Origin of the sequence: Micromonospora gifhornensis (assembly GCF_016863515.1) — a bacterium.
Taxonomy (GTDB): domain Bacteria; phylum Actinomycetota; class Actinomycetes; order Mycobacteriales; family Micromonosporaceae; genus Micromonospora; species Micromonospora gifhornensis.
The window spans coordinates 115344-170109 of sequence record NZ_BOPA01000020.1; the positions used below are offsets into that span (position 1 = coordinate 115344).

Annotated in this window: 55 protein-coding genes (2 of these 55 only partly in view); 27 read left to right on the forward strand and 28 right to left on the reverse strand. The window is 72.1% G+C overall.

All coding sequences use genetic code 11. The features are described 5' to 3' along the window. Nucleotides 1-293, reverse strand: the beginning of a protein-coding gene (gene trmB / locus Vgi01_RS15165; protein WP_239088991.1) for a tRNA (guanosine(46)-N7)-methyltransferase TrmB. It extends 349 nt beyond the left edge of the window; only the first 293 of its 642 coding nucleotides appear in the window; its start codon is at nucleotides 291-293; its stop codon lies beyond the left edge, outside the window. Nucleotides 294-509: 216 nt separating this feature from the next. Here trmB and Vgi01_RS15170 point away from each other — a divergent pair, with 216 nt between their 5' ends. Continuing rightward, nucleotides 510-1148 (forward strand): hypothetical protein, encoded by a 639-nt coding sequence (locus Vgi01_RS15170; protein WP_373306963.1) that lies wholly within the window; start codon nucleotides 510-512, stop codon nucleotides 1146-1148. A gap of 351 nt (nucleotides 1149-1499) precedes the next feature. After that, nucleotides 1500-2180, forward strand: coding sequence for a class F sortase (locus Vgi01_RS15175; protein WP_204291509.1), 681 nt, complete (start codon nucleotides 1500-1502; stop codon nucleotides 2178-2180). A gap of 85 nt (nucleotides 2181-2265) precedes the next feature. Here the strand turns inward: Vgi01_RS15175 and Vgi01_RS15180 are convergent, their stop codons facing one another. The 3 genes from Vgi01_RS15180 to Vgi01_RS15190 form a co-directional block, all read right to left on the reverse strand. After that, complete coding sequence (locus Vgi01_RS15180) at nucleotides 2266-2577, reverse strand: antibiotic biosynthesis monooxygenase family protein (RefSeq protein WP_204291445.1); 312 nt, start codon at nucleotides 2575-2577, stop codon at nucleotides 2266-2268. Nucleotides 2578-2635: 58 nt separating this feature from the next. Further along, complete coding sequence (locus tag Vgi01_RS15185; RefSeq protein ID WP_204291446.1) at nucleotides 2636-3433, reverse strand: exodeoxyribonuclease III; 798 nt, start codon at nucleotides 3431-3433, stop codon at nucleotides 2636-2638. A 110-nt stretch (nucleotides 3434-3543) separates the two neighbouring features. After that, entirely contained in the window at nucleotides 3544-4455 is a 912-nt protein-coding gene (locus Vgi01_RS15190; RefSeq protein WP_102661015.1) for a proteasome assembly chaperone family protein, read from the reverse strand. A gap of 191 nt (nucleotides 4456-4646) precedes the next feature. Here Vgi01_RS15190 and Vgi01_RS15195 point away from each other — a divergent pair, with 191 nt between their 5' ends. Next, nucleotides 4647-5417, forward strand: a complete 771-nt coding sequence (locus Vgi01_RS15195; protein ID WP_102661016.1) for an EcsC family protein — start codon at nucleotides 4647-4649, stop codon at nucleotides 5415-5417. Here the strand turns inward: Vgi01_RS15195 and Vgi01_RS15200 are convergent. After that, entirely contained in the window at nucleotides 5405-6253 is an 849-nt protein-coding gene (locus tag Vgi01_RS15200; RefSeq protein ID WP_204291447.1) for a GDSL-type esterase/lipase family protein, read from the reverse strand. The two genes, Vgi01_RS15195 and Vgi01_RS15200, sit on opposite strands and share 13 nt — an antisense overlap. A gap of 180 nt (nucleotides 6254-6433) precedes the next feature. On the opposite strand from Vgi01_RS15200, the gene Vgi01_RS15205 reads away from it, so the two are divergent. The 3 genes from Vgi01_RS15205 to Vgi01_RS15215 are packed head-to-tail and all read left to right on the forward strand — an operon-like array spanning nucleotide 6434 to nucleotide 9129. Then, nucleotides 6434-6697 (forward strand): DUF6343 family protein, encoded by a 264-nt coding sequence (locus Vgi01_RS15205; RefSeq protein ID WP_102661018.1) that lies wholly within the window; start codon nucleotides 6434-6436, stop codon nucleotides 6695-6697. Between the two features lie 16 nt (nucleotides 6698-6713). Further along, on the forward strand, nucleotides 6714-8126 hold the full coding sequence (locus Vgi01_RS15210; protein WP_204291448.1) for an NADP-dependent succinic semialdehyde dehydrogenase: 1413 nt from the start codon (nucleotides 6714-6716) through the stop codon (nucleotides 8124-8126). Nucleotides 8127-8166: 40 nt separating this feature from the next. Further along, nucleotides 8167-9129 (forward strand): TIGR03885 family FMN-dependent LLM class oxidoreductase, encoded by a 963-nt coding sequence (locus Vgi01_RS15215; protein ID WP_204291449.1) that lies wholly within the window; start codon nucleotides 8167-8169, stop codon nucleotides 9127-9129. Nucleotides 9130-9132: 3 nt separating this feature from the next. On the opposite strand, the gene Vgi01_RS15220 is transcribed toward Vgi01_RS15215, so the two are convergent. Both Vgi01_RS15220 and Vgi01_RS15225 read right to left on the reverse strand, forming a co-directional pair. Continuing rightward, complete coding sequence (locus tag Vgi01_RS15220; protein WP_204291450.1) at nucleotides 9133-9663, reverse strand: GNAT family N-acetyltransferase; 531 nt, start codon at nucleotides 9661-9663, stop codon at nucleotides 9133-9135. A 184-nt stretch (nucleotides 9664-9847) separates the two neighbouring features. Then, the gene (locus Vgi01_RS15225) at nucleotides 9848-12460 is read right to left on the reverse strand and encodes a glycoside hydrolase family 9 protein (RefSeq protein WP_204291451.1); all 2613 of its coding nucleotides are present in this window, start codon (nucleotides 12458-12460) and stop codon (nucleotides 9848-9850) included. Nucleotides 12461-12680: 220 nt separating this feature from the next. Between Vgi01_RS15225 and Vgi01_RS15230 the strand changes: the two genes are divergently transcribed. Both Vgi01_RS15230 and Vgi01_RS15235 read left to right on the forward strand, forming a co-directional pair. Continuing rightward, nucleotides 12681-13409, forward strand: coding sequence for a PP2C family protein-serine/threonine phosphatase (locus Vgi01_RS15230; protein ID WP_102660675.1), 729 nt, complete (start codon nucleotides 12681-12683; stop codon nucleotides 13407-13409). 242 nt (nucleotides 13410-13651) lie between these two features. Further along, the gene (locus Vgi01_RS15235) at nucleotides 13652-14878 is read left to right on the forward strand and encodes an epoxide hydrolase family protein (protein ID WP_102660676.1); all 1227 of its coding nucleotides are present in this window, start codon (nucleotides 13652-13654) and stop codon (nucleotides 14876-14878) included. Between the two features lie 160 nt (nucleotides 14879-15038). Here Vgi01_RS15235 and Vgi01_RS15240 read toward each other — a convergent pair whose 3' ends face one another. Next, nucleotides 15039-15239 carry a DUF397 domain-containing protein gene (locus Vgi01_RS15240; RefSeq protein ID WP_102660677.1) on the reverse strand — a complete coding sequence of 67 codons (201 nt, stop codon included), beginning with the start codon at nucleotides 15237-15239 and terminating at the stop codon, nucleotides 15039-15041. A 43-nt stretch (nucleotides 15240-15282) separates the two neighbouring features. Further along, on the reverse strand, nucleotides 15283-16125 hold the full coding sequence (locus Vgi01_RS15245; RefSeq protein WP_102660678.1) for a helix-turn-helix domain-containing protein: 843 nt from the start codon (nucleotides 16123-16125) through the stop codon (nucleotides 15283-15285). Nucleotides 16126-16270: 145 nt separating this feature from the next. Between Vgi01_RS15245 and Vgi01_RS15250 the strand changes: the two genes are divergently transcribed. The 3 genes from Vgi01_RS15250 to Vgi01_RS15260 are packed head-to-tail and all read left to right on the forward strand — an operon-like array spanning nucleotide 16271 to nucleotide 19057. Further along, a complete protein-coding gene (locus Vgi01_RS15250; protein WP_204291452.1) occupies nucleotides 16271-16897 on the forward strand; it encodes a GOLPH3/VPS74 family protein in 627 nt (208 codons plus the stop codon). 40 nt (nucleotides 16898-16937) lie between these two features. Then, nucleotides 16938-18464, forward strand: a complete 1527-nt coding sequence (locus Vgi01_RS15255) for an APC family permease (RefSeq protein ID WP_204291453.1) — start codon at nucleotides 16938-16940, stop codon at nucleotides 18462-18464. Then, a complete protein-coding gene (locus Vgi01_RS15260) occupies nucleotides 18464-19057 on the forward strand; it encodes a GNAT family N-acetyltransferase (protein ID WP_102660681.1) in 594 nt (197 codons plus the stop codon). Before Vgi01_RS15255 ends, Vgi01_RS15260 begins: the two co-directional genes overlap by 1 nt. A 61-nt stretch (nucleotides 19058-19118) precedes the next feature. On the opposite strand, the gene Vgi01_RS15265 is transcribed toward Vgi01_RS15260, so the two are convergent. Next, complete coding sequence (locus Vgi01_RS15265; RefSeq protein WP_102660682.1) at nucleotides 19119-19952, reverse strand: SigB/SigF/SigG family RNA polymerase sigma factor; 834 nt, start codon at nucleotides 19950-19952, stop codon at nucleotides 19119-19121. Nucleotides 19953-20224: 272 nt separating this feature from the next. Between Vgi01_RS15265 and Vgi01_RS15270 the strand changes: the two genes are divergently transcribed. Further along, nucleotides 20225-20947 carry an acetoacetate decarboxylase family protein gene (locus tag Vgi01_RS15270; RefSeq protein WP_102660683.1) on the forward strand — a complete coding sequence of 241 codons (723 nt, stop codon included), beginning with the start codon at nucleotides 20225-20227 and terminating at the stop codon, nucleotides 20945-20947. A 320-nt stretch (nucleotides 20948-21267) separates the two neighbouring features. Here the strand turns inward: Vgi01_RS15270 and Vgi01_RS15275 are convergent, their stop codons facing one another. The 3 genes from Vgi01_RS15275 to Vgi01_RS15285 form a co-directional block, all read right to left on the reverse strand. Continuing rightward, nucleotides 21268-22002 (reverse strand): sulfotransferase-like domain-containing protein, encoded by a 735-nt coding sequence (locus tag Vgi01_RS15275; protein ID WP_102660684.1) that lies wholly within the window; start codon nucleotides 22000-22002, stop codon nucleotides 21268-21270. Continuing rightward, entirely contained in the window at nucleotides 21999-22982 is a 984-nt protein-coding gene (locus Vgi01_RS15280) for an aldo/keto reductase (RefSeq protein ID WP_204291454.1), read from the reverse strand. Before Vgi01_RS15280 ends, Vgi01_RS15275 begins: the two co-directional genes overlap by 4 nt. A gap of 69 nt (nucleotides 22983-23051) precedes the next feature. Further along, nucleotides 23052-24233, reverse strand: coding sequence for an argininosuccinate synthase domain-containing protein (locus tag Vgi01_RS15285; protein ID WP_013732622.1), 1182 nt, complete (start codon nucleotides 24231-24233; stop codon nucleotides 23052-23054). A gap of 359 nt (nucleotides 24234-24592) precedes the next feature. On the opposite strand from Vgi01_RS15285, the gene Vgi01_RS15290 reads away from it, so the two are divergent. Together Vgi01_RS15290 and Vgi01_RS15295 are read left to right on the forward strand one after the other, a co-directional pair. Beyond that, a complete protein-coding gene (locus tag Vgi01_RS15290; protein WP_204291455.1) occupies nucleotides 24593-27595 on the forward strand; it encodes a non-ribosomal peptide synthetase in 3003 nt (1000 codons plus the stop codon). 40 nt (nucleotides 27596-27635) lie between these two features. Next, complete coding sequence (locus Vgi01_RS15295) at nucleotides 27636-28259, forward strand: LysE family translocator (RefSeq protein WP_204291456.1); 624 nt, start codon at nucleotides 27636-27638, stop codon at nucleotides 28257-28259. Between the two features lie 221 nt (nucleotides 28260-28480). Here the strand turns inward: Vgi01_RS15295 and Vgi01_RS15300 are convergent, their stop codons facing one another. Further along, nucleotides 28481-29470, reverse strand: coding sequence for a pirin family protein (locus Vgi01_RS15300; protein ID WP_102661091.1), 990 nt, complete (start codon nucleotides 29468-29470; stop codon nucleotides 28481-28483). A gap of 11 nt (nucleotides 29471-29481) precedes the next feature. Then, nucleotides 29482-29958: a MarR family winged helix-turn-helix transcriptional regulator gene (locus tag Vgi01_RS15305; RefSeq protein ID WP_102661092.1), complete on the reverse strand. Its 477-nt coding sequence runs from the start codon at nucleotides 29956-29958 to the stop codon at nucleotides 29482-29484. A 168-nt stretch (nucleotides 29959-30126) separates the two neighbouring features. Between Vgi01_RS15305 and Vgi01_RS15310 the strand changes: the two genes are divergently transcribed. Next, nucleotides 30127-30651: a GNAT family N-acetyltransferase gene (locus tag Vgi01_RS15310; protein ID WP_013732628.1), complete on the forward strand. Its 525-nt coding sequence runs from the start codon at nucleotides 30127-30129 to the stop codon at nucleotides 30649-30651. Between the two features lie 69 nt (nucleotides 30652-30720). Here Vgi01_RS15310 and Vgi01_RS15315 read toward each other — a convergent pair whose 3' ends face one another. Both Vgi01_RS15315 and Vgi01_RS15320 read right to left on the reverse strand, forming a co-directional pair. Continuing rightward, nucleotides 30721-31308 (reverse strand): general stress protein, encoded by a 588-nt coding sequence (locus tag Vgi01_RS15315; protein WP_013732629.1) that lies wholly within the window; start codon nucleotides 31306-31308, stop codon nucleotides 30721-30723. Between the two features lie 202 nt (nucleotides 31309-31510). Then, complete coding sequence (locus Vgi01_RS15320) at nucleotides 31511-32884, reverse strand: glycoside hydrolase family 6 protein (RefSeq protein ID WP_204291457.1); 1374 nt, start codon at nucleotides 32882-32884, stop codon at nucleotides 31511-31513. A 184-nt stretch (nucleotides 32885-33068) separates the two neighbouring features. Here Vgi01_RS15320 and Vgi01_RS15325 point away from each other — a divergent pair, with 184 nt between their 5' ends. Next, the gene (locus Vgi01_RS15325) at nucleotides 33069-34028 is read left to right on the forward strand and encodes an NAD(P)/FAD-dependent oxidoreductase (RefSeq protein WP_204291458.1); all 960 of its coding nucleotides are present in this window, start codon (nucleotides 33069-33071) and stop codon (nucleotides 34026-34028) included. A 22-nt stretch (nucleotides 34029-34050) separates the two neighbouring features. Here the strand turns inward: Vgi01_RS15325 and Vgi01_RS15330 are convergent, their stop codons facing one another. Next, a complete protein-coding gene (locus Vgi01_RS15330; protein WP_204291459.1) occupies nucleotides 34051-36171 on the reverse strand; it encodes a SpoIIE family protein phosphatase in 2121 nt (706 codons plus the stop codon). A gap of 189 nt (nucleotides 36172-36360) precedes the next feature. Here Vgi01_RS15330 and Vgi01_RS15335 point away from each other — a divergent pair, with 189 nt between their 5' ends. Next, nucleotides 36361-37203 carry a mechanosensitive ion channel family protein gene (locus Vgi01_RS15335; RefSeq protein ID WP_204291460.1) on the forward strand — a complete coding sequence of 281 codons (843 nt, stop codon included), beginning with the start codon at nucleotides 36361-36363 and terminating at the stop codon, nucleotides 37201-37203. A 52-nt stretch (nucleotides 37204-37255) separates the two neighbouring features. Here the strand turns inward: Vgi01_RS15335 and Vgi01_RS15340 are convergent, their stop codons facing one another. The 6 genes from Vgi01_RS15340 to Vgi01_RS15365 all read right to left on the reverse strand — a co-directional run bounded on the left by Vgi01_RS15340 (nucleotide 37256) and on the right by Vgi01_RS15365 (nucleotide 40654). After that, complete coding sequence (locus tag Vgi01_RS15340; protein ID WP_204291461.1) at nucleotides 37256-37630, reverse strand: DUF6401 family natural product biosynthesis protein; 375 nt, start codon at nucleotides 37628-37630, stop codon at nucleotides 37256-37258. A 285-nt stretch (nucleotides 37631-37915) separates the two neighbouring features. Next, a complete protein-coding gene (locus tag Vgi01_RS15345) occupies nucleotides 37916-38128 on the reverse strand; it encodes a hypothetical protein (RefSeq protein WP_102658107.1) in 213 nt (70 codons plus the stop codon). 145 nt (nucleotides 38129-38273) lie between these two features. Further along, nucleotides 38274-38531 (reverse strand): hypothetical protein, encoded by a 258-nt coding sequence (locus Vgi01_RS15350; RefSeq protein ID WP_102658106.1) that lies wholly within the window; start codon nucleotides 38529-38531, stop codon nucleotides 38274-38276. Nucleotides 38532-38699: 168 nt separating this feature from the next. Further along, nucleotides 38700-39161: an SRPBCC family protein gene (locus tag Vgi01_RS15355; protein WP_013732637.1), complete on the reverse strand. Its 462-nt coding sequence runs from the start codon at nucleotides 39159-39161 to the stop codon at nucleotides 38700-38702. A gap of 49 nt (nucleotides 39162-39210) precedes the next feature. Next, entirely contained in the window at nucleotides 39211-39627 is a 417-nt protein-coding gene (locus Vgi01_RS15360) for a DUF2795 domain-containing protein (RefSeq protein ID WP_204291462.1), read from the reverse strand. Between the two features lie 46 nt (nucleotides 39628-39673). Beyond that, nucleotides 39674-40654: a YihY/virulence factor BrkB family protein gene (locus Vgi01_RS15365; RefSeq protein WP_204291463.1), complete on the reverse strand. Its 981-nt coding sequence runs from the start codon at nucleotides 40652-40654 to the stop codon at nucleotides 39674-39676. A gap of 141 nt (nucleotides 40655-40795) precedes the next feature. On the opposite strand from Vgi01_RS15365, the gene Vgi01_RS15370 reads away from it, so the two are divergent. After that, nucleotides 40796-41197: a ChaB family protein gene (locus tag Vgi01_RS15370; protein ID WP_013732640.1), complete on the forward strand. Its 402-nt coding sequence runs from the start codon at nucleotides 40796-40798 to the stop codon at nucleotides 41195-41197. 54 nt (nucleotides 41198-41251) lie between these two features. On the opposite strand, the gene Vgi01_RS15375 is transcribed toward Vgi01_RS15370, so the two are convergent. Beyond that, complete coding sequence (locus tag Vgi01_RS15375) at nucleotides 41252-42685, reverse strand: aldehyde dehydrogenase family protein (RefSeq protein ID WP_204291464.1); 1434 nt, start codon at nucleotides 42683-42685, stop codon at nucleotides 41252-41254. Between the two features lie 69 nt (nucleotides 42686-42754). Here Vgi01_RS15375 and Vgi01_RS15380 point away from each other — a divergent pair, with 69 nt between their 5' ends. Beyond that, nucleotides 42755-44368, forward strand: a complete 1614-nt coding sequence (locus tag Vgi01_RS15380; RefSeq protein ID WP_204291465.1) for a phytoene desaturase family protein — start codon at nucleotides 42755-42757, stop codon at nucleotides 44366-44368. 47 nt (nucleotides 44369-44415) lie between these two features. Here Vgi01_RS15380 and Vgi01_RS15385 read toward each other — a convergent pair whose 3' ends face one another. Together Vgi01_RS15385 and Vgi01_RS15390 are read right to left on the reverse strand one after the other, a co-directional pair. Further along, nucleotides 44416-45183 (reverse strand): polyprenol monophosphomannose synthase, encoded by a 768-nt coding sequence (locus tag Vgi01_RS15385; RefSeq protein WP_102658101.1) that lies wholly within the window; start codon nucleotides 45181-45183, stop codon nucleotides 44416-44418. A 126-nt stretch (nucleotides 45184-45309) separates the two neighbouring features. After that, the gene (locus Vgi01_RS15390; protein WP_204291466.1) at nucleotides 45310-45756 is read right to left on the reverse strand and encodes an SRPBCC family protein; all 447 of its coding nucleotides are present in this window, start codon (nucleotides 45754-45756) and stop codon (nucleotides 45310-45312) included. A gap of 213 nt (nucleotides 45757-45969) precedes the next feature. On the opposite strand from Vgi01_RS15390, the gene Vgi01_RS15395 reads away from it, so the two are divergent. The 8 genes from Vgi01_RS15395 to Vgi01_RS15430 are packed head-to-tail and all read left to right on the forward strand — an operon-like array spanning nucleotide 45970 to nucleotide 54501. Further along, entirely contained in the window at nucleotides 45970-47574 is a 1605-nt protein-coding gene (locus Vgi01_RS15395) for an HAD-IIIA family hydrolase (RefSeq protein ID WP_204291467.1), read from the forward strand. After that, nucleotides 47571-48542, forward strand: a complete 972-nt coding sequence (locus tag Vgi01_RS15400) for a glycosyltransferase family protein (RefSeq protein WP_204291468.1) — start codon at nucleotides 47571-47573, stop codon at nucleotides 48540-48542. Before Vgi01_RS15395 ends, Vgi01_RS15400 begins: the two co-directional genes overlap by 4 nt. Next, nucleotides 48533-49750 (forward strand): glycosyltransferase, encoded by a 1218-nt coding sequence (locus Vgi01_RS15405; RefSeq protein WP_102658097.1) that lies wholly within the window; start codon nucleotides 48533-48535, stop codon nucleotides 49748-49750. The genes Vgi01_RS15400 and Vgi01_RS15405 overlap by 10 nt, the downstream gene beginning before the upstream one ends. Beyond that, nucleotides 49750-50454 carry a D-sedoheptulose-7-phosphate isomerase gene (locus Vgi01_RS15410; RefSeq protein WP_013732648.1) on the forward strand — a complete coding sequence of 235 codons (705 nt, stop codon included), beginning with the start codon at nucleotides 49750-49752 and terminating at the stop codon, nucleotides 50452-50454. The genes Vgi01_RS15405 and Vgi01_RS15410 overlap by 1 nt, the downstream gene beginning before the upstream one ends. Nucleotides 50455-50464: 10 nt before the next feature. Further along, nucleotides 50465-51892 carry a PfkB family carbohydrate kinase gene (locus Vgi01_RS15415; RefSeq protein ID WP_204291469.1) on the forward strand — a complete coding sequence of 476 codons (1428 nt, stop codon included), beginning with the start codon at nucleotides 50465-50467 and terminating at the stop codon, nucleotides 51890-51892. Then, a complete protein-coding gene (locus Vgi01_RS15420) occupies nucleotides 51889-52584 on the forward strand; it encodes an SDR family oxidoreductase (protein WP_204291470.1) in 696 nt (231 codons plus the stop codon). Before Vgi01_RS15415 ends, Vgi01_RS15420 begins: the two co-directional genes overlap by 4 nt. Further along, nucleotides 52581-53534, forward strand: a complete 954-nt coding sequence (locus tag Vgi01_RS15425; protein WP_204291471.1) for a glycosyltransferase family 9 protein — start codon at nucleotides 52581-52583, stop codon at nucleotides 53532-53534. Before Vgi01_RS15420 ends, Vgi01_RS15425 begins: the two co-directional genes overlap by 4 nt. Then, nucleotides 53518-54501, forward strand: coding sequence for a DNA topoisomerase IB (locus tag Vgi01_RS15430; RefSeq protein WP_204291510.1), 984 nt, complete (start codon nucleotides 53518-53520; stop codon nucleotides 54499-54501). Before Vgi01_RS15425 ends, Vgi01_RS15430 begins: the two co-directional genes overlap by 17 nt. A gap of 77 nt (nucleotides 54502-54578) precedes the next feature. Here the strand turns inward: Vgi01_RS15430 and Vgi01_RS15435 are convergent, their stop codons facing one another. After that, nucleotides 54579-54766, reverse strand: the 3' portion of a protein-coding gene (locus Vgi01_RS15435) for a TetR/AcrR family transcriptional regulator (protein WP_204291472.1). It continues 568 nt past the right edge of the window; 188 of the gene's 756 nt are visible here — the last part of the coding sequence; the start codon falls outside the window, past its right edge; it ends in the stop codon at nucleotides 54579-54581.

Here is a 54766-nt window from a genome sequence, read left to right on the forward strand (position 1 = left end):
CCCTCGGCGATGCGGACATTGCGCAGCTCACGCCGGTGTACCAGGTCCAGCAGGTTGGCGATTCCGGGCGTGTGCACCTCGACCGCCAGATAGTCTCGATCCGGGTCGGCGGCGGCCATCTCGACCGTCGTGTCACCCATGCCGGACCCGATCTCCACCACCAGCGGAGCCCGGCGGCCGAAGAGCCCGGCAGCATCGAACGGCACGGCAGGATCGGACGACACGGCATCGCCAACGCGCAGGCCGTACACCGGCCAGAGCTGTTGCAGCGCCGTCGTCTGCCGGTCGCTCATGCGGCCGCGCCGCGGATGGAAGGTGCGGATCGCCCGCGCCGGATGCGGCGCGGCGCCTGCGGAGATCGGTTCGGTGGAGGTCACAGCGAACCGAGCTTACGCGAGCACGGTGCCGGATCGGATGTGATGTACGACCGGGGGTGAGACCATCATCCCGTACGGCAGACCGGGTGTCCGGCGGCGCCCGGCGACTGCTCCGTCGCGCCGGGAGGGGGCATCGTGTCAGTGACCCGTACTCGCCCAGCGCTGTCGGCCGCCACTTTCGCGGCCCCGCTCATCCTCGTCACCGTCGCCCCGCTGCTCGCCGTGGCCCTGGTCGGGGCTCCGACGCCCGCCCGAGCCGCCGGCCCGGCCGCCACCCACGCCGTGGCCCAGCCGGTCGCCGCCCATGCCGCGACGCAGCCGGTCGCCGCCCTGCAGCCTCCGGTCGCCGCCCCGCAGCAGCCGGGCCCGAACGTGTTCATCGAGGTCAGCCCGAGCACCGTGGAACCGGGACATCTGGTCGGCCTGCGGGCCAGTTGCCAGGACAACTCCGTCGGCGCCATCGCGGTGTCGGACGCCTTCGGCCGGGTCGCCGTGCAGCCGCAACGTGGGCTGCTGACCGGCACCGCTCAGGTGAAGGACCGGGTGCTGCCCGGCAACTACCGGGTCAAGCTGGAGTGCCGGGGCGGGGAGAGTGCCTCGACGATGCTCCAGGTGGTCCGCGCCGTCAAACCCAGCCGGGGACCGGCCACCGGATTCGGTGGCGGGGCCGGGGGTACCTCCGGTCTGCTGCTGCCCGGCGGGCTCGCGTTGACCGTCAGCGGCATGATCCTCTGGGTCGTGGCCGCCCGGCGTCGCCAGACCGGTCGGTGACCCGCCGTGGCCGCGGCAAGGGCACCCCGCCCCACCAACTCCGCCCGTACCTCACGGTCGGCCGGCGCGGTGCGAGGCATCGGAGGCGTACGCACCGGCCGAGCGCCGGGTAGCCGGCCGAGCCCCGTACCCCGACCCGAGATGTTCGTGCCGCCCGCCGGGGACCCGGCGCGGCGGTCGACCGGCCCCCACCCCGACCTCTTCGTGCCGCAGACACCGACCACCGAGCGCCCGGCACCACCGACCACCAAGCGTCCGGCGCCTCCGACCACCGGCCGTCCGGCACCACCGACCGCCGAGCGTCCGGCACCTGCCGGCCACCCGGCGCGTGGCTCCGCCAGACCGCCCCGGCTGAGCGGTTACGCCGGTAAGCCCTCGACCGCCAAGCCGGCTCGACGGGACACCCGATCAGGCCGTAGCCCCTGGTCACTGCCGTTGGCGGTGGTGCTCGTCCTGCTCGGTATCTTCGCCACCGGCGCCGGGCTGGGGCGCAGCGTGGGCGATCCACTGCAGTGGGCGACCGCCGCCGGTGGCGACACGTCGACCCGGAGCGTGCCCGTCGCGCCTACCGCACCCCGACCGGTGAGCCTCACCGTCGCGGCGGCCGACATCTCCGCCGCGGTGAAGCCGGTCGGCGACGCTCCGGACGGCACCATCGACGTGCCGCCGTTGAGCCGGCACGAGGAGACCGGCTGGTACGACCGGGGACCGGTGCCCGGCGAGCCCGGTCCCGCGGTCATCGTCGGCCATGTCGACACCAAGAGCGGCCCGTCGGTCTTCTACGACCTGCACAAGCTTCGTGTCGGCGACGCGATCGAGGTGAAGCGGGAGGACGGCTCGGTGGCGGTGTTCACGGTCAACTCCGTCGAACGCTTCCCCAAGGACCAGCTGCCGGCCGACCGGATCTACGGCCACGACGGCCCGCCGAGCCTGCGGCTGATCACCTGCGGCGGTCAGTGGATCGGTGGCCCGACCGGGTACGCCGACAACGTCATCGCCTTCGCCACCCACACCACGACCCGCCCCGCCTAGCGTCCGTCTCGAAGTCCCCCGGCCGGCGAGGCCCTGGGCGTCATCGATCGGCACGCCCGAGCGGGGCGGCCCGCGGGTCGGCGGCTCAGGGGACCTGCTGGACGACCTCGAACTCGAGCAGGGTGGCACCCGTGGCGACCGGCGGGCGCTGCTCGGCACCGGGCGGGGCGGCGTGCGCGGCCCGAGCGGGCCCGGCAGCCCAGTCCTGGTAGGCCTGTTCGCTCTCCCAACGGGTGTACACGAAGTAGCGGCTCTCGCCGGCGACCGGGCGCAGCAGCTCGAAGCCGAGGAATCCGGGCGAATTCTGCACGGCCTGCGCCCGCGCGGCGAACCGCTTCTCCAACTCCTCGCCGGCCCCCGGCGGTACGTCGATTGCGTTGATCTTCACGACTGCCATGCCCTCACCCTAGACGCGCCCAGCGCCTGCCACGGCGCAGAGCTGTCCTTCGCCCCGGTCAGAACGTCTCGACGATCGGGGTGGGGCTGGCGTCGACGACGATCGGGGCGTGGTCGGAGGGCGACTTGCCCTTGCGGGCCTCCCGGTCCACGTACGCCGAGCGGACCGTACGGGCGAACGGCGCCGAGGCGTACACCAGGTCGATCCGCATGCCCTTGTTCTGGTGGAACATCCCGGCCCGGTAGTCCCAGTAGGTGAACGGGTGCGGCCCCTTCATCGGGGTGGGCACCACGTCGACGAGGCCTAGGTCACGCAATGCGGCCAGGGCGGCCCGCTCGGCCGGCGTGACGTGGGTCGACGTGGCGAACTGCGCCGGATCCCACACGTCGTCGTCGGTCGGGGCGACGTTGAAGTCGCCGCAGACCGCCAGGGCCGTTCCGTCGGTCAGTTCGGCGTCCAGCGCGTCCCGCAGCGCCGCCAGCCAGGCCAGCTTGTAGGCGTAGTGCGGGTCGTCGGGGGCGCGGCCGTTCGGCACGTACACCGACCAGACGCGTACCCCGTCGCAGGTAGCGGCGATGGCTCGGGCCTCGGGCTCGGGGAAGCCGGGCTCACCGGGAAAGCCGACAGTGACGTCGGACAGGCCGATCCGGGACAGGATGGCCACCCCGTTCCACCGGCCGTCGCTGTGGCTGGCCACGGTGTAACCCAGGTCGCCCACCTCGGCCACCGGGAAGGCGCCGTCGGGGCACTTGGTCTCCTGAAGGCAGACCACGTCCGGCTCGGTGCCGGCGAGCCAGTCCAGCAGCCGGGGCAGGCGGGCCTTCACCGAGTTCACGTTCCAGGTCGCCAGACGCATGGTGCCAGCCTGCCGTATCGGGGGCGGCTCCGTGCGCCGCCACCCTGAGGTTGTTAACAGGGGGCCCCTGCTCTGCACCAGGCGTTAACAAGGGGCCCTTCCTTACATCCTTATTCGTTGTTGGGGCGGGTCTGCTCGGCGAGGAAACGCTCCAGTTCGGCGCCGAGCTCCTCCGCGGTGGGCAGGGGGCCGTTCTCCGCCGCCAGCAGGTTCTTGCCTTCCCGACCCCGGGCGTACGCGTCGTACTGCTCCTCCAGCGCCTGGACCAGCGTGGCGGCCTCCTCGCTCTGCGCCACCTGACGGTCGATCTCCACCCGGACCGCCTCGGCGGCCGAGCGCAGCCCGTCGCGGGGCAGCAGCAGCCCGGTGCTGCGCGACACCGAGGCGAGCAGCACCTCGGCGGCGGCCGGGTACTCGGCCTGCGCCACGTAGTGCGGCACGTGCGCGGCGAAGCCCAGGGCGTCCCGACCGGCCTCACCGAGGCGGAACTCCAGCAGGTGACCCACGCTGCCGGGCACCTGGACCCGCTGCAGCCACGGCTCGTAGCCGACGATCAGCTCGCGGCGGGTGGCGTGCGCGGTCACTCCGGCGGGCCGGGTGTGGGGCACCGCCATCGGGATCGAGTTGAGCCCGACGGTGAGGCGTACGTCCAGCCGGGTGGAGAGCCCGGCGACGGCGGCGACGAACCGTTCCCACTGCAGGTCCGGTTCCGGCCCGGTGAGCAGCAGGAAGGGGGTCTCGTCGTCGTCGTGCAGCAGGTGCAGCACCAACTCGGGCGTGTCGTAGCTTTCCCAGTGATCCTCCACGAAGGTCATCACCGGGCGGCGGGAACGGTAGTCGAAGAGTTGGTCCAGGTCGAAGCGGGCGATCGGACGGGACTCCAGCGAGGTCAGCAGCTGCTCGCGGGCCAGCCGGCTGGCGTTGCCGGCGTCGACGAAACCGGTGAGTGCCTGGATCAGTACCGGTTGTCCGAGGTCGGGCAGATCGTCGGTGAGTTCGTAGAGCTCGTGTGGGTCGAGCACCGGTGCGGCCTCCCTGGTTGCGCGTAACGGGTCACCTTCGTTCACGGCTCCCCGATCGCCAGAACGTACCCGCCATCCTGGCGCATTCCTGCCGCGCCGGTCCGCGCGGCCCGGATTCGACCCGACCCTGCCTGAATAAGGCGTTGCGGTGTCGGGGTACACATGAGTCGGCACCACGGAAGGGAGAGTCGATGAGCGACCCGGCTGCGGCCGACGGACAGCCCGGTATCCCGGCGACTTCGGGACCCCGGCCCGCCGGCGACGCCCCCGAGACGCCACCGGTCACCCTCTGGGACCGGATGCGTCAGGACCCGCAGTACGCCCCCGAGCATCTCGCGTTGGAGGCGGTGCGCCGGCTCGGCCCGGAGGCCGCCGGTTGGGTCCGGCAGGCCCGCGCCCAGCGGCCCGAGGTCACCGCCGAAGCCCTCGCCGAGCAGGCGGTACGCCGGTTCGTCAACCAGGCCCGGCTCTCCGGTGCCGTCTCCGGCGCCGCCGGGCTGCCCGGCGCGGTGCTCGACGTCGGCGTGCTCGCCTGGACGCAGGCCCGCATGGTGCTGCACATCGCCGCCGCGTACGGCGTCGATCCGGCGCACCCGGACCGCGCCGCCGACCTGCTGGTCCTGCAGAAGGTGCACAAGGCGGCGGCGAGTGCCCGGCTGGCCCTGGGGGTGGCGGCGGGCCGGGAACGGGCCGGGGCGCTGTTCGGCGGTGGCGGCCAGACGACACTCGGCCGGGCGATGCTGCGGCTGGGTGTCCGGCTCGCCCAGATGGCCGGGGTACGGGCCGCGAAGCGGGTGTTCGCCAAGATCGTGCCGGGTGCCGCCATCATCCTGGGCACCTGGGCGAACTCCTCGGCCACCAAGAACCTCGCCGAGCGCTCGCGCGCCCACTACCGCCAGCACGGTGACCCGCACATTCCCCAGCCCCGCCGTTCTCCCGAGGCCGACGATCAGTCGGCGTAGCCGGAGGACCGCCAGGTCACCTCGGCCAGCCGGGACTGGCCGGCCGTGTTGGGGTGGAAGTAGTCCAACGGGTTGACCAGGTCCAGGTCGAACTTGACCCGGTGCACCGCGCCGCCGTCGTAGCGGCAGCGGGACCCGTAGGCGCGGCAGGCTGCCGACAGTTGCCTGTTGTAGGCGGCGACCCGCTCCTTGAACGCCGCCCGGCGGGCCCGGTCGGCCGCCGCCGTCGACGTGGGGTCGGCCAGCAGCGCCGGACAGACGCCGCGTCGCCAGGCCCGGGCCGCCCGTGAGTCGTCGTGCCCGACCTCCCAGAGCCGGTACAGGTTGGGGATGCTGACCACCAGCACCCGCGCCTTGGGACGGCCGTCGCGCAGCACCCGCAGGCCACGGTCCACCTCGGCCCGGAACTCGGGCACCGGGGTCATCGCCTCGATCGTGCCCCGGCAGGCGTCGTTGGCGCCGATCAGCACCGTCACGTAGTCGGCCCGGTCGCGTACCGCCGCCTCCGCCTGACCGGCCAGCGCGGCGGCCCGGGCGCCCGGGCGGGCATGGTTGTACGCCTTGTCGCGCAGGCCCGGGTTGCGGTCGAGCAGCCGCCGGTAGTGGCTGTCGACCCGCAGCCCCGACCCGGTCGACCAGGAGTTGCGTTCGCAGGAGGTGAGCACGAGGCAGGAGCCGAAACCGGTGGTGATGGAGTCACCGAGGGCGGCGACCACCTTGGGGGAGCCGGGCTGGGCTCTGCCGGTCGGCCGTGGTGTCACCTCTCCGCCCGCCTCGCAGGCCAACGCGACCAACGCGAGCAGGCAGACGGCGGCCGTTGTCCAGCGTCCCGGCATGACTTCCCCAGCCTCATAGCGCGCAGCAATGGCATGGTGACTGTACGCGTGGGTCCGGTGACGTTCGTGCCGCCTTGTCGGAGATGTGGCAGACCCCTGTCGCCGGGGCGGTGAGCGTGTTAAACGGCACCGGATCCGGTGCCGACGGTTAGGCCGGGTGCTGTCGGGTAGGTGGGAGTGATGACGAGATCACAGCCCCGGCGTGCCCGCGGCACGGTCGGCCACGCGAACAGCGCGCTCAACCTGCGGCTCGTGCTGGCCGGCTTCGGGCTCGTCACCATGGTCGTCTTCGCGGTGCTGGCGTTCCGCGCCGAACTGGCCTGGCTCGGCGTCGCCTGCGTGATCTTCGCGGTGGTCGCGGTCGTCGACCTGGCCGTCATCCAACGCCGCCGTGCCGCCCGCCGCCGTGAGGAGCCCGGCGTACGGCACTCGCTCTTCGAGTGACGGGAGAAAAGCCCTGATGACCATCGCCACCACGAACCCCCTCACCGGCCAGGTGCTCAAGACCTACGAGCCGATGTCGGACGAGCAGCTCAGCGGTGCGATCGAACGGGCCGACCTGGCGTACCAGCAGTTGCGCGGCACCACGATCGAGCAACGCGGGCAGTGGTTGACCGCGGCGGCGGACCTGATGGAGGCCGAACGCGACGACATCGGCCGGCTGATGACCACCGAGATGGGCAAGACGTACGCCGCCGCCAGGGCCGAGGTCAGCAAGTGCGCCGCCGCCTGCCGCTTCTACGCCGCCCGTGCCGCGGAGTTCCTCGCCGACGTCCCGGCCGACGCGACGGCGGTCTCCGCCATCCGGGCGTTCGTCCGCTACCAGCCGATCGGGCCGGTGCTCGCGGTGATGCCCTGGAACTTCCCGCTGTGGCAGGTCGTGCGCTTCGCCGCGCCGGCGCTGATGGCCGGCAACACCGGGCTGCTCAAGCACGCCTCGAACGTGCCGCAGACCGCGCTGCTGCTGGAGGACGTGATCCGCCGCGCCGGCTTCCCCGAGGGCGCCTTCACCACCCTGCTGGTCGGCTCCGAGGCGGTCGAGCAGATCCTGGCCGACCCCCGGGTACGCGCCGCGACGCTGACCGGAAGCGAGGCCGCCGGCCGATCCATCGCGCAGATCGCCGGCCGCGAACTGAAGAAGACGGTGCTGGAACTGGGCGGCAGCGACCCGTTCGTGGTGATGCCCTCGGCCGACGTGGAACTGGCCGCCGAGGTGGCCACCACCGCGCGCTGCCAGAACAACGGCCAGTCCTGCATCGCGGCCAAGCGGTTCATCGTCCACACCGACGTCTACGAGGCCTTCGCCGAGGCGTTCGCGCACCGGATGTCGGCGCTGCGCGTCGGCGACCCGATGGACGCCGACACCGACGTCGGACCGTTGGCCAGCGAGCGGGGCCGCGACGAGGTCGACGCCCAGGTCCGCGACGCGGTCGACAAGGGCGCCACCGTGCTCTGCGGTGGGGAGAAGCCCACCGGGGAGGGCTGGTTCTATCCGCCGACGGTCGTGACCGACCTGGACCGGAGCATGCGGATGTGGGACGAGGAGGTGTTCGGGCCGGTCGCCGGGTTGTACCGGGTGTCGTCGTACGACGAGGCGATCGAGGTGGCCAACGGCACCGCCTTCGGGCTCGGCTCCAACGCGTGGACCCGGGACCCGCAGGAACAGGAGCGTTTCGCCACCGACCTGGTGGCCGGGGCCGTCTTCATCAACGGCATGACCACGTCGTACCCAGAAATGCCCTTCGGTGGGGTGAAGAACTCCGGGTACGGCCGGGAGTTGTCCGCCCAGGGCATGCACGAGTTCTGCAACGTCAAGACGGTGTGGATCGGTGAGGGAACGGCCGGTGTCGGTGCCGGCGCCCACGCCGAGTAGCCCGGCTTACTTTCGGGCCGGCCTGGGTAGGGAGGCCGGCATGACGGCGATCGCGTTCCACGCTTCCCACGAGCAGATCCACCCGCGTGCCCTGCTGGAGGCGGTGTGCCACGCCGAGCAGGTCGGCTTCGACGCCGCCATGTGCTCCGACCACTTCGCACCGTGGAGCGAGCGGCAGGGGCACTCGGGGTTCGCCTGGTCGTGGCTGGGTGCCGCGCTACAGGCCACCGGGCTGTCGTTCGGTGTGGTCAACGCGCCGGGCCAGCGGTACCACCCGGCGATCATCGCGCAGGCGATCGGCACCCTCGCCGCGATGTACCCGGGCCGGTTCTGGGCCGCGCTGGGCTCCGGTGAGGCCGCCAACGAGCACGTCACAGGTGACGCCTGGCCGCGCAAGGACGTGCGTAACGCCCGGCTGCGCGAATGCGTCGAGATCATCCGGGCGTTGCTGGCCGGTGAGGAGGTCAGCCACGACGGCCTGGTCCGGGTCGACCGGGCCCGGCTCTGGACCCGTCCCGAGCAGCCGCCGGCGCTGGTGGGCGCCGCGGTGAGCGTCGAGACCGCCCGCTGGTGCGCCGAGTGGGCGGACGGGTTGATCACGGTGAACGCGCCGACCGAACACCTCCGCCGCATGATCGACGTCTACCGGGAGGCTGGCGGTCGTGGCCCGGTGCACCTCCAGGTGCACCTGAGCTGGGCGGGCACGCAGGCCGAGGCCGAAGCGATCGCGTACGACCAGTGGCGTAGCAACGTCTTCGCCCCACCGGTCTGCTGGGACCTGGCCACCCCCGAGCATTTCGACGTGGTCTCCGCGCAGGTGCCGATGGCCCGGCTGGCCGAGGTCGTGAACATCTCCGCCGACCTCGGCCGCCACACCGGCTGGCTGCAGGACTACATCGAGTTGGGCTTCGACCAGATCGCCCTGCACCACGTGGGCCAGGACCAGCGCCCCTTCCTGGACGCCTTCGGCACCCAGGTCCTCCCCAAACTCGCTCACCCCTGACGGTCAGAGGCGGCGGGTGAGGAGCTGGCCGGGCCAGGGGGGTCGGCCGGGGCGTTCCACGGTGAAGCCGGTGGTGGGGGTGAAGCCCTGGCGTTCGTACCAGCGCACCAGGGCGCCGTCGTCGCCGGCGTAACAGTCCACACGGAGCAGGTCGACGCCGCGCTCCCGGGCCAGGTCGGCGGCGTGCGCCAGCAGCCGACCGCCGATGCCGGCACCGGCGTACGCGCGGTCGGTGACCAGCAGGTTCACGTACAGCTCCGGTTCGGTGGCCGGTGGCACGTACTCAGTGGCGCTGCCCACCACCAGCGCCCCGACGGTCCGTTCCCCCACCTGCGCCAACCACAGCCCGCCCCCCTTGGCCCACCCATCGGCCTGCGCAATGCGACGCGGGTCGGTGGACGCCGGCTCCGTACCCCACTGCCCCGTGCGTCCCTGCTCCACCAACCACGCCGTGGCGTCGTCGAGCAGCCGCAACACCGCCCCCGCATCCGCTGCCCCACCCGCCCGCACCACCACATCCGCCGCATCAACCATCCCCCCATCCTCCACCCCACCCCCACCACCCACGAGGGCCCGGTGATCAAGAGGTTCTGGTCGCCTGGATGCGGAATCCAGACCAAAACCTCTTGATCAACCGGGCCCTGGCGGGGTGGTGGGTGGGGAAGTAGGGGGTGGGGCCGGGTGGGGTGCCGGTCGCCGACGGCACCCCACCCGGGGATCAGGAGACGGTGCAGGGAGCGCCGTTGACCGTGACCAGGTGGGGGGCGGGGTTGGCGCCCTTGCCGGTGGTGGCGTTGAAGCCGAACATCGCGGTGCCGCCGGGGGCGATGTTGCCGTTGTACGACTCGTTCTTCGCGGTCACCGTGGCGCCGGACTGCTTCACGTCGGCCATCCACGCCTCGCGCACCTTGGCGTCACCGGTGAAGGCGAACTTGGCGGTCCAGCCGTTCAGGGTGGTGGTGCCGGTGTTGCGGATGGTCAGCTGGCCGGTGAAGCCGGTGCCGCCCTGCCAGGAGCCGTAGTTGGTGTACGTCACCGAGCAGCTGGGTGCCGGCACCGCCGCCGAGTCGCCCTGGTCGGCGAGGAACGAGGCGATCCAGGACAGCGCCGAGTTCCAGTTGATCGCCACCTCGTTCGTCGAGTAGGAGGCGATGTCGTCGACGTAGCAGAACATCGGGGCGCAGCCGGCGAGCAGCTGCTCCACGAACGGGTCCTGCAGGGCGGCGTTGGGACCGCCGGCCAGCGAGCCGGCGGGCGGCTTCGGCATGCTCGGGTCGAGCTGGTAGCCGAAGATGCGGCTGTGCTGGTTCTCCGCGGCGTGCTCGCCCCAACCGGTCACGTACGAGATGTTCAGCGCGTTGCGGCCGAAGATGTAGTCCATCGTCTGCACCGCGCCGTCGCGGTACTTGGCCTGCCCGGTCAGGTCGAAGGCGGTGGCCAGCACGACCGCGTTGTTGATCACGCTGCTGTTGCCGCCCCAGAAGTAGCTGCCGGGATCACCCGGCATCGGCAGCCCGTACGCCTGCCGGGCGATCTCGGCGAGGTAGCGGTCGGCGGCGTCGGTGACCGACGCCCGGATGCGGGTCACCTCGGCGGTCGGCAGCCCGCTGGGCACGGTGGCCAGGTCGAGGCGACCCAGCGCGGCCACGCTCTGCCAGCCGAAGCCACGGGCGTCGAACACGTCGCCGGTGTGGTGCGGCGAGGCGGTCAGGTCGGCCAGGTAGCCGGCCTCACCGGTGGTCAGGTACAGCTCGGCAGCCGCCCAGTAGAACTCGTCGGTGACGTTGCTGTCGTCGTACGCGCCACCGCCGTTGCCGTCGGTCGGGCTGGCGTACCGGGTCGGGTTGGCCTTCGCCGCGGCGTAGGCAGTCTTCGCCGCGGTGCCGCAGCGCTGCGCGAACTCGGCGTCGTACGGGGCGAACAGTCGGGCGCACTGGGCCGCGACGGCGGCCAGGTTCAGCGTGGCGGCGGTCGACGGCGGGTGCAGCTCGCGCAGCTCCGGGTCGTCCTCGGGCTGCAACGGCAGACCGGTCCAGTTCTGGTCGTGGATCTTGTGGTGGGCCATCCCGGCCAGCGGCTTGCCGGCCGGCACCTGCATGCGCAGCAGGAACTCCAGCTCCCAGCGGGCCTCGTCGAGGATGTCCGGTACCCCGTTGTCCCGCTCGGGCAGCCGCAGCGTGCCGTCGCCGAGGTCGGCGCCGAACCCGGCGGTGGCCGCGTTCTTGGTCCGCTCGAAGGCGCTCAGCAGCTGGTAGGTGGCGATGCCGCCGTTGACCACGTACTTGCCGTGGTCGCCCGCGTCGTACCAGCCGCCGCGCACGTCGAGCCGGTAGTCGCAGACGCCGGGCTGGCAGGGCACGTCGGTGTCGCCCTGGTTGGGTGCGACGCCCAGGTGTCCGGCCGGGCGGGCGTACTCCTCGCCGACCAGGTCACCGTCGATGGCGATGCCGCTGCGCTGGATGTAGAAGAACTGCAGCGCGTCCGAGCGCAGCTGCTCGTAGATCGTGCCGGAGATGTCGAACGGGTGGCTGACCTCGCCGTCCACGGTCAGCGTCACGCCCTGCCCCGGGGTGCGGTACGACGAGAAGTCGACCGAGTGGACGTTCTGGTCCGACGCCGGGTCGACACCGCGCGGGGTGGTGGTGCCGCTGGCCAGGACCGCACCGGAGGCGGACTTCAGCTGCCAGGGCAGCGCCTCGGTGGCGTCGGTGACCACTGTGGCGTTCTTCGGCCCGTGCGGCAGGTAGCCGACCTGGTTGACGCGGACCCGGGGGCCGGTGTCCGGCTCGTACGGCTCGGGCGGGTTGCCGCCGCGCAGCGAGACGTTGTCCAGGCAGACGGTCTGCTCCTGGGCGCCGCCGCCGACCTGGAAGATCAGCTGGGAGCGGCTGTCGTCGGTCGAGGCGACGAAGGTCCGCTCGACGCGTTGCAGGGTGGGCGTGGCAGCCGCGGTGACCGAGTAGTAGCCGGTGTAGGGCGCGCTGCCGAGTTGCAGCACGGCGGTCACCGACGTGCCCGGGGTCGCGTGCACGTCGAAGCCGAGGGTGTATTCGGCGCCGGCGATCAGCGGGACGCCGTCGTGGCCGATGCCGGCGTCCCACGGGTTGGCCAGGCCGCCGGCGACGGTGGTACACAACTCGCCGTCGACGACGCCGAGCGGGCCGGTGCCGAAGGAGAACCAGGGCGACGATCCGTTGCTGAAGTCGCCGTTGTTGATTTGTTCGGGGGCGTCTGCCGGGGGGTCGGCGTACGCGGTGCCGGCGGTGGTGCCGGCCAGCGCCACGGCGGTTGCCGCGGCGAGTACCGCGAGACGACGTCGGGGTGGCGTCACGGGGGGTCCTTCCGACGAACAGGGGGACGGGCGATTGGTGTCAGAAAAGAAGCTGGGAGCGCTCCCAGGTATCGGGCATGTTTCCAGGCGCAGCCGACCGTGTCAATCGATCGCACCCGATCTTCTTTCGGGGCGCTCAGCAGTGAGATTTGCCGCGCCACGCCCGGTCGTCCCGATCTCCTAGAGACAACCGCGCCCTTCGCCTGGCAGGCTGCGTGCCATGACCCTGAAGCTACGTTCTGCCGGAACGAGCGACTGTGGGCTGATCCGCAGCGGTAACCAGGACGCCCTGCACGCTGGTGCCTGGCTGGTCGCGGTCGCCGACGGCATGGGCGGCATGGCCGCTGGCGACCTGGCCAGTTCGATCGCCATCGAGGCGATGGCGCCGCTGGACGTGGAGACTCCCGAGCACGCGTTGGTAGCCGCCTTGCAGAGCGGCATCCAGTTGGCCACCGACCGGATCCGCCAGGCGGTCGCCGAGGATCCGCAGCGGCAGGGGATGGGCACCACACTGACCGCGCTGCTGTTCGCGCGTACCGGCAGCTGCCTGGCGTTGGCGCACGTGGGCGACTCCCGGGCGTACCTGTTCCGTGAGGGCGTGCTCAAGCAGATCACCCGGGACGACACCTTCGTGCAGATGCTCGTCGACCAGGGACTGATCACCCCCGACCAGGCCGGCAGCCACCCTCGCCGGGCCGTGGTCACCCAGGCGCTGCAGGGCGAGGAGATCTCACCGACGTACGCGACGATGGTGCCCTGGGCCGGCGACCGCTGGCTGCTGTGCAGCGACGGGCTGTCAAACGTCGTGAGCGCCGAGACCCTGGCCGAAGTGCTTGCCGAGTATCCGGACCGTCAGGAGTGCGCGCGTCGGCTGATCGACCTCGCCCTGCGGGCCGGTGGACCGGACAACGTCACTGTCGTCGTCGCGGACGTGGTCGACGAGGGCTGAGCCGGCCAGCGGGCGGTACCGCTTGCGGCATCCCGCCGAACACCGTGAGCGGGCACGGACGGGACGTTGCTCCGAGGGCGCTCGCCGTCACGGCGGTGAGACCTAGTGTTGGGCTGAGGCGGTCTGGTTCTCGACAACCCACCTGGCCGAGACAGCCGCCGTCTGCGGGATGCGCGCCGGCGAAGGGCGACGGTCGGCGATCCCACCTGCGTAATCCTGATCGACGGGGACAGGAGACCTGCATGGCTGTCAAGATCGAAGCGCCGGTACGCACCGAGCAGATCCGGCCGTTCACAGTGCAGATTCCCGAGGCGGAGCTCGACGCGTTGCGCAGGCGCATCGCGGCCACCCGCTGGCCGGAGAAGGAGACCGTCGACGACCAGTCGCAGGGCGTGCCGCTGGCCACCATCCAGGCACTCGCGCGTTACTGGGAGAACGAGTACGACTGGCGCAAGGTCGAGGCGAGACTGAACGCCCTGCCGCAGTTCCTGACCGAGATCGACGGCCTGGACATCCACTTCATCCACGTCCGGTCCCGGCACGAGGATGCGCTGCCGCTGATCGTCACGCACGGCTGGCCCGGATCCGTGATCGAGCAGCTGAAGATCATCGGGCCGCTGACCGATCCGACGGCGTACGGGGCATCCGAGTCCGACGCCTTCCACCTGGTGATCCCGTCGTTGCCCGGCCACGGCTTCTCCGGCAAGCCGTCGGTGCCGGGGTGGGGGCCGGAGCATGTCGCCCGCGCCTGGACGGAACTGATGAGGCGGCTCGGCTACACCCGGTTCGTCGCCCAGGGCGGCGACTGGGGCGCGATCATCACCGACCTGATGGGGGTGCAGGCGCCGGCGGAGCTGCTCGGCATCCACACCAACATGCCCGGCGCGGTGCCACCGGACCTCGACGCGTTGTTCCAGTCCGACATCTCCGGGGCGACAAACGCGCTCGGCTCCCTGCCGGCCGGTCTCAGTGCCGAGGAGAGGCACGCCAGCGAGCAGTTGGACTTCGTGTGGAAGCACGTCGCGTACGCCCTGATGATGGCGACCCGGCCGCAGACGCTCACCGCGCTGGCGGATTCACCTGTGGGGCTGGCGGCGTTCCTGCTCGACCACGACGCCCGTAGCCTGGATCTGATCTCGCAGGCGTTCGCCGGACGTCAGGTGGGCCTCACCCGTGACGACGTCCTGGACAACATCACGCTCTACTGGCTGACGAACACGGCGGTCTCGGCGTCGCGCCTGTACGCGGAGAATCCGCTCTCTTTCTTCGCCACCAAGGGGGTCTCCGTACCGGCTGCGGTGAGCGCCTTCCCCGACGAGCTGTACCAGGCCCCGCGCAGCTGGGTCGAGCGTGCGTATCCGAATCTCGTCTACTACCACCGGCTGGACAAGGGCGGGCACTTCGCCGCCTGGGAGCAGCCGGAGGTCTTCGCCGAGGAGCTGCGCGCCGGTTTCCGGTCGCTGCGTTAGCGATGTCCTGAGTGCCGGTGGCGTCGCGGCGAGAGGTCCGTACGCCGCCCGAGTGAAACGCCGTCGACCTGGCTCCCGGCCGACGTCGGACAGCGGTAGCCCTCCAACGGGGGTGCTGCCGCTGTCCGACGTCGGTGTGCGTCTCTCGGCGCGGGCCGGGTCAGCGGCCGTCGGCGTCGTGGAGGCCGTCGACGAAGGCGGTCCAGGCCGACGGTGGGAACGTCAGCACCGGTCCGCCGCGGTCCTTGCTGTCCCGCACCGCGACATGACCGTCGAGTGTGGCGACCTCCACGCAGTTGCCGTTGCCCACACTGCGGGTGCTGGTGCGCCACTTCGCTCGGGACGGGTCGAGCGCGGTCATCGCGATCCCTTCATCGGTACTCAGGGTGATCGCGGCGACGCGATCACGTAAAGTAGCGAGAGGCCTCTTTGAGGCGGACCAGGGATGCCGCCGGATCCAGCGCCAGCTGGCGCAGCCTCTCGTGCACAAGGCTATACGAGCGCACCTGCGCAGCCTCTTCCAGTGCCAGGCCTGTCGTGAGATTTTCCAGGTAGACCACGGCGGCGTCGGCGGCGTCGGGGAACGTGAGGATCACGTACGGGGAGTTCAGCGCGGGGTGGCCGCCGGCCTCGAACGGTAGTACCTGGATTGTGACGTTCGGTAACTGAGCGACATCCTCCAAATAAGACAGTTGCCCCGCCATGACGCCTCGATCGCTAACCGGGCGTAACAATACGGACTCGTTCAACACCACCGACAGTTCGACCGGCTGATCGCCGCGCAGCACGTTCTGCCGGCGTAGTCGGGCGGCGACCTTGCGGTCGAGGTCCTCCTCGCCGGCGGTCAGGCGGTAGACCTCCCGGGCGTACGCCTCGGTCTGCAACAGGCCGGGCACCGCCTCGGCCTCGTACGTGCGCAGGGTGGCGGCCTCGGCCTCCAGGCCGACGTAGAACTCGAACCACTCCGGCAGCACGTCGCTGTAGTGCTGCCACCAGCCGCGTTGCTGCGCGCTGCGGGCGATCTCGATGAGCGCCTCGGCGTCGCTTCCGGTCACCTGGTACAGCGCCAGCGCGGCACGTACGTCGCGCGGCTTGATGCCGATCTGGGCGTTCTCGATGCGGGAAAGGTTGCTCTTGGACATGTCCAGCTGCCGGGCGGCGACATCCAGGGTCATTCCGGCGCGTTCGCGCAATTGACGTAGTTCCCGGGCGATGCGGCGGCGGCGGACAGTGGGGCTCGCGGTCACCCTCCGAGTCTGTCACGGGAAAACCTGCAGGTCGCATCAGCACGGAGTGCAACTGCCGAAAACGGGAGTTGCATTGAATGGGTCCTAGGTGCATGCTTGCCCCCGAGTTAGCGATCACAATGGACGGCGATTCGGGGGAGGACCGGTGCTCATCGCCGACGAGTTCTTCCTGATCGCGCACAACGACATCCGGGGCAAGGCGAAGCTGCATCCGGCGGCAACCGGCCTCGGTCTGGCCGGTGGCCTGCTCGGTGAGCTGATCCTCTACGGACACGTCACCGTCGCCAACGGTCAGGTCGGCGTGATCGACCGCCGCCCGCCCGCCGACGCGTTGGCGCACACCGTGCTCGACCAGCTGATCGGTGAGGCCCAGCACCAGTCGGTGCGCACCTGGCTCAGTTTCCTCGCGCAGACCGCGGTGACCGCGGTGGGGGAGCGGCTCGCCCGGGCCGGCGCGCTACGCCGGCAGGAGAGCCGCCGACTGCTGCGCACCACCGTCAGCTACGTACCGATCGACCCCAACGTGGCCGCCTGGCCGGCCACCCGGCTGCGCGCGGTGCTGGAACGCCCCGATCCGCCCAGCGTGCCTGACGCGCTGCTGCTCGGCCTCGTCGCCTCCGCCGGGTTGACCCGGGAGGTGCTGTGGAGCGCCGGCCCCCGCGCACACCACCGGCTCAATCTGATCATCCCCGCGTTGCCGGCGCCGCTGAAGGAACTCGTGGCGCACACCGAGGCCGCCGTGGGCGCGGCCGTGCTGTGCGGCATTCCCTGAGCCGGCACCCCCTACCCCTCACTCTCACACCGGAGCTCCCATGTCCTCCACAGTGACATCGCAGCGACCAAGCAACGTCTCCGAAGCGTTGGCCCGTGGCCGTCTCGGCGTACCCTCCGTGGTCTTCTTCGTCCTGTCCGCGGCGGCGCCGCTGACCGTGGTCGCCGGGGTGGTCACCACCGGCTACGGGGTCATCGGTGTGCTCGGCATCCCGCTGGCCTTCCTGGCGGTCGCCGCCGTGCTTGCCATCTTCTCCGCCGGCTACGTGGCGATGGCCCGCCGGATGGCCAACGCCGGCGCCTTCTACGCCTACGTCGCGCGTGGCCTGGGCCGCCCCGCCGGGGTGGGCACGGCCTGGGTCGCGCTGCTGGCCTACAACGCGTTGCAGGTCGGGCTCTACGGCACCATCGGCGCGGCGGCCACGCCGGTACTGGACCGGCTCTTCGGCATCACCCCACAGTGGTGGATCGTGGCGCTGGTGGCCTGGGCGCTGGTGGGGGTCCTCGGCCTGCTCCGGGTGGACATCAACGGCATGGTGCTGGCCGCGCTGCTCTGCGCCGAGATCGCCATCATCGTGCTGTTCGACCTGGGTCAGCTGAGCAACCCGGCCGCCGGTGGCGCCACCTTCGCGGCCTTCTCGCCGGACAACTTCTTCGTGCCGGGGGTCGGCGCGGTCCTGGTGCTGGCAATCCTGGGTTTCGTCGGCTTCGAGGCCTCGGTGGTGTTCAGCGAGGAGAGCAAGGACCCGAAGCGGACCGTACCGATGGCCACCTACCTGTCCGTGGCGATCATCGGCGTGATCTACGCGCTCTCCTCGTGGAGCATGACGGTCGCCGTGGGACCGGACCGCATCGTCGAGGAGGCCGGCACCCAGAGCATCGACCTGATCTTCAACCTCGCCGGGGCGCACCTGGGCGACACCGTGCTCACCATCGGCCAGGCGCTCTTCCTGACCTCGGTGCTGGCCGCCATGATCTCGTTCCACAACACGACCGCCCGGTACGCCTTCGCGCTCGGCCGGGAGCGGGTGCTGCCGGCGGCGTTCGGGCGGACCTCGCCGGCCACCGGCGCGCCCCGGGCCGCCTCGCTGGCGCAGAGCGCGCTCGGCCTGGCGGTGATCCTGCTGTACGCCGTCAACGGCTGGGACCCGGTGCTGCAACTGTTCTTCTGGCTGGGCACCAGTGGCGGCTTCGGTGTGCTGCTGCTGATCGCGACGACCGCGATCGCGATCATCGTGTACTTCGCGCGCAGCGGTGAGCAGGAGACCCTGTGGCGCCGGCTGATCGCTCCCGGCATCGCCGCGATCGCGCTGTTCGCGATCATCGTGTTGGCGGTGCAGAACTTCGCCAACCTGCTCGGCGTGGAACCCGACTCGCCGCTGCGCTGGCTCTTCCCGGCGGCGTACCCGGTCGCCGCCGCGCTCGGTGTGCTCTGGGGTGTGGTGCTGCGGCGCAGCCGCCCCGACACGTACGCCCGGATCGGGCTGGGTGCGGAGAGCACCGCAGCGGTCGTCGGGTTGCCCCCGGCGGACACCGATCCGGTGCAGCCCACGACGGGGGTGCGGTGATGACGCAGGCGGACATCGAGCGCCTCGGCCCCACTGACGCGCGGTGGGTGGCCGAACGGATCGCCGAGGCGTTCCTGGTGCTGGACGCGACCCGGTGGCTGGTGCCGGACGAGGCCAAGCGGGAAGCGGTGCTGGCCGCCCAGTTCGAGATCGTCGTGTCGCACGCGCTGCGGCACGGGCTGGTCTTCGGCACCGCAGACCGGGTCGGCGTGGCCGTCTGGCTGCCGTCGGTCGGCGATCCGCTGCCCGAGCCGGAGGACTACGACGCCCGGCTGGCCGCCGCGTGCGGGGAGTGGACGCCCCGCTTCGCCCACCTCGACGAGCTGTTCGCGGCGAACCACCCGCATGCCGACCACCACCATCTGGCGATGCTGGCCGTGCGGCCGGACCGCCAGGGCACGGGTGTCGGGAGCGCGTTGATGCGGCACCACCATGCCTGGCTGGACGCCAACGGCGTACCGGCCTATCTGGAGGCGAGCAGCGAGACCAGCCGGGACCTGTACGCGCGGCACGGTTACCGGGTCTCCGAGCCGTTCCGGCTGCCGGACGGCACGCCGTTCTGGCCGATGTGGCGAGAACCGGGCAACAACTGAGAATGACCCCGGACACGACGATGGCCGGGCCCGCCGGCCCGGCCATCGTCGCCACCCCCTCCTAGTACGTTCCGTCGAGCTGCCCCCGCAGCTTCGTCAGTGCCCGGGCCAGCAGCCGGGACACGTGCATCTGCGAGACGCCGATCTGGTCGGCGATCTGCGACTGCGTCAGGTTTCCGTAGAAGCGCAGCGTCAGGATCTTCTGCTCGCGCTCGTCCAGCGTGGCCAGTGCCGGGCCCAGCGCCACCCGCAGCTCGGCCAGCTCGAACTCGCTGTCCTCGCCGCCGAGCATGTCGCCGAGCTCGGTCGCCCGGTCGCCGTCGCCGGTGGGCGTGGACAGCGACACCGCGTTGTAGGCGCGGGCACCCTCCAGGCCCTCCAGCACCTCTTCCTCGGTGAGCTTGAGGTGGGCGGCGATGTCGGCGACCGTCGGCGAGCGGCCCAGGGTCTGCAGCAGCGAGCTGTTGGCGTCCGAGATGGCCAGGCGCAGTTCCTGCAACCGGCGGGGGACCCGGATGTCCCAGGTGCGGTCGCGGAAGTGGCGCTTGAGCTCGCCGATGATGGTGGGGATCGCGTAGCCGGCGAAGTCGACGCCGCGCGTGGGATCGAACTTGTCGATCGCCTTGATCAGGCCGACCGCCGCGGTCTGGGCCAGGTCGTCGGTCGGCTCGCCCCGGCCGCTGTAGCGGTGGGCGAGGTGGTTCGCCAGCGGCAGCCATGCCTCGATGGCCCGGTCGCGCAGCGCGGCACGGGACGGGTGCCCGGCGGGCAGCGCGGCCATCGCGTTGAGCAGGTCGGTGGCGCTGTCGGTGAGCGCTCGCGGGTCGAGCTTCGCCGCGGTCGTCGGTGCGGTTGCCGGCTCGGTTGCCGGCTCGGTGATCGTTGGCGCGGTCATGGTGGTCCTCCCTGCACCTCGTCCGCGGATAAAGACGTGACGCTTTGGTTGGGCGCTGTTCGTACGTTCGGGAGTCACCATAGCCTGATAGGGCGGCAGAAATCTAGCCGAACGGACGATGTCTTTAAGTGATTTTAAGTCGCTAAACGACATGAATCAGACACGTGTCGGTGGTTTCGATGGCGCAAAGATGGTGACTGTCGCGTTTTCGTCCTTGTCCCGTGGACGGGACTGGACGTAGCGTCGCGGTACATCCCCTGTCCGGAGGCGCCGTGCTCGACCCTGCCGTACCCCACCTCGTGGTCAACAGCCGCGCGCTCTACTTCAGCTGGCTGCCGGCGGATCCCGACGCGGTGGCCGCGCTCGTCCCGGCCGGCCTGCGACCGCATCCGGACCGGCAGGTGTTCATGAACCAGTACGTGGTCGACGACGCCGCCCAGACCTCCGGGTTCGGCGCGTACTCGCTTGCCTATCTCGGGGTGACCCTGGCCGACGTGCCCGCCCCGGACGGGGTGACCCCGGGCGGCTGGTGGACCCACTACGTGACCTCCAGCGAACAGGTCCGCGGCTACGCCCTCGCCCGCGGCGCTCCCGCCCTGGCCGGAAGCACCACCATCAGGTCGGACCACGACAAGGTGGTGGCCGAGACGGAGATCGGTGGGGTGCCGGTGATCCGGTCCCAGGCCCGCGTCGGTGAGACGGGCACCAGCATGCACAACGGCCACCACCGCTACCTCACCGCCCTGGGCGGGCAGCTGGTCAGCAGCATCTATCCGGTCGTCTCCGAACCGGTCGGCGAGTTCGAGATCGAGTCGGTGGAGTTCCTCGAACCCGAGCATCCGATCTACGCGCTGCGTCCGGAGAACCCGCTCACCATCGCCTGGGGCTATTACGCCCCGCGGTCGTCGTTCGCCTACCCGGGCGGGCTGACGGTGTGGGGCGAATTGGAGCCGTCCGGTGGCGCGACGGGGGTTTCCGCGGGCCCATACGGGTAACCCAGGGGCTGGATCGGCATACACCCCTACCTCGAGGAGGCCGCACCATGCCCGGCGAGACGACGCGCGCTGTGACCGAACACCGCGAGCAGGCGGTGGAGGGGGAGCGGGGAGCGCTGTTGGCCGTACTGGTGATGGTGGTGCTCGGCGTGGCCGGGATATTCGCCGTTTCCTGACCAGCGGGGGCGCCCCGGTCGCATCGGGCGCCCCCCATCTGTCGTCACGATCGGGTCAGGGCCGGGAACGCCCTGCATGCCGCCAGCGAGGAGTGACCCGGCACCGGCCGTGGAAGGTCGTCGGGACTGCAGTCCGGGCGCTGTTCAGGCCGGGTGCGGCGAGAACCGCAGCGCGTGCAGCGCCTGGTAGAACGGCCGGTGGTACGCCTCCAGCGCGGCCAGCCGGGGGTCGTTGTCGGGGCGTACTTCGTGGCGGGTGGTCCGGGTGGTGAAGCCGCTGCTCGCCTCCACCTCCCGGTGCCACGCCCGGGTGCGCGCGAAGGCCTGCTGCTCGCCGGGCTGCCAGCGCAGCGCCTCCGGGCGGTGCGGGAGCCCGGTCACCTGGCAGAACCGCTCGGTGGCCGCCTCCGGTGTGGCGGCCACCTCGTCGCCGTCGAGCACCAGCGGGACCTCCCCGGTGACCGCGCGGACCGCCTCGACCATGCCGTGCAGTCGTTCGAAGCCGATCTCGTCGCATTCGACCGACTGGTTCATCGCGTAGTGCGAGGCGACCACGGCGGCCGGGTCCCGGATCATGAAGGTGTTGGTGACGTCGGTGTAGAGCCGCCGGTCGCGCAGGATCTCGTCGTAGGGGTAGTCGGTGGTCTCCTTGAGGAAGACCCGCTGTCCGCTGCGCCGGCCGAGGGCGAGCAGCAGGTCGAAGAGTTCACCGATGCTGGCGGCGCGCTCGCCGTCGATGTCGAAGTGCCCCACGGCCGCCAGGTTGGAGAAGGGTTCGTGCACGACGGCCAGGTCACCGCGCTCGATCAGCATCCGCAGGAACGCCGTGGAGCGGGAGCGCGGCACCGCCCAGAGGGCGATCACCGGGGTGCCGCTCACTGGGACCAGGCGGTGGGTTGGCGGTCCCAGCGGTGCTCGCGCAGCCGGGCCAGTACCGACTCCTCCAGCGGGGGCGCGTCACTGGTGGCCAGGTTCGCGTGCACATGATGGATCTTGCGCATGCCGGGGATGACCGTGCTGACCGTCGGGTGCGCGAGGATGAACCGCAGCGCCAGCTCCGGCATGGTCATCCCGTCCGGTACGTCCTTGGCCAGCGCCTCGGCCCGCGCGACGCTGGCGGCGAGGTTCTCCGGCACGAAGTAGCTGTTGCGCCAGTCACCCTCGGGCCAGGTGCTCTCCGTGGTCAGGGTGCCGGTCAGCGTCCCCTCGTCGAAGGGCACCCGGGCGATCACCGCCACGTCCAGCTCCTGGCAGAGACCGAAGAGTTCGTCCTCCGGGGCCTGGTCGAAGATGTTGTAGATCACCTGGACGGCGTCCACCAGGCCGGTACGCATCGCGGCCATGCCGTTCCACGGTTCCCAGCGGTTGAGGCTGAGCCCGATCCCGGTGACCAACCCCGACTCGCGCAGCTCCCGCACCATGTCCTGCCAGCGTTGATCCTCGGCCCAGGAGTCCTCCCAGACGTGGAACTGCAACAGGTCGATCCGCTCGACGCCGAGGTTCTCCAGGCTCTTGTGCAGGTACTCCCGGACGTGGTCGGCCGGGAAGACGTCCTCGAGCCTCGACTCCCGGGTGGACGGCCAGTTACGGTCCTTCGGCGGGATCTTGGTGGCCACGTAGAGCCGGCGGTCCGGATGCCGGCGCAGCAGCTCACCGAGGAGCACCTCGCTGTGGCCGCGGCCGTAGATCCAGGCGGTGTCGAAGAAGTTGCAACCCCCCTCGACCGCCGCGTCGAGGGCGGCGTGGCCGGTGGCGTCGTCGGCGCCGCTCCAACCCCCCTCGCCACCGGCGATGCCCCACATGCCGTAACCGACGTCACTGACCGACCAGCCCAACCGACCGAACCTGCGGTACTGCACGGACCTCTCCTGTCCTGTCGCTGCCTTCGATGGTGGTGCGGGACCGGGCCGGGCGCCGGTGACGTGCCGTCAGCGCAGGCCGACGATCGGCTCGCGCCACCGGTTGCCGCCGGTGCCGAAGCGGGTCTGCTGGTCGTGGCCGACCCCGGGGGCGTCGATGCCGGCGACCCGGGCGGTGCCCCGGTGCAGGACCAGCCGAACCGTGGCGGTGGCCGGGCGGACCAGCTCGTCGATCGCCGCGCGGGCGGCCGCCGCGACCGGACTGGCGTAGCGGGCCTCGTAGACCGCCGCGCCGAGCACCGGCCCGAGCGACTGGTAGAGCCCTCGGGCGTGCGGATCGAGGCAGACCTCCAGCACCCGCTGCCAGGCGGTGTCGAGGATCTCCAGCCCGGGTGCCTCGTAGACGCCCCGGCACCGGGTGCCGATGATCCGGCGTTCCACCACGTCGCGCAACCAGACGCCGTGCCGGGCACCGAGATCCCGGGCGGTACGCAGCACGTCGACCGGGTCGGGACCGCTGCCGTCGACATCGGTGACCCGGCCGGCGTCGAAGCTGACCGCGACCGTCTCGGCCTGTGCCGGTGCCTCGCTCGGATAGACGCTCCAGCGGGGTGTCAGGCTGCCGGCGTCGACCGGGGTGGCCAGATCCTCCAGGGCCGAGGACTCGTGCGACGCGCCGGCGAGGCAGGCGTCGGTGGAGCGGTCGGCGTCGCTGCCCCGGTCGAGGAAGAAGCCGGCGTCTTTGACCGCGTTGAGCATGGCGCCCCGGCCGGCGGCGAAGCGCTCGAGGGCGTCCGGGTCGGTCCAGGGGGCGTAGACCCGAAGGTCGGGGGCGAACTCCCGAGCGTACGCGGCGAAGCGACGCTGGTCGTTGCCGCCGCCCACGCAGCCGTGCGCGAGCACCGTGCAGCCGTCGGCCCGCAGCACCGGGGTCAGCTGCTCGACGAGGACGAGCCGGGCCGCACCGGTGGTGTTCCAGTAACCGCCGTCATGTCGCGCCTGGTAACGCAGCAGGTCGAGACCGATCTCGGCCATCCGGGGGCGCAGGTCGACGACGCTGGCCGGCAGGCCGGCGTCGCGCAGCGAGGCGACCAGGTCGGCGATCTCGTCCGGGTCGCTCTGTCCCAGGTCGGCGACGTAGTGGTGACTGGCCACGCCCTGCTCCCGCAGCCACACACCGAGGGCCAGACTGGAGAGGCCACCGGCCTGGAAGACGCCGACGCGTTGGTCGGCGAGGTCCCCGTGTCGCATGTGTTCGGTGCCTCTCGTCATTGGGCAGCACTGCCCGTTAGGGCTCCTGGCAGGGCCGGCACACCCTAGCAACCTGATCCGTCACTCATCAAGGACTGTCGCGACAAGCTGGTCTATGTTAAAAACGTAACTCGATTTGCGTAAATCGAATCCGAGCCGACGATCGGCAACCATTATTTCGGTCATATCACACCCAGATCCACTATGGCCTGACGATTCCCAGTGAATCGCCGGTCCTCGACCGTGCGCGCTGGCGACACCTGCCGGCGGCACGGCAGAAGGGACGAGCGTTGGACGCCCGATCATCCGCACCACGACCCGCCGCTACGCTCCGGGCCGGTCTCGGGCCCATCCTGCCGGTGCCGGCCGAAAGCTCGGTCATCGACCTCTTCGAGGCCACGGTGGCGCGGACCCCGGACCGGCCGGCCGTCCGCTTCCGCGACCAGACCCTCACGTTTCGCAAGCTCAACCAGCATGCCGAGGCGCTGGCCGAGAGTTTGGTCGAGCGCGGGGTGGGCGTCGGTGACTTCGTCCCGCTGGTCATCGCCGAGGGCGTCGAGTTTCCGATCGGTCTGCTGGCGGCGATGAAGGTCGGTGCCCCCTTCGTGCCGGTCGACCCGGGCTGGCCGGCGTCCCGGCTCGCCGAACTCTTCCGTCAACTCTCGCCCCGGGTCATCCTCGCCGTGGCCGCCACTGCACCGGCACTGGTCGGCCTCGGCACCGCCGACCATGTTCTGATAATTGACCGCACACAATTGGTGAGCGGAACTCCGACCGGCCCACGCCCCGGCCCGGACGACCTGATTTACGGGTATTTCACCTCCGGCTCCACCGGCACTCCCAAATGCGCACTGAACAGACATCGGGGTCTGGTCAACCGGCTCGCGGCAATGTCACACCACTTCGGTGACGGCGCCGAGCAAATCGTGTTGCAGAACAGCAAGCCGACCTTCGACTCCTCGATGTGGCAACTGCTCTGGCCGTTGACCACCGGCGGTCAGGTGGTCCTGCCCGACCGGCAGGGCATCCTGGACCTGGAGCAGACCTGCCACATCCTCGGCCGGTACGCGGTGACTATCACCGACTTCGTCCCCTCGGTGCTCGGCGCACTGGTCAGCCTCCTCGAACTCCGGGCCGACCTCTGCGCCGAACTGGCCGGTCTGCGCCGGATGCTGATCGGTGGCGAGGAAGCCAACGGTGCGGTGCTCGACCGCCTCTGGAAGCTCCTGCCCGACCTGAGGGTGACCAACACCTTCGGCCCGACCGAGTGCTCGATCGGCTCCGTCTTCCACGAGATCACCGAGGTCACCGGCCGAATCCCCCTCGGCACCGCCATCGGCAACACCGCCGCCGTGGTGCTCGACGACGCACGTCGCCCAGTGCCCCCGGAGACCGTCGGCGAGATCTACATCGGTGGCCTCTGCGTCGGCGCCGGCTATCTCGGTGATCCGGAGCGCACGGCCCGGGCCTTCGTGCCCAACCCGTTCCCCGAGATCGCCGGTGACCTGCTCTACCGCACCGGGGACCTGGGTCACCACACCCCGGACGGGCTGCTGATGTTCGACGGCCGCCGCGACGACCAGGTCAAGGTCGGCGGGGTCCGCATCGAACTGGCCGAGGTGGAGCGGGTCCTCGCCGCGCACCCGGCGGTACGTGGCGCCGCGGTGATCGTCCGGGGCGAGGGCGACGCCCGGTCCCTGGCAGCCTTCGTGAGTCTGCGGTCCGACGAGTCCCACACCGTCACCCCGGCCACCCTGGTCGACTGGCTGCGGGCGTCGCTGCCCCCGGAGACCGTGCCCCGGGCGGTGACCGTGGTGGACGAGATTCCGCTGACCCCACACGGCAAACTCGACCGGCGCGCCCTGGAGCAGGTGGCCCGGACGGCCGCCGGCAGTGCTCCGGTGGAGGCGCCCGGCAGCCCGGCGGAGGAGTTGGTCGCCTCGGCCTGGTGTGAGGTGCTCGGCCGCGCCGAGGTCTCGGTCAGCGTGCCCTTCGCCGACTACGGCGGCACCTCGCTGCTCACCCACCAGCTCGCCGCACTGCTCGGCCTGCGCCAGGCCCGTCCGGTGTCCCTGGCCCACCTGCTGGCGGCCGACACCGTACGGGCCCAGGCCCGGCTGCTGGGTAGCGGGCAGAGCGACACCGGCGCAGCGGTGGATCTCGCGCTGCTGGCCCGCGACGCCGACCCGAGCGACCTGGTCGGTGCCGGCGTGCCGCCGGCACCGACGCTGGCCCGACAGCTGCTGCTGACCGGGGTCACCGGTTTCGTCGGCGCGCACGTACTGGCCGAGTTGGTGACCCGGCCGGAGGTCGAGCTGCACTGCCTGGTCCGGGCGGCCGATCCGGCTGCCGGAGCGGCCCGGCTGGTGGCGGTGCTGCGGGCGTACGGGCTGACCGACGCGCTCACCGCCCTGGAGCACGCCCTGGTGCAGGGGCGGGTCCGGGTGGTCACCGGTGACCTGGGCGCACCGCTGCTCGGCCTCGACGACACCGCCTTCCGGGCCCTGGCCGGCGCGGTGGACGCGGTGGTGCATGCCGGTGCACTGGTCAACTTCCTGCGCGACTACGGCGCCCACCGGGGCCCCAACGTGTTCGGCACCGGTGAGCTGGTCCGGCTCGCCGCCGCCGGATCCGGCTGCCGGCTGCACGTGCTCTCCACGTTCAGCGTCTTGTCCGCCGCGGCGCGCGGCACGTCCGGGACGCCGATCGGCCCGGACCGGTTGCCCGGACTGGACGAGCCGCTCCCGCCGGGCGGGTACGACCAGTCCAAGCTGGTCGCCGAGCACCTGCTGGAGCGGGCCCGCGGCTTCGGGGTCGACGCGGTGGTCTACCGGCTCGGCGAGATCTGGCCGCACCGTCGGATCGGGCTGCCGAACCGGGCGTCACTGGCGCACTCGGTGGTCTACGCGGCGGCGCGTACCGGGGTGGTCTTTCCGACCGGGGCGCGCACCGACCACCTGCCGGTGGATCTGCTGGCCGGCTGTCTGGCCGACGCGGTCCTCGGTGCGGCACCTGCGGCCGGCGGCACGGTGCACCTGCTCCGACCCGGTGGTCTCGGGTACGCGGAGATCTTTGCCCGGCTGGCCGAGGCCGGTGCCGAACACCTCGGCTACGCCGAGTTCCGGGCCCGGCTGAGCGCGCTGGCGGCGTCCGGCGACGCGGACGAGCGGCTGGTCCGGGTGGCGATGCTGTTGCCGGCGCCGCAGGGCACCGACCCGGTCGCCCCGGCCAGCTTCGACCGTCTCTTCACCGACAGCTCCGCGCACTTCACCTCCAGTGAGCCGGCCGGGCAGGCCTTCGCGGCCGGTTCCCCGTTGGCGGACCTGGCGGCGTTTCTTGATCGGTTGGATGTGGCAAGGTAGTGCCTTTCTTCGGAACCTCCGTTCACTGTGGTTGGTGTCTGTGCTGATCGATCCTGGCCTGTTGGCCGTCTTCCTCGTCGCGGTGCTGGTCATCTGCGTGACGCCCGGCCCGGACATGCTCTACATCCTGGCCACCTCGGTCAGCCAGGGCATCCGGGCCGGGTTGGTGGCGTCGGTCGGCATGTCCCTGGGCATGCTGGTGCACACCGTGCTGGTCTCGCTCGGCCTGGCGGCACTGATGGCTGCCGTGCCGGTGCTCTTCGACGTGATCAAGTACGTCGGTGCCGCCTACCTGGTCTACATCGGTGTCCGGGCCTGGTTGGACTCCTCGTCGGCGTCGGAGGTCCAGGAGCGTGCGGTAGTGCCGCTGCGTACGGTGCTCTGGCGTGCCACCATGACGAACCTGCTCAACCCCAAGATCGTCCTGTTCTACCTGGCATTCCTGCCGCAGTTCGTCGATGCCGACGCCGGGGGCGCGGGTGCGCAGCTGCTGGTGCTGGGGCTGCTCTTCGTGCTGGTGGGGCTGCTGGTCGACTCGGTGATCGCGCTCGCCGCCGGTCGGCTGGGGGAGTGGCTGCACCGGCGGCACCGGGTCGACAAGCTGCTCAACCGGATCGCCGGCACGGTCTTCGTGGCCCTCGCCGCCCGCCTGGTCTTTCTCTGATCCTCCACCGGTACCGCATGGCCTCGCCCTCACGGTACGGGTGCGCCCGGCAGAGCGCGCTGTGACCGAGCACCGCGAGCAGGCGGTGGAGGGGGAGCGGGGAGCGCTGTTGGCCGTACTGGTGATGGTGGTGCTCGGCGTGGCCGGGATATTCGCCGTTTCCTGACCAGCGGGGGCGCCCCGGTCGCATCGGGCGCCCCCCATCTGTCGTCACGATCGGGTCAGGGTCGCGAACCCTGGCCGTCGGTGTGCGCCAGCCGCTCGGCCGGGATCACCCCGAGCCGGCCGGCCTGGTAGTCCTCGAAGGCCTGGATCAGCTCGTCACGGCTGTTCATCACGAACGGGCCGTACTGGGCGACCGGCTCGCGGATCGGCTGACCGCCCATGATGTACAGATCCAGCGTCGGCGTGCGGCTGTCCTGCCGGGCGTTGGCCCTGAACCGCAGCGCGTCACCGGGGCCGTGCACCGCGAGCTGCCCGGTGCGTACGCCACGGCCGTTGGCGCCGATCGTGCCGCGCCCGCCCAGCACGTAGACCAGGGCGTTGAAGTCGGGCCGCCAGGGCAGGTCGACCTGCGCCCCCGGCTCCACCGTCACGTGGGTCACGGTGATCGGGGTGTACGTCGAGCCCGGCCCCTGGTGTCCGGCGATCTCACCGGCGATCACCCGGATCAGCGCGCCGCCGTCCGGTGTGGTGAGCAGAGCGGCCTGGTTGCCCCGGATGTCCTGGTACTTCGGCGGGCTCATCTTCGCCACCTTGGGCAGGTTGACCCAGAGCTGGGTGCCGTGGAACAGGCCGCCGCTGACCACCAGGTGCTCCGGCGGCGCCTCGATGTGCAGGAGGCCACTGCCGGCCGTCATCCACTGGGTGTCACCGTTGGTGATGGTGCCGCCACCGCCGTGCGTGTCCTGGTGCTCGAAGATCCCGTCGATGATGTAGGTGACGGTCTCGAAGCCCCGGTGCGGGTGCCAACTGGTGCCCCGTGGCTCGCCCGGGGCGTACTCGACCTCGCCCATCTGGTCCAGGTGCAGGAACGGGTCCAGCTCGCTGGTCGGTACCCCGGCGAAGGCCCGGCGCACCGGGAAGCCCTCGCCCTCGAAGCCGCTCGGCGCGGTGGTCAGCCGGCGGACCGGCCGGATGGTGGTGGTGGACTCGTCGAGCCGGGGCAGTCGGGGCAGGACGAGGACGTTGTCGACGGTGATCGCGGGCATCGGAGGCTCCTTCAACTGTCGCTGTGTGCGGGGCTGGCGGTGGCCTGCAGCCGCTGGCCGAGTCGGGTGAAGATCCTGGTCAGGCAGGCGATCTCGGCGTCGTCGAGGTCGTCCATCAGGTGCGTGCGTACCGAGTGCAGGTGATGCGGTGCGGCCTCGCGCAGGGCCAGCAGGCCGGCAGCGGTGAGCACCGCCTCGCTGCCCCGGCCGTCCTGCGCACACGGCTGCCGCGCCACCAGGCCGCGCCGTTGCATCGAGGAGATCTGGTACGTCAGTCGGCTGGGTGAGAAGACCAGTCGGCCGGCCAGTTCGCCCATCCGCAGGCGTTGCCCGGGGACCTCGCTGAGCAGCACGAGCACGTGGTAGTCGGCGAGGCTCAGCTCGCTTGTGGCGCGCAGATCCTCCTCCAACCGGGTGAGCAACCGCTGGCTGGCTTCGATGTACCCCCGCCAGGCGGCCAGGCGGTCGGCGCTCAAGCTCTCGGTCATGCCCCCACGGTAGCACAAACTAAAATTTGAACTATCTCGCTGAACTGCTGCCCGGAAAGCGGGCGGCAGGGCTCATGGGAGAAGATATTGAAGGTTTGAATGACAGCCTCGGACCGGTGACCGTATTCCAGCGGTGGTACGCGAGGAGCGTGTGCCACACTGCCCGACGTGGTGAACCTGACCGGCCCTGGCCTGCTGCTACGTCCCTGGCAGGAGGGCGACGCCCCTGCCGCCCTCGACGCCTTCGGTGACCCGGAGATCGCTCTGTGGAACCCCCAGGGCGACGGTCTCGACCTGGACGCCGCCCGACAGTGGGTACGGCGGCGCGCCGACTGGTCGAACGGCACGAACGTGGCGCTGGCGCTGGCCGATCCGACCGATCCGGCCGTGCTGCTCGGCTCGGTGTCGCTGCACCGCATCCACGACGGGGACGCCTCGATCGGCTACTGGGTGGTGCCAGCGGCCCGCGGACGAGGGCTCGCCTCGGCCGCGGTCGCCCGCGTCACCGCCTGGGCCTTCGCCGAACTCGGACTGCACCGCATCGAGTTGTGTCACGCGGTGGGCAACCCGGCCTCCTGCCGAGTCGCCGAACGGGCCGGCTACCTGGCCGAAGGCACCCTGCGGCAGTCGCACCGCTACGGCGACGGCCGGCGCCACGACGAGCATCTGCACGCCCGCCTGGCCACCGACTGACCGTCGCGGGCACACGATCCGCCCCCGACCGTACCGGTCGGGGGCGGTGGGAATCGTGCGCGGTTGAGGTCAACCTGCGGTCTGCGGGGCCCGCCCCCCCAGGTGCAGTCGGCCCAGCAGTTGACGGGCCTGTTCGGCGACGTCCGCGTCGACGATGACGGCGTACTGGTTGGCGCGCAGCGAACTGGCCGAGGTGAAGTCGCGCTTGCCGCCCGTCATGGCGTGGGCGACCGCGCCGAACACCGCGCCCCAGATCGCGCCGATGACCAGGCCGGCCAGGATCACCGCGAGCCAGTTGCCGACGGTGAAGATGCCGAACAACAGGCCGATGAACAGACCGAACCAGGCACCGGTGCCGGCGCCGATCAGACCGGCACGAGCGGTCGTCATCCGACCCAGCACGGTCTCCACCAGGGTCAGATCGGTGCCCACGATCGCGCTGCGTTCCACCGGGAACCGGTTGTCGGCCAGGTGGTCCACCACCCGTTGGGCGGAGGGATAGTCCGGGTAGGCCCCGATCGTCACGGTCGGCGGGCCGAGCTGCGGACCGTGCCCGTCGCCGCTGGGCGCCGCGGTACGGCCACCCGGCCCCGACGGGAGGGTGCCGCCACCGGTCACGCCCGGCTGCCAGGCCGGGGGATTCGACTGTGTGGTCATGGGTCTCCTCCTTCGTCGCTCCACGCGTTCCCGCCCGAGGGCAGCGGTAACGCGTCGGCCGGGCCGGCGAACCGGACGTCGGCCACCGGCGCTGAAGCCGACGGAGGTGACAGCCGACAGAGAATCAGCCGACAAGGGTGACGCAGGCGTGAGCCCCTCGCCGATGCCCGAAGGCGGTGGCGAGGGGCCCAGGAAGGTGCGATCAGGTGCAGTTGGTGCCGTTGAGGGTGAAACCACTCGGCGCCGGCAGGCTGCTACCGCTGTAGGTGCCCTGGTAGCCGATGCTGACGGTGTTGCCGCTGAACAGGCTGCCGTTCCAGTCGGCGTTACGCACCGTGATCCGGTCGCCGGACTGGCTCCAGACGCCGTTCCAGCCGTTGCTCAGCTGTACCCCGGAGCCGGCGTTGAAGGTCACGGTCCAGCTGTTCAACGAGCTGCCGCGGTTGGTCACCCGGATCTCGGCGGTGAAGCCACCGGTCCAGGTGTTCGGGGTGAAGGTCACCGTGCAACCGGAGCCACCGGGCGGCGGGGTGCTGGCCGGCGGGGGAGTCGTGGGCGGCGGGGGAGTGGTGGGGCCGGGGGTGGTGGGGGCCGGCGTGGTGGGCAGCGGCCCGGCCGCGATGGCCAGGTCGTACGCCCGCTGCGGCACGAACTGACCGGCGGCGGCGATGCAGCCATCGGCCTCGCCGGGCAGCTTGACCCAGAGGAAGGCGTCGATCGCCGAGTCGCCGGTGTTTGTGGTGCTCGGCGTGCCGATGGCCCGTCCCGGCGGGTCACACCATTCCGAGCCGGCGGGACCGTTGCCGTTGCGGCTGGTGTCGATGACCGCCTTCAGGCGGGAGATCCCGGTCGCCGCGATGATCGACTTGGCGTAGGAGACCTCACCGGCGGTGCTGCGGTAGTTCGACACGTTCACCGAGATGCCGTCGGCGCTGTTGGCGATGTCCGCGGCGAGCAGCCGGTTGGCGGCCTCGCCGGCAGAGAGCCAGCCGCCGTGGCCGATGTCGTAGTAGACCTTCGCCGCCGACGAGGCGCGCTTGAGGGCCTTACCGGCGTACGCCATCGAGGCCCGGACCTCGGCCTGCTGGTTGCCGTCCATGCAGCTGGTCATGATGGGGAGCACGTCCGGCTCCAGGATGATGGTGGCCGGTCGGCCCTGGAGGCCGGCCGCGACCTGGTCCACCCACTGACGGTAGGCGCTGTGGTTGGGCGCGCCGCCACCGCTGTGGTTGCTGCAGTCGCGGTTGGGGATGTTGTAGACCACCAGGATCGGGATCTTGCCCGCTGCGGCGGCGGCGCCGACGAACTGGCTCACCTCGCCCTGCACGGTCGAGGTGTTGGTGGTGGTGTACCAGCGGGGCTGCGGCACGTTGGCGATCCGGTCCCGGATCACGGCGGCCCGGGAGTCGCCCGGGTTGGCCGCCACCCAGCGGGCGGCGCTGGTCTGCGGGTCCACGTAGAAGGCGGAATCGGCAGCTGCGGCGGGCGCCGCCAGCAGCGCGCCCACGCCGACGGTGGCGGCGACGGTGAGTGCCGTCACCGCGCCGACCACGGCGGACGTGCGTCGGGTTCTCATGGTCTGCTCCTCGGATATATCGAGCAAGTTGCGTGGAAGCGCTCCCACATGTCCGTCAAGGTACGCACCCGTTGCGAGATTGTGAAGACCTTCCGGAAGCATCGATGGCTTTAGGTATGTTTTACGGCCTGGCCAGCGGGCAGGTACGACGGAACCGGCGGGGATCGGTACGTAAGATCACCGGGTGACTACGGAGAGGGCCGGCGTCGTGGTGGTCGGTGCCGGCATCGCCGGTGTGGCGTGCGCGGTGCAGCTGCGACGGGCCGGCGTGCCCGTGCAGCTCAGGGAACGTGCCCAGGTGGCCGGTGGCCGGATGGCCAGCAAACGGTTCGACGGCCGCCCGGCCGACCTGGGCGCGGCCTACTTCACCGTCAGCGATCCGGACTTCGCCGAGGTGGTGGCGCAGTGGCAGGCCGCCGGGCTGGTCCGGGAGTGGACGGACACCTTCGTCGCGTACGGCGCGCAGGGGCGGCACGAGGTCCGTGGCCCGATGCGGTGGGCGGCGCCGCGCGGACTGCGTTCACTTGTCGAGCACCTGTCACAGGACCTGCCGGTGCTGGTGAACCGGCTGGTGCTCGACGTCGCCCCGGGACCGTCGGTGGACGGCCAACGGTGCCGGGCAGCCGTGCTGGCGATGCCCGGGCCACAGGCCGCGTTGGTGCTCGACCCGGCCCTGACCGCCGCCACCGAGGCGCTGCGGAACCAGAGCTGGTCACCGTCACTGGCGGCGATGCTGCGCTTCCCGCACCGGCGTTGGCCGGACTTCCGGGGCGCCTTCGTCAACGACCACCCGGTGCTGCGCCTGGTCTGCGACGACGGGGACCGCCGTGGGGACCGGGCGCCCGTGCTCGTCGCGCACACCACCGCGCAGTTCGCCGCCGGGCATCTCGCCCAGCCCACCGCCGCAGCCCCGGCGGTCGAGGCGGCGGTACGCGACCTGCTCGCCCTGCCCGAACCGGCGGTACACGTGCACCTGCACCGGTGGACGTACGCCCAGCCCACTGCCAGCTCCGCCGCCGGGTTCCACCTCGACGACGAGGGGATCGGGGTGGCCGGAGACGCGTACGGCGCGCCACCCCGGGTACAGACAGCGTGGCGTTCCGGCCACGACCTCGGTCGCGCGCTGGCCCGACGGCTGACCTGAGCGGCCCGCGGCGGGCTCGGCCCTACTGCGGCGGAGTCAGGATCTCGAACCAGACGGTCGAGCCGCGCACGGTGGGATCGGTGCCCCAGGCGTCGCTCAGCTCCTCGATCAGGCCCAGCCCGCGGCCCCGACTGCTCAGCGTGTCCGTCCGGGTCCGGGTGACCGTGCCGCGCGAGCCCGAGTCGGCCACCGACACGAGCAGGCGCTCAGGGCTCAGATCGATCTCCACCCGGGCCGCCGTGCCGGCGTGCAGCAGGGCGTTGGTGGTCAACTCGCTGGTGCACAGCACCGCCGCGCCGATCACCGACTCGGCCACCTGCCACTCGGTGAGCTGGGCGGTCATCCAGTGCCGTACCCGGCTCGGCGCCGTCGGCTCGGCCGGTACCTCCATCCGGGCCGACCGGCTCGGCCGCAGCGCGTACTCGACGGCGAGCACGGCCACGTCGTCCTCGGTGGCGCCGGGCACCGCGGCGGTGGCGGTGGCACAGAGCGCACGGGGATCGCCGCTGTGCGCTGCGGCCACCGACTCGGCCAGCCGAGCCAGACCGTGCGAGAGCCCGTGCCGCCGCCGTTCCACCACACCGTCGCTGAACAGCAGTAACGTGTCGCCGGGCAAAAACGCGACGGTGCAGGTCGCCGGCTGGTATCCGACGCCCAGCGGCGCGCCGGCCGGCACCTGCACGTACTCGGCCCGCGGTTCGCCGTCGGACGAGCAACGCCGGATCAGCGGTGCCGGATGGCCCGCACTGGCCAGGGTGAGCAGTTCCCGGGCCACGTCGATGACCCCGAACGCCACGGTGACGAACAGCTCGTGCGTACCGGCCTCGGCGCCCAGGCTGCTGACCAGACGGTCGAGCCCGACGAGCACCTGATCCGGGCGCGGCTCGTTGAGGGCCAACGCTCGCAGGGCGGCGCGTACCTGACCCATCCGGGCCGCAGCCTGCACGTCGTGTCCGGCGACGTCACCGAGCACCACGCCCAGCTCACCGGTGGGCAGCACGAAGGCGTCGTAGAAGTCCCCACCTGCGGCGTTGCCGTCCACGCCCGGGTCGTAGCGCGCCGCGATCCGCAGCCGGGGCAGGCCCGGCAGATTCTCCGGCAGCATGCTGCGCTGCAACAACTGGGCCGTACCGTGCTGGGTCTCGAAGCGGCGGGCCCGCTCGGTGGCCTGGCCGACCAACTCGGCCGACGCCGCCAGCAACACCCGCTCCTGCGCGGACCAGGTGTGCGGGGAGCGGTAGCCGACGGTGAGGGCACCGCGTACCACGGCGGCGCTCAACGGCACCGTGGCCAGCGATCGGATCTTCTGGTCGTGACGGTCGGCGGCGATCTCGCGCAGCGGCTCGCCGTCGTCGGTGTAACTGGCCCGTCCGGTGCGGGCGCTGACCACTGACGGGGCCGGCCAGTCCGCCGGTCCGCGCCGCCACAGCGGCGGGAGCCGTTCGTCGGCCTCGTCCACCAACTCGCCCCGCACCCGACGGGCCAGCCGCCAGCCGCCACCGTCGTCCACCGCGAAGGAGACCCGGTCGGCGTCGAACGAGGTGATCGCGTAGCGCAGCGCGACCCGGGCCACGTCGTCGAGGGTGAGGGTGGCGGACAGCGCCGCGGCGAGTTCGCTGATCCCCTGCAACTGCCGGATCGCCGGGTTGGTCTCGGTGATCACGGACAGCACACCGACGATGCGGCCCCGGCTGTCCCGCACCGGGGAGCAGGCCCGGACGTACACCACCTGGTCGAGTTGCCCGTTGGCCCGGCGCAGCGGCAGGGTCATCTCCCGTTCCAGGAACGGCTCGCCGGTGCGGTAGGTGTGCTCCACCACGTCACCGATGCCCGGCATCGGCCAGATGTCCGCGAAGACCTGCGGCGCGGGCTGTCCGAGGGCCCGGGGGTGCTTGTCGCCGATCAGTTCGGCGTACGCGTCGTTGTAGAGCAGGAAGAACTCGTCGCTCAGGTGCAGCACCATCGGTGCCGGCGAGGCGAGCACGATCTCGGCGGCGGCCCGTACGGCCAGGTCCCAGTATTCCGGGGGGCCGAGCCTGCTGCCGCTCCACTGGTGGCGGCCGACCATGCCGGTGACGCCAGGCATCCGCGCACTCGGGGCGCTGCCTGCTGGCGTGGGGACTCGCCCGACCGTTCCTGGCATGACAGCAGCCTAGTCCGGCGAGCCGAACAGTGTTTCGATCATGCGCCGCGATGCCCGAGGCGACGGACATAAGTCCAGGTCAGAGCAGTCCTGTGGCGATCTGTCGAGAAAAAGGAGGCGATCGGCGCGGCGTGCCGTCCGAGCGAAGGGGTAAGCGCGCGGGGCAGACCATGCGACAGGAGGGACATCATGCCGGAAACCTTCGCGGCCAGGCAGGTCGACATCGGCAATGCCGTGGCTGACATGTGGAGGTCGGTGCTGCTGTTCGTACCGAGGGCCATCGCGTTCATCGCGATCCTGGTGGTCGGATGGCTCATCGCCAGAGCCGTGCTCAAGATCGTCGACGCGGCGCTGGAACGGGTGGGGTTCGACCGGGCGGTCGAACGAGGTGGCATCAAACGCGCACTGGAACGAACGAAGTACGACGCCAGTGACATCCTGGCGAAGCTGGCGTACTACGCCGTGCTGCTGTTCACGTTGCAGTTCGCGTTCGGGGTCTGGGGACCCAACGCGATCAGCAACCTGATCTCGGGTGTGGTGGCCTGGCTGCCACGCGCGTTCGTCGCGATCATCATCGTGGTGATCGCCTTCGCGATCGCCAACGCCGTACGGGACATCGTCAGCGGGTTCCTGGGCGGCCTGTCGTACGGCAAGGTGCTGGCCGACGTGACGGCCGTCTTCGTGATCGCCCTGGGTGTGATCGCGGCGCTGAACCAGGTGGGCATCGCCACGACCGTCACGACGCCGGTGCTCATCGCGGTGCTCGCCACGGTGGCCGGCATTCTGATCGTCGGCGTCGGTGGTGGTCTCGTCAAGCCGATGCAGAACCGTTGGGAGGACTGGCTGCACCGGATCGCCGAGGAGTCCCGGGCCGTTCGTGAACAGCGGCAGGGCGCTGCGGCCGGTCGCGGTGACACCCAGCGGCAGATGGCCGACCGGGCCGGTGCCGAGCGGAGTCAGGCGATGGCCGGTGGCCGGGCGACCCACCAGTCCGGGGCCGCGAGTGACGAAACGCAGCAGTTTCGCCGGTGAGCACGGCAGCAGGCCGCAACGGGTGTCCGCCGACGGCGGGCACCCGTTGCCGTCACAGCGGCGGCGGCTGCGGGGCCGGGGTGTCGAGGGCGGCGGTCAGCGCGCAGACGGCGAGCAGGCGCACCAGCACCCAGTCGGCCTCCGACCAGTCGATCGGATCGGTGGGCGGCTGCCACCCGTGTTCGTCGGCCGCGGCGCGGACGCCTTCGGCGTAGCCGGCGAGCGCGGCGGCGGTCAACGGGCGCTGGTCACCGTGCAGGCTGTCGCGTACGGCGGCGGCGTGCTGGTCGACGACCGCGAGCAGCCCGGGCAGCTGGTTGGCGGCGGCCAACCCGTCGAGCCCGACGGCGTTGGCGAGCCCCACGAGGGTGGTTCGCGTCGCGTCGACAGCAGTGGAGGCGGGAACCTGGTTCGGGGGCACGCGCATGGGGAGCGAATCTACCCAACCCGGACCGGCAGCGTCCTCGTCCACTCGGTTGGCCGACGCATCCACCGCTGGTCGTCGGCGGCTGTCCGCGAGTTCCAAGTCGGTGCGGACCGGGCAGCAGGCACTGCCGCGGATGGTGCGCCAGCCCTCAGGACGACACGAAACGGACCAGCGGTCGACGTTGCCGATCAAGCCCGCCCCTCGGCCCGGGTGACCGATCACACAGCCGCGCCACCGATCGGACAGCCGCCGACGACCCGGCGAGCCGGGCCGTCGGCGGTGAAGTCAGTCGGTCGAGCGGGCGTCGGCGGGACGACGGCGGGCGGCGTCGTCGGCGATGATCACAGTGGCCACCATCAGCGCGACGCAGAGGCTGAACAGCCAGGAGCTGTCCGCGACCAGCCGGGCGGAGACGGGTGCCTGCACGGCGGCAAGGAGGAAGCCGATCCATGCCAGGCGGCGCTGACGCGTGGTGAGGAAGCCGGAGCCCTGATGCATTCCGAAAGTCTTACGCGCATCGAGGGCATTGCCGTCAGCCGAACGGCCGATTCTGGCCGAGCTGTCCGAATTTCCGACCGTCCGGCCGGAGCTTCATCGCCCCGGTCGGGGAGGCCGAGTCTCACCGACCCGTTCGGGGCGGGCGTCACATGGTGTCGGGTCCGGTACGGCCGGTGGTCGACGGGCGGTACCCCCGCTCCGGGTCGGTCGGCTCCAGGTCGCTGCCGGGCACGACCCGACCGCGGTCGGCCGGCTCCGGGCCGTGCCCGAAGGTGGCCTCCTCACCGGCGTCGTTGGCGGTCACGTCATCGGCCTGCCCGTCGAGCGTGTTACGGGCCACGGCCCGGTCCAACTCCTCCAGCGAGAGCCGCTCCTCTTTGCGCCACGTCCTGTCGTCCGTCATGCCTTGAGCCGTACCCCCGCCCGGTCGCCACAAACGGGAGCCGGCCACCTGCGGCCCGGACCGCCGTGCCCGACGGCGCCCAGCCGGCCCGGCGACCGGACGGTGCGCCGCGCACGGCGACGGCCGCCGGTGGGGACACCGGCGGCCGTCGACGAGATCGTGGTCAGGTCAGGGCTGAGGTCGGTCGACCTTGCCGCGCCAGGCGCCGGTCTCCTGCCCGCGTCGTTCGATGAACTGCTTGAACCGCTGAAGGTCACCCTTGGCCCGCCGGTCGACCACGCCGAGCTTGTCGCCGGCCTGCTCGATGACACCGTGCGGGTCGAACTCCAGTTGCAGGCTGACCCGGCTGCTGTGCTCGTCGAGCCGGTGGAAGGTCACCACTCCGGCGTGCTGGGTGCCGCCGGTCGAGCGCCACGCCACCCGCTCGTCGGGCAGCTGCTCGGTGATCTCGGCGTCGAACTCCCGCTTGACCCCGGCGATCTCGACGGTCCAGTGGGTCATCGTGTCGGACAGTTGGCGTACGGACTCCACGCCCTCCATGAAGTGGGGGAATTCCTCGAACTGGGTCCACTGGTCGTACGCCGTCCGCACCGGGACGGCCACGTCGACATGTTCGGTTACGCCACTCATCAGCATCCCTCCCTGCGCCGGCGGGGGCGACGGGCCGAAACGGCCCGTCTCACCAGCGCGTCGTCTCGTTCTTGTGCCCCAACGCCGCCCACACCTCGGACACCGTCTGGTACCGGGTGCCGTCTGGCAGACGCTCCAGCGCGGCGATCACGTCGTCGGGTGCCTCGTTCTCGCGCGCGTTGGCGAGCAACGCGGCCCGGTCGCCGGGCAGGGCGGTCATCGTGATGAACCGCCCGAGCCGGCTTCGCGCCTCGACGTCCTCGGAGGTCATCCCCTGTGGGGTGCCGCTGCGCAGGTCACCGCCCACAGCGGTGGTCGTCTCCGGCTGGTCTTCCCCGGCGGGTTCCGGTACACGGGACTCGTCGACCCGCGAGCCACCGGTCCCCGGCCCCTGTACCAGGCCGTTGACCTCCTGGCTCATCTGCTCGTCGACTCTCGGTGCGTGCTTGCTGTTGCCGCGATCCATGCCTTCTGCGCTACCCGCCACGGTGGGTGGTAAACCCGGCAAGCAGTCACGAACCGGCCGGTGAGCGGGGCGGCAACACCGGTTCGGTGGTGTCGTTCGCACCGGACTGGATCACCCGACCGCGCTGGAGTTCGGCGTTGATCTGGACGCCGAGCATCAGCGCCGAGTTGGACAGGAAGAGCCAGACCAGGAACGCGATGACCGCGCCGAGGCTGCCGTAGGTGGCGTCGTACGAGCCGAAGTTCGCCACGTACAGGCCGAAGCCGAAGGAGGAGATCATCCAGGCGAGCAGGGCCACCACGCCGCCGGGGGTGAGCCAGCGGAAGCGGGGCTGACGCACGTTCGGCGCGACCCAGAACAGCAGGGACAGCAGCAACATGGCGATCATCGCCAGGGCCGGCCACTTCGCCACGGCCCAGGCCGTACGGGCCGCGCCACCGGCACCGATCAGGTCACCGACCGCGTCCGCGACCGGGCCGCTGACGATCAGACCGGCGGCCACCGTGGCGATCAGGACCAGCGACAGGGCGGCGAGCCCGATCTGCATCGGACGCAACCGCCACATCGGCCGGCCCTCGGTCACCCCGTAGATCGCGTTCGAGGCACGGGTGAACGACGCGATGAAGTTCGACGCCGACCAGAGGGCACCGAACAGACCGAAGCTCAGCAGGACCCCGGCCGAACTGTTCTGGTCCACAAGCGCCCGAACCACCCCGACGAAGCTCTCGTTGCCCACCACGTCACCGGCACCGACGCCACGGGCAAGATCCAGGACGGTGTCGACGGTGCGTTCGCCGTCGGAGACGAGCCCGACCAGGGCGACCACCACGACGGTGGACGGAAACAGCGCGAGCACCCCGTAGTAGGTGAGCGCGGCAGCCCAGTCCGTGCAGTTGTCCCGCAGGAAGTTGCGGCCGCTGCGGATCAGCACGCCACGCCAGGTCGGCCAGCTCAGTTGGCGGATCCGGCGGGGCAACGCGGCGGTGCGACCGTCGGCCGGCGGGACGTCGGAGTTCGTCGTGGTCATCACCGCTCCCTCGCAGTTCGCGACCCATTCGGGTGGCCCGGCCGGTACCCGGCCTCAGCCGTCGGCAAACCGGCGCGCCCGTTTACCGGCTGCGGCAACGGGGACGCCAGTAGGAACGCTCGCAGACGACAGGAGGACGAGATGCCCGGGCGCGAGGTACTGCCCAGCACGCTGCGGCGCTCCCCGGAGAAGGCCCAGCGCACCTGGGAGAAGACGCACGATTCCGCCGTCGAGACCTACGGCGAGGGCGAGCGGGCGCACCGTACCGCCTTCGCCGCGGTGAAGCACCAGTTCGAGAAGGTGGGCGACCACTGGGAGCCGAAGGGCCGCAAGGGCCCCAGCGACGCGCAGGCCGCAGGTGGCGGCCCGCAGCGGCGGGCACCCACCGCAGGTGGGGTGGACGCGAACGCCCCCAAGGACCACCTCCTGGAGGTGGCCCGCAAGCTGGACGTGCGGGGCCGGTCGAGCATGACCAAGCCGGAACTGGTCAAGGCCATCGAGAAGGCCAACGACCGGCAGACCCGCAAGGCCCGCGGCGACTGAGCTGACGTCGAGGGCCCCGGTCGCAGGGGTACGCCCGCGACCGGGCCCTCGCGCTCACCAGTGCCCGCCGCCGGGCGCCTCGATGTGCACCGCCTTCATCGCGGTGAACTCGTCGAGCAGTTCCGGCCCGTAGCCGAAGCCCTGACCACTGCCGCGACGAGGATGGGCGGCCCCGGCGGGGGCGCCGCCGAAGACCGCGTTCACCTTGACGGTGCCGACCGGCAACTCCCGCCAGGCCCGCTGGGCGTGGCTCATCGACCCGGTCAGCACCGTGGCGGCCAGCCCGTACGGCGAGTCGGCCGCACACCGCAGCGCCTCGCTGAACGAGTCGACCACCACCACCGGCGCGACCGGCCCGAAGGTCTCCTCGCGGACCAGCGTCAGGTCGTGCCGACAGTTGTCGACCACGGTGGCGGGATAGAAGGCGCCAGGGCCCTCGGGCAGCGTGCCGCCGACCCGGATCCGGGCACCGTCGGCCGCCGCCGCGGTGACCTGCCCGTGCACCTGGTCACGGTGCCGCCGGTCGACGAGCGGGCCGAGTTCGGTGTCCGGGTCGCGGCCCGGCCCGACGCGTAGCGCCGCAGCCCGCTCGACGAGCGCGTCGACGAAGTCCTCCGCGATGTCCCGATGGGCGTAGATCCGTTCCACGGCGACGCAGATCTGCCCCGCGTTGGCGAACGCGCCCTGCGCCGCCTGACCGGCCGCCCACACCGGGTCGACGTCCGCGTCGACGATCAGCGGGTCGCTGCCCCCGTTCTCCAGCAGCACCTTGGCACCGCCGACCGCGGCAGCCGCGGCGATGGCCCGGCCGGTGGCGGTGGAGCCGACGTGCGCCACCACGTCCACCTCGGCGGCGGCCAACGCCGCGCCCGTCTCCGGGCCGCCGGTGAGCAGCGACAGCACCCCGGCCGGCAGCGCGGTGTCGAACGCCCGGGCCAGCAGCCACCCGGTCGCCGGGGTCCGTTCGCTCGGCTTGTGCAGCACCACGTTGCCGGTGACCAGGGCCGCGCCGAGCAGCCCACAGGCCACCGCCACCGGATCGTTCCACGGGGTGATCACGGCGACCACCCCGCGCGGCTCGGGGGCCATGAAGTCGACAGCGGCGGGATCGCCGTGCAGGGTACGGCCACCACGCGTCGCGGCCAGTTCGGCGTACTGGCGCAGGGTGCCGATGCCGGCGTCCACCCCGCCGCGGGCGTCTGCCAGCGGCTTGCCCATCTCCGCCGTGGTGGCCTGCGCGAGTTCGTCGGCGGCGTCGGCCACCGCGTCGGCGGCGCGGTGCAGCGCCGCCGCCCGTTCCGCCGGCGCGGTCGCCGCCCACTGCGCGGTCATCTCCCGCGCCGCCGCCACGGCCTTGCCCACCTCGTCGGCCGTCGCGATCGGCGCGGTGCTCACCCGGCTGCCGTCGGACGGGTCGCAGACCACGAACTCGCCGTCGTCCCCGCCGGCCCCCCACACCCCGCCGATCAGCTGCGCAACCGTGTACATGGGCGCTGGATGCCCCGCGCCAGGGCCGGCAAACGTTTCGTCCGGTTGGCTGCGGGGTAGCGTCCGTGGATGACTTCGCCGGGTTCCACCGGTTCCGAGCGGGCGGACGCCGTCGTCATCGGAGCGGGACACAACGGACTTGTCGCCGCCAACCTCCTCGCCGACGCCGGCTGGGACGTCCTGGTGCTGGAAGCGACCCAGGTGCCCGGAGGGGCGGTGCGGTCGGCCCAGGTCACTGCACCGGGCTACCTCAGCGACCTTTACAGCTCCTTCTACCCGCTCGGCTACGTCTCGCCGGTGCTGCGCGACCTGGACCTGCCGCGGCACGGGCTGGTCTGGCGACACGCCCCGGACGTGCTGGCGCACCTGTTTCCCGACGGGCGGGCGGCACTGCTCAACCGCGATCCGGCGGTCACCGCGGCCTCCCTGGAGGAGTTCGCGCCCGGTGACGGGCAGGGCTGGCTGACCGCGTACGAGCAGTGGCGGCAGGTCGCCGAACCGATGATCGACGTGATCACCACGCCGTTCCCGCCGGTGCGCGGTGGGCTGGACCTGCTGCGTCGGGTGCGGGTCGGCGGCGCGCTGCGGCTGGCCCGGCGGATGGTGCTGCCGGTACGCCGGCTCGGTGCGGAACTGTTCGCCGGTGACGGCGGCACCGCGCTGCTGGCGGGCTGCGCCCTGCACACCGACCTGTCGCCCGAGGAGGCCGGCTCGGGGGTGTACGGCTGGCTGCTGGCGATGCTCGGGCAGCAGGTCGGCTGGCCGGTGCCGGTCGGTGGGGCGCAGAAGATCACCGATGCGCTTGTGGACCGGCTGACCGAACGGGGTGGCCGGATCATCTACGGTGCCCGCGCCGACCGGGTGCTGATCGCCCGGGGACGGGCGGTGGGCGTACGCACGGCGGGTGGCCGGTTGTGGCAGGCCCGCCGGGCGGTGCTCGCCGACGTGCCCGCGCCCGCGCTCTACCTCGACCTGGTCGGGGCCCCAGCGCTACCGCCCCGGCTGGTGGCGGACCTGGAGCACTTCCGCTGGGACGGCTCGACGCTGAAGGTGGACTGGGCGCTGTCCGGGCCGATGCCGTGGCGCAACCCGCGGCTGTCCACCGCCGGCACCGTGCACCTGGGCGCCGATCTCGGCGGGCTGACCGGGTACGCCGCGGACCTGGCCCGTGGTGAACTGCCGCGTGATCCGTTCCTGCTGCTCGGGCAGATGTCGGTGGCCGATCCCAGCCACTCACCGCCGGGCACCGAGTCCCTCTGGTCGTACACCCACCTGCCGTTCCGGCAGGACTGGCGGGCCGAGGAACTGATGACGCACGTGGAGCGGATGGAGGCGGTGCTGGAGGCCGCCGCACCCGGCTTCCGGCAACTGGTCGTCGGCCGGCACGTGGCCGGACCGGCCGAGTTGGAGCAGGCCAACCCGAGTCTGGTCGGCGGGGCGCTGGGCGGTGGCACCGCCGCGCCGTACCAGCAGCTGTTCCTGCGCCCGATCCCCGGCCTGGGCCGGGCCGACACGCCCGTGGACCGGCTCTTCCTGGCCAGTTCGTCGGCGCACCCGGGCGGCGGGGTGCACGGCGCGCCGGGTGCGAACGCCGCCCGTGCCGCACTGGCCCGCGACGGCGTGCTCACCGGCGACCTCTACCGCGGCGCGGTACGCACCGCGCACGGCGCCATCTACCGCTGACCTGCCCGCGCGGTACGCACCGCGCGACCTGCCGCTGACCGGTCGGCTCAGCGCTCGATGTGCCGGTGCCGGGTGCGCAGCTTGAACGGCATCAACGCGCTTTCGATCTTGGTGGCGGTGGTCATCTTCGAGTCGCCGTCGCGCCGCTCCTCGAACCGGATCGGCACCTCGAGGATGGTGTGCCCGAGCTTCGTGGCGAGGTAGTGCATCTCGACCTGGAAGCTGTAGCCGTTGGACTGGACCCGCTCCAACCCGATGTCGCGCAGCGCGTCGGCCCGCCAGATCTTGAAGCCGGCGGTCAGGTCCCGGATGCGTACCCGCAGCAGGGTGTGCACGTAGAGATTCGCCCAGCCGCTGAGGGCCCGTCGGTACAGCGGCCAGTTCTCGTCCAGCTCGCCACCGGGGACGTACCGCGATCCGATCACCACGCCGGCCTGGGTGGACAGCAGGGCACCGAGCATGCCGGGCAGCGCCTCCGGCGGATGCGACAGGTCGGCGTCCATCTGGGCCACGTATTCCGCCCCACCGTCGAGGGCACGGCCGATCCCGTCGACGTACGCGCGCCCGAGCCCCTCCTTGCCCGGCCGGTGCACCACCTCGATCCGTTCGGGGTGCTCGATGGCCAGCTTGTCCGCCACGTCGCCGGTGCCGTCCGGCGAGTTGTCGTCGGCGACCAGCACCTTCAGACCGGGCAGTGGCAGCGCCAGGAGCCGCTCGACCAGCGTCGGCAGGTTGCCGGCCTCGTTGTAGGTCGGCACCACGACAGTCAGGCGCGCGTCCCGCCACGGCGAGGGCAACTGGACGGGTTCGATCATGGGGGACATCCTCGGTCTGCGAACAGGGTCTATCAGAGAGTAGCTACTTGCCCCTTCCGGGGCGAAATGGCTCCCCCGCCCGGTGTCGGCCGCTCTGCCGGCACGCGGTCGGTCGACGGGTCCGGATCAGTCCGGGGTCTTCTGCCGACGAGCGATGTCGGAGAGCCGGTTGAGCGTCTCCTTGTTGCGCTGGTGCAGCACCAGGTCGTTGAGTTTGTTGCGCACCCAGCGCAGCGGGCCGGCGGCGAAGTCCTCACCGAGCGACACCCGGGTGGTGTCCGGACCGACCGGTTCCAGGGCGAACACCACGATCGCCTCGCCGGCAGGCCAGAGCTTCACCCGCAGCACCAGCTTGCGTTCCGGCTCGCACTCCAACACCAGGGAGGAGTCCTCCAGCGAGAACGGCCAGGGCCCGGCACGGTGATGCAGTCGGGTGCCGACCGCGGGCCAGTCGTCGTCCACGTTGCGCATGTGGGCGGTGCCGACCACCCAGTCGCTGTAGGTCCATCCGTCCGCGAGGACCGCCCAGACCTGCTGGACCGGAGCCTTGATCACTTGCTGCACGATCGCCACCGGTTGTCCGTACCCCGCCGCTGTCGCCGGCTAACCACACCCGGGTTAGCTTCTCCGGGGCGACGGGTAAGGCCACCGCTGGCGGCGCCCCGACAGGCCGCCGACGCGCGGCATTCGCCCGCCGCGTCGCAATCGACGTTTACTCCTCGGGGCGTCGGGAACCCGCCGCCCGTGCGAGGGGACCGTGGGGAACCGGATAAGCGCAGGTCAGCCGTGGTGCTGGCCGGTCGCGAGTCCCCGCTGTTCGACGCGGTGCTGCTGGACCGCGACGGCACCCTGATCGAGGACGTGCCGTACAACGGTGATCCGGACAAGGTGCGGGCCGTGCCCGGTGCCCGCGCGGCGCTGGACCGGCTGCGTGCCGCCGGCCTGAAACTCGCCGTGGTGACCAACCAGTCCGGGCTGGCCCGGGGCCTGTTCACCGCCGCGCAACTGGACCAGGTGCACCGCCGGGTCGAGCAGCTGTTGGGGCCCTTCGACAGCTGGCAGGTGTGCCCGCACGACGACGGCGACGGCTGCGCCTGCCGCAAGCCGGCACCGGGACTGGTGTACGCCGCCGCCGAGGCGCTGGGCACCGTGCCGGCCCGCTGCGCGCTGATCGGTGACATCGGGCGGGACGTCACGGCGGCGCTGGCCGCCGGTGCGGCCGGCATCCTGGTGCCGACGCCGGTCACCCGGACCGAGGAGATCGCCGCGGCGCCCTGGGTGGCCGACGACCTGCCGTCGGCGGTCGCGGAGATCCTGCGTCGCCAGCAGGCGCTGACCTCGTCGACGACCGCCGCCCGCGTCGAGGGGGAACGGACCGTGCTGGTGGTCCGCTCCGATTCGGCGGGCGACGTGCTGGTGACCGGGCCGGGCATCCGGGCGGTGGCCGCCGGCGCCGACCGGGTGGTGCTGCTCTGCGGCCCGCATGGTCGGGCCGCCGCCGACCTGCTGCCCGGCGTCGACGAGGTGATCGAACACCGGCTGCCGTGGATCGACCCCGCACCCGGCCCCGTCGACCCGGCGGAGATGACCGCGCTGATCGACCGCCTCGCCGCCGTCGCCGCCGACGAGGCGGTCGTCTTCACCTCCTTCCACCAGTCGCCGCTGCCGTTGGCGTTGCTGCTGCGCATCGCCGGTGTCGGGCGGATCGCCGCGATCAGCGACGACTACCCCGGCTCGCTGCTGGACGTGCGGCACCGGGTACCGGCCGGTGTGCCGGAGGCCGAACGTGCCCTGTCCCTCGCCGCGGCGGCGGGTTACCCGCTACCGCCCGGCGACGAGCCGCGCCTGCGGTTGCGGCCGGCGCCACCGCCCCCACCCGAGGCCGGCGAACCGGGGTACGTGGTGCTGCACCCCGGCTCGGCGGCGCAGGCCCGGGGCTGCCCACCGGAGCTGGCCGAGCGGATCTCCCGAGAACTTGTCGACGCCGGCCACCGGGTGGTGGTCACCGGCGGCCCGCAGGAACGCGACCTGACCGCCCGGGTGGCCGGCGCCCACGCCGTGGACCTGGGCGGCCGGACCGGGCTGGCCGAGTTGTCCGGGGTCGTCGCGGCGGCCGGCGCGGTCGTGGTGGGCAACACCGGCCCGGCGCACCTGGCCGCCGCCCACGAGGTGCCGGTGGTCAGCCTCTTCGCGCCCACCGTCCCGTTCGGCCAGTGGGGACCCTGGCGGGTGCCGACGGTACGCCTCGGCGACGCCACCGCCGCGTGCCGCGACACCCGGGCCGCGCGTTGTCCCGTACCCGGGCATCCCTGCCTGAGCCGGGTCGAACCCGAAGCGGTCCTGACCGCCCTGCGGTTGCTGGCCGTGCCGAGCGGTGGGAGTGGCCGATGAACATCCTGCTGTGGCACGTGCACGGCTCCTGGACCACCTCCTTCGTGCACGGCAAACACCGCTACCTGGTGCCGGCCACCCCGGGCCGGGGTCCGTACGGCCTGGGCCGGGCCCGCACGTACACCTGGCCGGAGAGCGCGACCGAGGTGAGCCCCGAGCAGTTGCGCGGCGCCGAGGTGGACGTGGTCATCCTGCAACGCCCCGAGGAACTGGACCTGGCGACCGAGTGGCTGGGCCGCCGCCCCGGCCGGGACCTGCCGGCGATCTACGTGGAGCACAACACCCCCAAGGACGGCGACGTCCCGCACAGCCGCCACCCGATGGCCGACCGGGACGACCTGCTGATCGCGCACGTGACCGCGTTCAACGAACTCTTCTGGGACACCGGGGCGACCCGGACCACTGTCGTCGACCACGGCATCGTGCCCCCGGCGGTGGAGTACACCGGTGAGCTGGACCGGCTGGCCGTCGTGATCAACGAGCCGGTACGCCGGTGGCGGGTCACCGGCACCGACCTGCTGCCCCGGTTCGCCGAGATCGCCCCGCTTGACGTCTTCGGCATGAAGGTGGCCGGGCTGGCCGACCACCTCGGGCTGCCCGCCGACCGGCTGATCAGCCACGACGACGTGCCGCAGCACCGGATGCACGCCGAGTTGGCGCGCCGCCGGGCGTATCTGCACCTGTGCCGGTGGACCTCGCTCGGGCTGAGCCTGATCGAGGCGATGAGCATCGGCATGCCGGTGGTGGCGCTGGCCACCACCGAGGCGGCGATGGCGGTGCCGCCGGACGCCGGTGCGCTCTCCACCCGGGTCGACACCCTGCTCGCGGCCGCCGGCCGGTTCGTCGCGCAGCCGCAGCAGGCCCGCCGAGCGGGCCTCGCGGCCCGTGCCGCCGCCCGGGAGCGCTACGGCCTCGACCGATTCCTCGCCGACTGGGACCGGCTGCTGGAGGAGGAAGTATGCGGATAGCGATGATCTCGGAGCACGCCAGCCCGCTCGCCATCCTGGGCGGTGAGGACGCCGGCGGCCAGAACACGCACGTCGCGGAGCTGTCCGCCGCGCTCGCCGCCGCCGGGCACGACGTACGGGTCTACACCCGGCGCGACGCGGTCGACCTGCCGGTGATCGTCCGCAGCCCGGACGGCTACGACGTGGTGCACGTGCCGGCCGGCCCGGCCGAACCGGTGGCCAAGGACGCGCTGCTGCCGCACATGCGACCGTTCGGCGCGTGGCTGGTGGACCGCTGGCGCGGCGGCGACTGGACGCCCGAGGTGATCCACGCGCACTTCTGGATGAGCGGACTGGCCGCACTGCAGGCCGGCCGGGCCCTGGAGATACCTGTGGTGCAGACGTACCACGCGTTGGGCACGGTCAAGCGCCGCCACCAGGGCGTGCAGGACACCAGCCCGGCCCGGCGCATCGGCTACGAACTGCACCTCGGCCGATCCGTCGACCGGGTCATCGCGCAGTGCCGCGACGAGGTGGGGGAGTTGGTCCGGATGGGGGTGCCCCGCTCGGCGATGACAGTCGTCCCGTCCGGGGTGAACCTGGGCACCTTCGCGCCGCTGGGCCCGACCGCCGAGCGGGAACCCGACCGTCCCCGGATCCTCACCGTCGGCCGGCTGGTGGAACGCAAGGGCTTCCAGACCGTGGTGCGGGCCATGGCACACGTACCCGAGGCGGAGTGCGTGGTGGTGGGCGGCCCACCTGCCGGGTTGCTGGAGACCGACCCGTACGCCCGGCGGCTGCGGGCCCTGGCGGGCAGCTGCGAGGTGGCCGACCGGGTGCGGCTGGTGGGCGCGGTGCCCCGGGAGGAGATGGGCCGCTGGTACCGGTCGGCGGACATCGTGGTGGCCGCCCCCTGGTACGAGCCGTTCGGCCTGACCCCGCTGGAGGCGATGGCGTGCGGGGTGCCGGTGGTGGCCACCGCCGTCGGCGGCCTGCGGGACACCGTGGTCGACGGGGTGACCGGGGATCTGGTGCCGGCCCGCGATCCCCGGGCGTTGGGCGAGGCGCTGCGCCGGCTGCTCGACGACCGGATCCGCCGGTTCGCGTACGCCGGTGCGGCGCGGGCCCGGGCCCGGCAGCACTACTCGTGGACCGTCACCGCCGAGCGGATCGCCGAGGTGTACGCCGAGGTGGTCGCCGTACGCCGGCCGACCCGGGTGGTGGCCTGATGCCGGCGGCCACCCTGCTGGAGCGGCACCTGGCGAACCTGGCTGCGGCGCTGCCGCCGTACCAGCGGTGCGAGCCGCTGCTCGCCAGGTGGGGTGCGACGCTGGCGCAGCGACTCACCGCCGGTGGCCGGCTGCTGGTGGCCGGCAACGGCGGCAGCGCCGCCGAGGCGCAACACCTGACCGCCGAACTGGTCGGCAAGTTGCGCGACGACCGTCAACCACTGTCGGCGATCGCCCTGCACGCCGAGACGTCGGCGTTGACCGCGATCGGCAACGACTACGGCTACGACGAGGTCTTCGCTCGCCAGGTCCGGGCCCATGGCCGGCCCGACGACGTGCTGCTGCTGCTGTCCACAAGCGGTGGCAGCGGCAACCTGCTCGCGGCCGCCCGGGCCGGGCGGGAAGCCGGGCTGCGGTGCTGGGCCTTCACCGGGCCGGCCCCGAACCCGCTCGCCGACGCCTGCCACGAGGTGCTCGCGGTGGAGTCGTCGGACAGCCAGGTCGTGCAGGAGTTGCACCTGGTCTCCAGCCATCTGCTCTGCGAGTACGTGGAACAGGCGATGCCGGAGCACACCGGCGGCACGACACCGCGCTACGTCGAGCCGCAGGTGCCGGCGGTGTCGAGCGCCCCGGCGGAGGGCCCGGTGCGGGCGGGTGTCGAGGTGGTGCTGGACGGCGGCGCCGGGCGACCGGTCGAGGCGTGAGGAGGCAAGCGTGACAGGACCCGTGGTGGTGCTCGGCGACACCCTGCTCGACCGCGACGTCGAGGGTGTGGTCAACCGGCTCTGTCCGGATTCACCGGTGCCGGTGCTCGACGAGATGGCGCACGTCGACCGGCCGGGCGGCGCGGGTCTGGCGGCCGTCTTCGCGGCGGCCCAGGGCGCCGAGGTGGTCCTGGTCACCGCGCTGGCCGACGACGCCGGTGCGGCCCGCCTGGGTGTGCTGCTGGCCGCGGCCGGGGTGCAGGTGTATCCGTTGCGGCTGGCCGGGGCCACCCCGGAGAAGATCCGGCTGCGCGCCGGCGGGCGGGTGCTGCTACGCCACGACCGAGGTGGTGGTGTCAGCGAGCCGGGGGAGCCCGCGGAGGCGGTGTTACGGGTGATCGACCGGGCGTCGGTGGTGCTGGTCAGCGACTACGGGCGGGGGGTGGCCCGCCAGCCGGCGCTGCGGGCGGCGCTGGCGGCGACCCGGGCCCCGGTGGTCTGGGACCCGCATCCCCGCGGGCCGGCGGCGGTGCCCGGGGTACGACTGGCGACGCCGAACGAGGCGGAGGTGCGGGAACTGGTGGAGGGGTCACCGGGGGCGACCCGGTTGGCCACCGCCGCCGAGGGCGCGGAGCGGTTGCGGCAGCGGTGGCGGGCGGGCGCGGTCGCCGTGACGCTGGGTCCGGACGGCGCCCTGCTCAGCCAGGCCGGCTCGACCCCGTTGATGGTGCCTGCTCCGGTCGCCACCGAGGGGGACACCTGCGGTGCGGGAGATCGTTTCGCGGCCACCGCCAGCCTCGCCCTGGCCGGTGGGGCGCTCGTCTCCGAGGCGGTGACCGAGGCGGTGACCGAGGCGTCGGCGTACGTGGCGGACGGGGGAGTGGCCACGGCGCTGCCGCAGCCGGTGCGGCGGGCCCCGCAGCCGGTGCACACCGCCGTCGCGGGGGACCGGGTCGGGGTGGCGGCGGCCGCCGCGGTGGTGGCCCGGGTCCGGGCCGCCGGTGGCACGGTGGTCGCCACCGGCGGCTGTTTCGACCTGCTGCACGCCGGTCACCTGGCCACCCTGCAGGCCGCCCGGCAGCTCGGTGACTGCCTGGTGGTGTGCCTCAACTCCGACGCCAGCGTCAGCGGGCTGAAGGGGCCGCAGCGGCCGGTCATCGGGCAGGCCGACCGTGGTCGACTGCTGGCCGCGTTGAGCTGCGTCGACGCGGTGCTGATCTTCGAGGAGTCCACCCCGGCGGCGGCGCTGTCCTGGCTGCGACCGGACATCTGGGTCAAGGGTGGCGACTACGCCACCGGTGGTGCCGACGGCGAGGCGTTGCCCGAGGCGGAGATCCTGCGCCGTTGGGGCGGTCACAGCGTGGTGGTGCCCTACCTGGACGGTCGTTCGACCACCGGACTGATCGCCGCCACCCGGGCCACCGGAGCGCTGGCATGAGCGCCCCGGACGCCGGCCGGACGGTGCTGGTCACCGGCGGATCCAGCGGTCTGGGGGCGGCGGTGGTCGCGGCGGTGGCCCGCTCCGGCGGTCGGCCCCTCGTGCTCGACCGGCAGGCGCCGGCCGACGGTGTGCCGTGGATCGAGTGCGACCTTGCCGACACCCGGGGTGCGGAGGAGGCCACCCGTCGGCTCGTCGAGCGTACGGGTGGGCTGGACGCGGTGGTCACAGCGGCGGGCATCGACGTGCCGGGCCGGTTGGCGGACGTGCCAGGTGAGACGTGGGACCGGATCGTCGCGGTGGACCTGCTTGCCACTGCCGCGGTGATCCGGGCGGCGCTGCCGTTCCTGGAGGCGTCGAGGGGGCACATCGTCACGGTCGCCTCCACCCTCGGGTTGAAGGCGGTAAGTGACGCGACGGCGTACTGCGCGGCGAAGTTCGGCGTGGTCGGGTTCACCCGGGCGCTCGCCGCCGAGCTGGCCGGGTCGGTGGGGGTGACCCTGTTGGTGCCGGGCGGGATGCGTACCGCCTTCTTCGACGACCGGGATGCGCAGTACCGTCCCGGGCCGGACGCGATCCTCAACGAGCCGGCGGACACCGCCGCCGCGATCATGTTCGCGCTCTCCCAACCTGCCGGTTGCGCGGTCCGCGAGCTGGTCGTCTGCGCCGAGCAGGAGACCTCGTACCCGTGATCCTGGCCCTGCGTGCCCTGGGCGTCGGTGACCTCGCCACGGCGGTCCCGGCGTTGCGGGCGTTGCGGGCGGCGTACCCCGATCGTGAGTTGGTGCTCGCCGCGCCGGCCTGGCTGGCCCCGCTTGTGGAGCTGGTCGGTGGGGTCGACCGGGTGCTGCCGACCGCCGGGCTGGACCGGCTGACGCGGCCCGGTGCGGCGGTCGAGGTCGCGGTCAACCTGCACGGGCGGGGGCCGGGCTCGCACCGGCTGCTGGCCACCGTCGGCCCGCACCGGTTGCTCGCCTTCGCCAACGCCGAGGCCGGGCATCTCGACGGGCCGGCGTGGGACGACGACGAGCACGAGGTGGCGCGCTGGTGCCGGCTGCTGGCCGGGTACGGCATCGCGGCCGACCCGACGGACCTGGATTTGCGTCGGCCGGCGACGACGGGTCTGCCCACCGGGGTGACGGTGCTGCATCCCGGGTCGAAGGTGCCGGCCAAGCGGTGGCCACCCGGGCGGTACGCGGCGCTGGCCCGGACGTTGACCGCGCGGGGGCACCGGGTCGTGTTGACCGGCAGTGCGCGGGAGCGGGACCCGGTCGCCCGGGTCGCGGCCGAGGCGGGCCTGCCTGCGGAGGCGGTCTTCGCCGGGCGCACCGACGTCGCGGGGTTGGCGGCGCTGGTCGCGGGTGCCCGCCTGGTGGTCAGCGGGGACACCGGGGTGGCCCACCTGGCCACCGGCTACCGCACCCCCTCGGTGGTGCTGTTCGGCCCGGTCCCGCCGAGCCGGTGGGGACCGCCGCCGGAGCGGCGGCGACACCGGGTGCTCTGGGCGGGCGGCGGGGCATGGCCGGACTGGGACGGGGTAGGCAGCCATCCCACGATGGCCGCGCTCGGTCTCGACCAGGTGCTGGTGGCCGTCGACGAGGTGGAACGGGCGGTGCGTGCGGACCGTGCGGTTGCGGCGTAGCGATCCGGGTCGGCCGGGGTACGGACGCCGCCGGCGCGGCCAGGGCTGGTCGTACCTCGGGCCGGGCGGGGACCCGGTGCGTGACCCCGACGAGCTGGCCCGGTTGCGGGCGCTGGTGATTCCGCCGGCCTGGCGTGACGTCTGGATCTCGCCGTACCCCAACGGGCACATCCAGGCCATCGGCATCGACGCCGCCGGTCGCAAGCAGTACCTGTACCACCCGGTCTGGCGACAGCGCCAGGATCAGGCGAAGTTCGACCACGTGCTGGAGGTGGCCCGCCGGTTGCCGGTGCTGCGGGAGCGGGTCGGTCAGGACCTGGCCGGGCGGGGGCTGCGTCGGGAGCGGGTGCTGGCGACGGTGACCCGGCTGTTGGACATGGGCACTTTCCGGGTCGGCAGCGACCAGTACGCCGCCGGGGACGACCCGACCTTCGGGGTGGCCACCCTGCGCGCCGAGCACACCCGGCTGCGGCAGGGCTGCGTGGTCTTCGAGTTCCCCGCCAAGGGCGGCGTCGAGCAGGTGCGGCTGGTTTCCGACCCGGAGCTGTGTCAGGTGCTGGCCAACCTGCGTCGGCGGCGGCGGGCGGCGCAGCGGCTCTTCGGCTACTGGGACGGCCGGGACTGGCGCGACGTGCGTGCCGACGAGGTCAACGACTACCTGCGTGAGGCCAGCGGTGGGGAGATGACCGCGAAGGACTTCCGGACCTGGCACGCGACGGTACGGGCGGCCACCGAACTGTCCGCGCTGGGCGCCGTGCGGTCGGCCACCGCCCGTCGACGGGCAGTGGCGGGGGTGATGCGGGAGGTCGCGGAGCTGCTGGGCAACACCCCGACGGTGGCGCGTACGTCGTACGTGGACCCTCGGGTGGTCGACCTGTTCCATGACGGTGTGCTGGCACCGGTGGAGGTGGATGCCCCTCGCGAGCAGGCCGAGCGGGCGGTGTTGACGCTGCTGGAGGGGGCCTGAGGGTGGCTCAGTCTCGGGCCGGGCCCGAGGCGCGGCTGCGGATCAGTCTCGGGCGGGGCCCGAGGCGCGGCTGCGGATCAGTCTCGGGCGGGGCCCGAGGCGCGGGTGCGGATCAGCATCTCGACGCCGTCGAGCAGCCGTTCGAGGCCGAAGCGCCAGTCTTCGTCGGGGTGCTCCTCGGCGTCGAACGGTTCGGCCAGCAGTTCGTGGATGGCCGGGTACGGGCCGGGCGCGGTGAGCACGGCGAGGTTGCGCCAGTAGCGCA

What these genes read in the sequence shown, in the direction of transcription:
- Vgi01_RS15260 (WP_102660681.1), top strand. Translation starts at nt 18,464, where the DNA reads ATGACGCAGGCGGACATCGAGCGCCTCGGCCCCACTGACGCGCGGTGG.
- Vgi01_RS15185 (WP_204291446.1), bottom strand. Translation starts at nt 3,433, where the DNA reads ATGCGTCTGGCGACCTGGAACGTGAACTCGGTGAAGGCCCGCCTGCCC.
- Vgi01_RS15400 (WP_204291468.1), top strand. Translation starts at nt 47,571, where the DNA reads ATGAACATCCTGCTGTGGCACGTGCACGGCTCCTGGACCACCTCCTTC.
- Vgi01_RS15350 (WP_102658106.1), bottom strand. Translation starts at nt 38,531, where the DNA reads ATGACGGACGACAGGACGTGGCGCAAAGAGGAGCGGCTCTCGCTGGAG.
- Vgi01_RS15345 (WP_102658107.1), bottom strand. Translation starts at nt 38,128, where the DNA reads ATGCATCAGGGCTCCGGCTTCCTCACCACGCGTCAGCGCCGCCTGGCA.
- Vgi01_RS15255 (WP_204291453.1), top strand. Translation starts at nt 16,938, where the DNA reads ATGTCCTCCACAGTGACATCGCAGCGACCAAGCAACGTCTCCGAAGCG.
- Vgi01_RS15205 (WP_102661018.1), top strand. Translation starts at nt 6,434, where the DNA reads ATGACGAGATCACAGCCCCGGCGTGCCCGCGGCACGGTCGGCCACGCG.
- Vgi01_RS15265 (WP_102660682.1), bottom strand. Translation starts at nt 19,952, where the DNA reads ATGACCGCGCCAACGATCACCGAGCCGGCAACCGAGCCGGCAACCGCA.
- Vgi01_RS15240 (WP_102660677.1), bottom strand. Translation starts at nt 15,239, where the DNA reads ATGACCGCGCTCGACCCGTCCCGAGCGAAGTGGCGCACCAGCACCCGC.
- Vgi01_RS15380 (WP_204291465.1), top strand. Translation starts at nt 42,755, where the DNA reads ATGACTTCGCCGGGTTCCACCGGTTCCGAGCGGGCGGACGCCGTCGTC.
- Vgi01_RS15210 (WP_204291448.1), top strand. Translation starts at nt 6,714, where the DNA reads ATGACCATCGCCACCACGAACCCCCTCACCGGCCAGGTGCTCAAGACC.
- Vgi01_RS15365 (WP_204291463.1), bottom strand. Translation starts at nt 40,654, where the DNA reads ATGACCACGACGAACTCCGACGTCCCGCCGGCCGACGGTCGCACCGCC.
- Vgi01_RS15335 (WP_204291460.1), top strand. Translation starts at nt 36,361, where the DNA reads ATGCCGGAAACCTTCGCGGCCAGGCAGGTCGACATCGGCAATGCCGTG.
- Vgi01_RS15235 (WP_102660676.1), top strand. Translation starts at nt 13,652, where the DNA reads ATGGCTGTCAAGATCGAAGCGCCGGTACGCACCGAGCAGATCCGGCCG.
- Vgi01_RS15195 (WP_102661016.1), top strand. Translation starts at nt 4,647, where the DNA reads ATGAGCGACCCGGCTGCGGCCGACGGACAGCCCGGTATCCCGGCGACT.
- Vgi01_RS15330 (WP_204291459.1), bottom strand. Translation starts at nt 36,171, where the DNA reads ATGCCAGGAACGGTCGGGCGAGTCCCCACGCCAGCAGGCAGCGCCCCG.
- Vgi01_RS15360 (WP_204291462.1), bottom strand. Translation starts at nt 39,627, where the DNA reads ATGGATCGCGGCAACAGCAAGCACGCACCGAGAGTCGACGAGCAGATG.
- Vgi01_RS15180 (WP_204291445.1), bottom strand. Translation starts at nt 2,577, where the DNA reads ATGGCAGTCGTGAAGATCAACGCAATCGACGTACCGCCGGGGGCCGGC.
- Vgi01_RS15340 (WP_204291461.1), bottom strand. Translation starts at nt 37,630, where the DNA reads ATGCGCGTGCCCCCGAACCAGGTTCCCGCCTCCACTGCTGTCGACGCG.
- Vgi01_RS15405 (WP_102658097.1), top strand. Translation starts at nt 48,533, where the DNA reads ATGCGGATAGCGATGATCTCGGAGCACGCCAGCCCGCTCGCCATCCTG.
- Vgi01_RS15230 (WP_102660675.1), top strand. Translation starts at nt 12,681, where the DNA reads ATGACCCTGAAGCTACGTTCTGCCGGAACGAGCGACTGTGGGCTGATC.
- Vgi01_RS15315 (WP_013732629.1), bottom strand. Translation starts at nt 31,308, where the DNA reads ATGACCACACAGTCGAATCCCCCGGCCTGGCAGCCGGGCGTGACCGGT.
- Vgi01_RS15300 (WP_102661091.1), bottom strand. Translation starts at nt 29,470, where the DNA reads ATGCCCGCGATCACCGTCGACAACGTCCTCGTCCTGCCCCGACTGCCC.
- Vgi01_RS15285 (WP_013732622.1), bottom strand. Translation starts at nt 24,233, where the DNA reads ATGCGACACGGGGACCTCGCCGACCAACGCGTCGGCGTCTTCCAGGCC.
- Vgi01_RS15220 (WP_204291450.1), bottom strand. Translation starts at nt 9,663, where the DNA reads ATGGTTGATGCGGCGGATGTGGTGGTGCGGGCGGGTGGGGCAGCGGAT.
- Vgi01_RS15355 (WP_013732637.1), bottom strand. Translation starts at nt 39,161, where the DNA reads ATGAGTGGCGTAACCGAACATGTCGACGTGGCCGTCCCGGTGCGGACG.
- Vgi01_RS15215 (WP_204291449.1), top strand. Translation starts at nt 8,167, where the DNA reads ATGACGGCGATCGCGTTCCACGCTTCCCACGAGCAGATCCACCCGCGT.
- Vgi01_RS15410 (WP_013732648.1), top strand. Translation starts at nt 49,750, where the DNA reads ATGCCGGCGGCCACCCTGCTGGAGCGGCACCTGGCGAACCTGGCTGCG.
- Vgi01_RS15320 (WP_204291457.1), bottom strand. Translation starts at nt 32,884, where the DNA reads ATGAGAACCCGACGCACGTCCGCCGTGGTCGGCGCGGTGACGGCACTC.
- Vgi01_RS15375 (WP_204291464.1), bottom strand. Translation starts at nt 42,685, where the DNA reads ATGTACACGGTTGCGCAGCTGATCGGCGGGGTGTGGGGGGCCGGCGGG.
- Vgi01_RS15305 (WP_102661092.1), bottom strand. Translation starts at nt 29,958, where the DNA reads ATGACCGAGAGCTTGAGCGCCGACCGCCTGGCCGCCTGGCGGGGGTAC.
- Vgi01_RS15370 (WP_013732640.1), top strand. Translation starts at nt 40,796, where the DNA reads ATGCCCGGGCGCGAGGTACTGCCCAGCACGCTGCGGCGCTCCCCGGAG.
- Vgi01_RS15385 (WP_102658101.1), bottom strand. Translation starts at nt 45,183, where the DNA reads ATGATCGAACCCGTCCAGTTGCCCTCGCCGTGGCGGGACGCGCGCCTG.
- Vgi01_RS15200 (WP_204291447.1), bottom strand. Translation starts at nt 6,253, where the DNA reads ATGCCGGGACGCTGGACAACGGCCGCCGTCTGCCTGCTCGCGTTGGTC.
- Vgi01_RS15420 (WP_204291470.1), top strand. Translation starts at nt 51,889, where the DNA reads ATGAGCGCCCCGGACGCCGGCCGGACGGTGCTGGTCACCGGCGGATCC.